The sequence below is a fragment of the Paenibacillus sp. V4I9 genome, assembly GCF_030817295.1.
Lineage (GTDB): Bacteria > Bacillota > Bacilli > Paenibacillales > NBRC-103111 > Paenibacillus_E.
Genome location: NZ_JAUSZE010000001.1, coordinates 7,799,901 through 7,857,571, shown reverse-complemented (window position 1 = coordinate 7,857,571; position 57,671 = coordinate 7,799,901). Strand labels below are relative to the sequence as shown.

Genomic DNA, 57,671 nt, shown 5'->3' with positions numbered 1-57,671 from the left:
GTCATCAGCAGCACGAAATCGGACGTTTGCAGCAGCTCCTCAAATGGACAATACTTAAGTCCCAGCCGCTGCTCCACATCTGGCTTGCGATTGCGGTTGTAGTACACAACATCCATGTTAAAACCAAGCTTTGCGCGGCGGGCAATCGCTTCGCCAATTCGCCCCATCCCGATTATGCCTAATCGGGCGTGATGGACATCAACCCCAAATAGTTCCGAATCCTGTCCCTTTTGCCACTTGCCAGCTTTCACGAATTGATCCAGCTCGGCTACCCTTCTGGCCGTTGACAATAGCAGCGCAAAAGCAAGATCCGCTACAGTTTCATCCAAAACATAAGGCGTATGAGTTCCCACAATGCCGCGTGCTTTGAGCGCTGTTACATCCAGATTGTTATAACCGACGGATAAATTACTGATGACCCGAATGTTCACGCCTGCGTTAAGGATGGCTTCAGTTATGGGAGTGCCTGTGACAAGCAAACCTTCAGCATCGCCCACCTCCTGAGCCAACTGTTCGCTTGTAATCGAGTCTTTCCCTTCCCATTTTCGAATCGCGCAGTGATCCTCCAAGTAAGTTAGGACTTCTTCGGGCAAGCTTCTTGCGATATAGACACGTGGCTTCATCAGATATTCCCTCCTATGTGATGGAACAATGTTTTAATCCTTCATAGAACCGGCCGTCATCCCGCCGACTACATATTTTTGCATCGATACGAAAATGATAATAATTGGAAATGCCGCCAATGTAGCGACAGCCATCAGGTTGTTCCATTCCGTTCCGTACTGCCCGATAAAGCGGTACAAGCCCAAAGTTAGCGGACGCACCGAATTTCCAGTTGTTAATGTCAGTGCAAAAATAAAGTCGCCCCATCCAAACAAGAAGCAAAAGACGGCAACCGTTAACAAGCCGGGTGTCACCAACGGCAAAATAATTTTGGTAAATGAAGTTAACTTATTGCAGCCATCAATCATGGCCGCTTCTTCTAGTCCGCCCGGCAAGCTCAGAAAGAAAGGGCGCAGCGTAATGATCGCAAACGGCAAAGCATGAATTAAATCGGCAAAAATAAGTCCGACAAAATTATCGGTCAAGTTCACCTTAGAAAACATCATATACAAAGGCATAGCCATCATAATTCCAGGCAGCATTTGAATGGAAAGCAATAAAATCATAATGACGGCCTTCCCTTTAATGGAAAGTCGCGCGAGCGCATAGGCTGCAGGTACTGCCAGCAAGAGAGAAAGAAGCATCGTTCCCACTGCGATAATGACACTGTTGCCGATATAGCCAATCATATCCTTGTTGTTGATGAAGTTATTGATATATGACTCAAGTGTCGGCTTCACAGGAAGGATATGCGGCGGATTGTGGTATAGCTCTGTAATAGGCGTAACTGAAGTCTTAGCCATCCAGTACACGGGAAATAAGAATACAATCATGATCAATACAGCAATGAAGGTTGCACCAGATGCTCTCCATCTTGAATAAACCATTAGTGAACCTCCTCTTTGTTCGACATTCTCAAGTACACAATCGCAATCACGATTAACATCAAGAACATGATCATCGAGACAGCTGCCCCTTGGCTGAACTCAAACGTCGTAAAGGAAAGCTGGTACGCATATATCGGCAGCACTGTCGAGGCCGTAACTGGTCCTCCTGCGGTCATAATGAACACCAGATCAAACACTTTAAATGTATATATAATTCCTAGCATGAAAAGGACAAGAATGGTTGGTCGCAAAAGCGGCAGCGTAATATGCCTAAACTGTAGAAAACGGTTCGCACCATCCAGTTTGGCAGCTTCATATAAATGTGTTGGCAAAGTCTGTAGACCTGACAACAGAATAATCATGTTAAATGGAATCCCGGTCCAAATATTCGCCACAATCGTCCCAAGCAATGCTGTGTTAGCATCACTAAGCCAGCTGATAGGTTTACTTATAAGCCCTAACGATTGTAAGAAATAATTGATCACGCCATAATCGCCGGAAAACATCCATTGAAAGATCGTTCCGGTGATAACCACCGGTAACATCCAGGAAAGCAGCATTAATGAACGAAACAAATTACGACCCAGAAATTTCATATTGAAAAATAAGGCCAATCCAAAACCGATTGCAAATTGAAAGAAAATGCTGAGAACGGTGAAAACCACCGAGTTCTTCATTGAAATATAAAATACAGGATCCTTAAGCGACTTGATGTAATTGCTCAAACCGATAAAGTGATGCTCGCCTTTTAAGTTGTATACATTGACATCTTGAAAACTGAGAGTGACGTTATACGCGATTGGAAAAATTACAAATACCGCCATAAAAACAAGAGCAGGCAAAACAAATAAATAGCTGTTCCAAGAGGAAAACCATTTGGCGCCTCTAGTTAATTGGGACATCATTTCTCCCCCTAATCTCAAAAGTAAAAGGGGATGCGGTGTCTGTTGCATCCCCCTCATTTGGTATGACTATTGCCCAAGCTGCGGTTTTATTTTTGCGTCAGCATCTTTCACTGCTGCTTCCGGTGTTTTGGCGCCAGTAATGACTTCTTGCATCATAATTTGAATCGCTTCCGAAATTTTTGGGTAGCTCGGGCCGTAAGCTCTAGCCTTGGCTACTTTCATGGCATCTGCGAATATTTTCAGCTGCTTGTCATTTTGCCAGAATGGATCCATCAAGTAATCTTCGCGGCTGGGCAGACGGCCCGCTGCTTTCGCGAACTCCTTCAAACGGTCAGGCTCATTGGCAAATTTGACAATATCAAATGCGATATCTTTATGCTTGGAAGCAGCAGTTATCGCCCAGTTTTCTCCACCAAGAATCGTTCCGCCTTGTTTATTGGTCGGAAGCTCTACAACATCCCAATTCACTTTACCTTCTTTTCTTAATAACGGGATTTGCCATGGACCATTGATCATCATAGCAACTTTGCCTGTGGAGAATTGCACGACTGTGTCCGATTGCTTCTGGTTAATGACTTCTTTGGACATGTAACCGTTAGCAACCATATCCTTCAAAAGGGTGGCTGCTTCTATCGTCCCTGCGCTGTTAAAGTTCGGAATGTCGGAACCCGATTGATACATGAGCGGAAGGAATTGAAATGTGCCTTCTTCCGTTTTGACAGCAGTCATCGCAAATCCGTATACATCCTGTTTCGTCAGTTTTTTAGCCGCTTCCTTAAGCTCATCCCATGTTTTTGGAGAATTGACTCCTGCCGCTTTTAACATATCTACATTGTAATAAAGCGCTAGATTATTGCTTCCGACGGGAACACCATAGTTTTTGCCTTTATACATCGTTGAGGACCACGGTCCTGAGAAATATTTATCTGCTTGGCCCCATTCTCCGACTTCCTTCGTAATATCAGCAAGTATGCCCGCTGCTGCGAAGGCTTGGTGATCTGGATTGTCGATCCATACAATATCAGGAACCTGATTTCCCGCCGCACCAAGAAGCAGCTTATTTTTAATATCAGCAAAAGAAATAAAAGTACGCTCGATTTTGACATTTGGATGAGCAGCCTCATAATCAGCAATCGTTTTCTTTAATGCGCCTTGCGTAGCCTCGCTGGTCATGGAATCCCACCATTGAATCGTGACCTTCTCGCCTGAACCCGTCGAACTCGAAGCAGTTGCCCCCGGAGCCGTTGTAGCTGAAGATTTGGACGCATCACCGGTTGATGATTTTGGTGCGCATGCAGTCGTCAGGACTAACAGCGTAGACATTGCAAACATGACAGCCTTTACATTTCTAGACATCGTTTATTCCCCCTAAAATATAGTTGTAGTTTGCAGAGCTGCAATCGATCTCATACATGCGAAAACGAATGCTGCAATATGCCGAAAATCATGTTGGAGAAACCCCTGAATTTCCATCAACAAAATGATGTACGTACATCATTTTGTCGTAAAAAGAAAACGTTATTTTCTTTGATACAAATCAAATATAATAACGTGCATTCTCCTTGGTAGCCAATTCCAGCTTGGTGATGTTCTCTTTTACATTTACTTTGTCGCCGGTGACCAAGTGGTCAAACATCGATTTGACCGTTAAATACCCTTGATTAACCGGGTCTTGGCAAATCGTTGCGGTAACAACGCCTCTTCTCATATATTGATAAATTTCTTCGGTCATATCATGACCAACCAATGCAATAGGCTTTGATAAATTCGCATCAGCCAAATGCTTTGCGACCACATGCAGCCTGGCACTGGATACATAAATACCGTCAACCTGATGGAAATAATCGATAAATGAGTCAAGCGAGTCGTAATCTTCCTGCTGCAGTTTAAGCGGGCCGCGTAATTCGATATGATCGTAATCGGCGACAACCTCGCGAAAACCCGTTATCTTTTGCTGCATTTGAAAGTTCGTATAAGACATGATCAAACCAACCTTCGTCTTCTGGCCGATGAACTTACACAGCACATCCGCTGCCAGACGACCGGCAATTCGGTAGTCGCACCCTACATAAAACAGCCGTTTACTTAATGGAGAATCGCTGTTAAAGGTGCAAATCGCAAGGCCCTGATCCACTCCGTAATCAATAATATCAGCCATTTCCTGAGGGTCATTGGGTGATAACGCGATTGCGTCGAACCGTCCGGAATCAATGAGCTGCAGAACCGTTTTCTTTTGCTGCTCCAAATCGTATTTTTCGGAACGGACAATGTGCACATGCAGACCATAATCACGAAATTCATCTATAGCGATTTGGACACCCTTTTCTACCTGTTTCCAAAAGTATTCGGGAAGCTCCGGAAAAACAATCGCCATGGCATATTCGTTCTTGCGAGACAAAAAGCTGGCTGATTTGTTCGGCGTGTAATTCAACTCTTTAATTTTGTCCATCACCTGTTGATAGGTTTTAGGTTTGACATTTCCCCTGTTGTTTAACACTCGGTCAAGCGTGGCAACGGAAACACCGATTTGCTTGGCCAATTCTTTGACCGTTAACCGTCTGCTTTGATCCATTTCATTACCTCTGTCTAACGTAATAAATTTGTTTCGTCCCCGTTTACGTCATTATCATACCAAGCCATAAATAGTCTGTCAACGCTTTCATGATGTTTTATCTTAAATTTTTGATTTACGTACATCATTTTATTCGGATACAGACACAGACTGTTGCTTTTTCCTGTGATCTTAATCACATAATCCCCCTATCTCTGTTAGCTATACTTGGTTCATCAACTAAATCTAATAAAGGTGAGGCGATCATATATGCTGAGCGAAAAATCAATCAAAATCATTAAATCCACTGTCCCGGTACTGGAAGTCCACGGTATAGCCATCACGAAAAGGTTCTATGAGATGTTATTCACGGCGCATCCTGAGCTGCTGAATATGTTTAACCATGCCAATCAGAAGCAAGGCAGGCAGCAGACCGCTTTAGCCAATGCGGTATATGCCGCAGCTCTTCATATCGATCGACTGGAAGCTATTCTCCCTGCTGTAAAGCAAATTGCCCATAAACATCGCAGTCTTGGGGTGAAAGCTGAACATTATCCGGTCGTAGGCCAAAACTTGCTTGCCGCAATTAAAGATATACTCGGTGACGCGGCAACCGACGAAATCCTGCAGGCCTGGGGTGAAGCCTACAATGTTATCGCGGATGCTTTTATCAGTGTTGAGGCTGAGATGTATGATGAGTCTAAGACAAAAGAAGGCGGTTGGGCCGATTTCAAGCCTTTCCGAATTGAGCGGAAGATCAAAGAGAGTGATGTGATTACATCCTTCTACCTAGTACCTCAGGATAGGGGAGCTCTTGCGGCATTTGAACCGGGACAGTATATCAGTATTAAAGTCCAGATCCCCGGTGAGGAAAATACCCATATTCGGCAATACAGCCTCTCAGATGCTCCCGGGAAACCCTACTATCGAATCTCAGTTAAACGGGAAGATGGCATTTTGGCGAAACAACCTGCAGGCAAGGTTTCGATGTATCTACACGACCAAACTGAAGAAGGCAGTGAACTTTGGCTATCTGCACCTGCTGGAGATTTCACATTAGATCAAAAAGATACCCGACCTGTCGTGCTAATTAGCGGCGGTGTTGGACTAACTCCGATGGTCAGCATGTTGAATACGTTAGCGGAAACGAACCCGAATCGACAGGTGACGTTTATCCATGCCGCTCAAAATGGCCAGCTCCATGCGTTCCGGAAACAAGTTGAAGATCTTTCCCAGCAGCATCCACAATTAACCGTTTACTGGTGTTATGAGAGACCGACAGAGGTCGATAAAGCGAGCATCTCTTATCATAAAGAAGGCTATGTGGATCTAGCTTGGCTCCAAAACGTGGTGCCTACCCCTGCTTCAAGCTTCTATTTCTGCGGTCCTATCCCGTTTATGAAAGGAGTGAACGGATCGCTCCGTGAATGGGGAATTCCAGCCGAAGATATTCATTATGAGTTTTTCGGACCTTCAGGCAGTTTATAAGCGTGTATGCCATTCAATTTTTATCGGACTCGGATTGATGCTGCACTTTCACAGCTTTCTCCCTCAGTAGACGATTAACCGTTTCCCGGCGAAGCCCGATGAACTGACCGATTTCCTCCTGCGTCAGCACGTCTGTCAGCTTCGACGTACCCAGGTAGTTTTGGAACCAGCTTTCGAGCTTCATCAGCTTGGCAGCGGGAGCCATTTCCGTCAGTTGATCAATACGCTGCTGCATCATGCGCAGTTTATCCTGTAATTGACGCGCAATCGTGCGAAAATGCTCCGGGCTGCGCTCCAGCTCCTCATACCACTGCGCAGCAGGAAGCACCTCTATGTCACAAGTGACAAGCGCTATCGCAGTACCGTAGTAAGGACTTGGACTAATGAGCGAGTGATGTGGAATCGTCTCGCCTGGAACAATAATATTCACGAGTGTCGTATTCCCATCCTCATGAGCACGGACAATTTTCAAAAGACCGGTTAGGAGCTGGTATAGTGGACCCGTGTCTCCTTGGCGGAAAAGTATTTCTCCTTTGTGCAGTTTCATTTTTATTCTCCTTCATATGAAAAAAAAGCGACAGCATTCACTACACTGCTGATCGCTTTTTTTATGATTGCTAGCTGCTGACCAGCTACATCTCTTTTTTTAACGGCTCCAGCTTCGTGCGAAGCGGCGTAAGTGCCATTGTCAATCTGGCAACCCAATTCAACTGCTCCACCTTGCCAATGAGCCAAATCGATCCTATCAGCCCCAAGAGAGAAACGAGGACAGCTGTAGGCAGCGCCCAGAATGAGACCGGATGCGCAAAAAATGGAATGAACGAAACGGCCAAAATCGGGGCCGCGTTCCATTTGAACCACTGGATGAGAGAGATGGTAAGTATGGCTGTTATGAAAAATGATATGGCGCCGTGGCTTATCGCATACATGCTGCTGCCGATTGTCACTGCAACGATAGCACCCATCGTGATGCGTCCTATGTCCTTAATTTGGTCCACACGGTGCATAAAAAGAAAGCTGAATGCCCCAAGCGTTGGATAAAACACCATCTTCATTGATGGGAAATGGTAGGAAGCCCAGTAAGCTCCCATGAGATAGCAGCACATCACTAGTGAACGTAGAAACATCGTTGGTTCCAGTCCTTTGTTCTCGAATTTTTGGCACTTTTCTCATTGTACAAAAGTGACCATCCTTCGGTCAATCATATGGCTGTAATTCCCACTAGCTTAGTTCCGATCAACCGAAACCGTTGTCTCCACGAAAAATGTGGCCACCGCAAAAGATGCCGCCCCGAGCACTGTCGACCGATCGCTCAGCTCGCTGAACGCCACTTTCAGCTGCTTGCGCGGATGCGGCAGGGAACGCTTCTCGAGCAGGGCCAGCAGCGGTTTCATCAGCCATCTCTCGGCACTTGCTAAGCGGCCGCCGAGAATAATATATTCGGGATTGTATCCGTTGATAATATTAACTACGCCTACACCGAGATAATAACCAAGGCGCTCAAAAAGTGCGATCACCGTCGGATCTCCGGCTTCGGCTTTGCTCAGCAAAATCTCTAGATCCACAGCGTCATCGTTAAGCTCGCGGCGCGCCTGCGTGAGGAGCGCGTGCTCCGACGCATACAGCTCCCAACAGCCCATGCTGCCGCAGCTGCACTTGGGCCCATCGTGCTGGATCGAGAAGTGCCCGATCTCACCTGAGAAGCCAGTCGCCCCGCGGTACAGCTCGCCCTTAATGATGATCCCAGCACCGATCCCGATGCCGATCGACACATACACCAGATTCGCCGTGTCTTTACCGGCTCCGAACTGTTTCTCCCCCACAGCTCCTGCGTTCGCTTCATTATCAATAACAACCGGAATGTTGAACGTCTCCTCGATTTGCTGCTGCAAAGGCACGTTTTCCCACCCAAGATTCGGCGCGAACAGCAGATTGCCGCGCTCATCACAAATGCCCGGCACTCCGATGCCGATTCCTATAATACCGTAGACGCTCTCCGGCGCGCTTTCGATCAGTCCGCGGATAGTCGTTTTCACCAGTAAGACGACCTTCTCGACAGAAGCATTGTCATGCTGCACTCTTACTTCGCGGATGATCTTACCGCTTAGATCCGTCAGCACCGCGAGAATATCATTAACCCCTAGGTCTACCCCGATGGCATAGCCAGCCGTTCCATTAAAAAGCAGCATCATCGGCTTGCGCCCACCGCTTGATTCACCAACGCCAATCTCTTCGACGACACTGCTCTCGATCAATTCGTTAACAAGACTCGACACTGTCGCCTTTGTCAGCCCTGTAATTTCTGCAATCCGTGCGCGGGATATTGGAGAATTCGTGCGAATATGGTGTAATACGATGGATTTATTTATTTTTTTTACGAGATTCAAATCGCCTGTTTGCTTCATGTTTGCCCCCACACTGCTCTAATTGCTTGTCTCTCTTTTCTAATGAACTGATTTTAACATGAAAGACATTTTCACGCACCAACTAAGTTTGTTTAATGAATTTACAAACTATTCATTTGGTGCTATGATGACTGCATAAGCATTTATCCCTTAATTTATGGAGGCTGAATTCATGAGCTACTTTGACAACATTCAACCGATTAAGTACGAAGGCCGCACATCGACGAACCCGCTATCTTTTAAATTTTATAATCCTGATCAAGTTATTTTAGGCAAAACCATGCGCGAGCATATGCGTTTTGCAATCGCTTACTGGCACTCTTTTTCCGCCAACGGCTCCGATCCTTTTGGCAGTGGCACAGCGATCCGCGCTTGGGATCAATACTCCGGCCTTGAGCTGGCCAAAGCTCGCGTTGACGCTTGCTTTGAGCTGCTGAACATTCTGGATGTCGACTACTTCGCTTTCCATGACCGCGATATCGCACCTGAGGGCAGCACACTGCAAGAAACGAACAAGAACCTCGACGAGATCGTTGCTCTAATCAAAGACAAAATGAAATCCAGCGGCAAGAAGCTGCTCTGGAACACTGCTAATATGTTCACCAACCCGCGTTTCGTTCATGGTGCTGCTACGACGAATAATGCAGACGTATTTGCTTATGCAGCTGCCCAAGTGAAGAAAGCCTTGGATCATGCCAAAGAGCTTGGCTCGGAAAACTACGTTTTCTGGGGCGGACGCGAAGGTTACGAGACTCTGCTTAACACAGACCTCGGCCTGGAGCTTGATAACCTTGCTCGCTTCCTGCACATGGCGGTTGATTATGCCAAAGAAATCGGCTACGACGGTCAATTCCTGATCGAGCCTAAACCAAAAGAGCCATCCAAGCACCAATACGACTTCGATGCGGCTACGACGCTGTCTTTCTTGCAAAAATACGACTTGCTGCCGTATTTCAAATTAAACCTGGAAGCGAACCATGCCACGCTTGCTGGTCACACCTTTGAGCACGAGCTTCGCGTCGCGCGCATCAATGGTGTCCTTGGTTCCATCGATGCGAACCAAGGCGATCTGCTGCTCGGCTGGGATACCGACGAGTTCCCGACAGACCTGTACTCAACAACACTCGCGATGTACGAAATCCTCTTGAACGAAGGCGGCATCGGCCGCGGCGGCGTGAACTTCGACGCCAAGGTTCGCCGTACTTCCTTCGAGCCTATCGATGTCGTCTACTCCCACATCGCAGGCATGGACGCCTTCGCTCGCGGCTTAGAAGTCGCTGCCAAATTGATCGAAGACCGCGTATTCGATAACATCCTCGACACGCGCTATGCTTCCTTCCAATCCGGCATCGGCGCCGACATCGTGTCCGGCAAAGCGAACTTCAAAACGCTTGAAGCTTATGCGCTTGAGAACAACAGCACCATCGTGAACCAATCCGGTCGTTTGGAATTGATTAAGGCGACGGTTAACCAATACCTGATTAACACTTAATTCGTGAAAAAGCCCGTATAAGCCGTTTTCTTGGCTTAGCGGGCTTTTTCTCTCGGAATCCATCGTCATATATGCTCATTCGAGCTTGCCGGATGAAAGAATCCATATTCGCGGTCGAATGATGTTGTAGAATGTGCAACAATTGCTGCCTAAATCTCGCCTCTCTCCCTTCATTAAAAATAGCCTTTGGGCGTTTGAATTGTTGTATAAATTACAACATTGGTAACCGCTAACTTCTGATTATCCCTCGGAATAAATGGAAAAGATCTCTGATCGAAGAGATCAGAGATCCAGAAAGCTAGAAGCACAAGCCTACCTTTTCTTAGGCAACCTTTTTATGAAAAATGAAGTTCGCAGCTTCCATCCTAACGACGATGTCCAGAGCGGCAATTTGTTCATATGCGGCAAGCAGCTTCTCGTGCTTCGGACATCTTAAGCTGAAGCACAAGTGCATCATTGGGGTATTCCCTTGTACGAGGGAAGATTCGCTTCCTGGCATCATCTTTAGATTGGTGACTTGGATACCCTGTTCCCCAAAACGGGAGGTAACCAAGCTGAGGAAGCCGGGATGTTCATTGATCATGATCTCTATTTCGTGAGTTCTACGATGCCTTAAGAAATGTTTCTCCCACTTATTCAGGAGATACAGACTGATGAGTACTAAAAAAGTGCATACCAACGCCCCGGTAATAAAGCCTGCACCTACGCTCAAACCGATAGCCGCTACCAACCAAACAGAAGCGGCGGTAGTCAACCCTTTTATAACACTGCCGTTTCGTAATATTGCACCTGCACCAAGAAAGCCGATGCCGCTGACAACCTGTGCAGCCAATCGAGACGGGTCTATACGGACGTTGGGTTCATTTACAAAGTCAGAGAATCCATACTCCGACAGCAGCATAATGGTGGCGGAGCCTAAACAAACTAAAATGTGAGTACGAAAGCCTGCCGCATGATTGTTCCATTCCCGTTCAAGACCGATCAAACCGCCCAGAACGACCGCCAACACCATTCTTACGATTAAATCAAAATGACTAATTTGCCATACACTGCTTACAGCCGTCATTTATGCATCACTTCAAGCGGCTGCGCCAGCCATCGCTTCAGCTTCACAACTTCTGCTCCTGCCAGCATCATAATACCGACCCCGTGGTTGTCATTCTTTACGGTGAGCAGATCTTTCTTATAATAATCAGCGGTAAAAGCATACCGCGAGCCGCTGCAAACGCCATGCACGTTGCCCTGAGCGTCGATGGCCAGACGGGTCAAACCGTCCCATGCCTTCAGCGAAGCATGGATAAACCGACCTGGCTCCTTGAGCCAGCCGAATCGCACGCCTCTCGCAAAGGCATAGGCGAACATCGCGGTACACGAGGCCTCTTGATAGGCGTCGGGATCGTTCAAAACCTGATGCCACAGCCCGCTTTCAGCTTGCAGGTCGGCATATCCCTCGCACAGCTCGTTAAAGAAATGCACTAACTCCGGGCGAGCTTCATGCTCTGCGGGTAGAACCTCCAGCACTTCTGTCAGCGAGAAGAGTGTCCATCCATTCCCACGGCCCCAAGGAATACCAGTAGCCATACCGTATTTAAAATCAAATACATGCGACATGATGCGCTGATCCGGCATGTATAAATACTTGCGGAATAACAGAAATTGCTTCGCTGCTTCATCCAGTGCCCCGCTGTTGCCGGTTATCCCCGCATAGCGGCACAGGAACGGTGCGCTCATGTATAAGTCATCGGCCCACATCGTATTTTCCGAATATTCATCCTGACATATCCGATAGAAGGCACCGTCTTCCTTACGCTCCAACCGAACGAGTATGAAGTCGGCAATTCGCTGCGCTATCGGCAAGAAGCCCGGATCCTTGTCTTCCTGATAGGCTTCCAGCATAGCGGAGCCAAAGGAACCGCAGTTATCCAGCATTTTCATCATAACCAATTGCTGATTGATCGCCGGGAACCCATACTTCTCTCGATCCCATAAGGAGTATGCGAACATGTCTGTGCAGCTTTGAACATGATCGAGGGCATACCCAATAATATCAGACCGCTCCAGTAACCGACCTGCTTGCAGCAGCCCATAAATGGTTACGCCAAGCGGATAATCCCAACGGGCATAATTCGTGACGTTACCGACGGTCCATTTATTACTCAGCATAGCATTCTCATAATAAGGACGTATCCAGGCGTCTGGACGGTCTAACTGCCAGTAGGTTTTGTCGCCCGCAGCACCAGATTCTGAATCTTTAGCATAGATGCGATCAGTTCTGACTAATTCCTCATACGCTAGCTCAATTCTTGAATCCAGTGGCCCAACATAGAACCACGGCTCAGCTGAACCGTGAACCTTCTGAGGAGCGCTAAAGGGGACAACCTTTCCCCTAACATAGGCATGCAGCGTGAAGCCCCACGCGTTATTTCCACAAATACTGCGAATCAACAGATCATGTTTGCCAAAGGAAAGCGGCACCTCCACCTGAAAGCTGCCTTCTTCCGCGAGCTCCAATACCTGCCTCCCATCCAGCCAAACGGTTAACGGACCTGCCGTATGACCCTTCAACAGGCAGGATTCTTCACCTGAGCTTACTTTGTTCAGCTTCGTCCACGCGTACGCCTGCTTACCAGGCTGTAAGCCGAATAAACGCTCGCAAACAGGCTTCGCAGGCTCACTCTCACTCCACTCACAGGTCGGCAGCCAGCGAAGCCCGTACTCTTTCTCTGACGCCAAACCATCTGGCAGCGGCCTACCCTCGAATAGATCGGTGTCTACCGGAGCAGAGTACACCCATCCCGCCTGACCACTCCTTTCAGCAAACGGAGTAAGCACATTCAGAATCCGTACCTTGGCTTCATCAGATCCGAACAAGCAGCCGAAGCCTGCCGCCGTATGCTTAGCTTTGATAAAAAGTCGGTTCCAGCCTTTCACAAAGTTCAGATTAAGCTTAACGCTTGCATCTGGCTTAATTTCATCTATTACGTTGGAGCGATAGGTACGCTCATCATTGAAATAGAACTCAATTGGCCCCAAACAGCGGAACAACACATCCAGATTTCGTTCACCATCGCTCCATACTAAACCATAGGCATATGAAAATTGACCGGGTCTTGCTTCGGGAAATCTTCGCCCCAGATTAAAATCAAACATCCCTTCCTCGTTCTGCAAAATACCAGATCGGTAAAAGGCCCGAAAAGCAAACGGAACGGGTGGATTAGCCCCGATGTAGCGGTCCGCAAGCACCTTCAATGTTCGGTTATCATCGTCTCCTAAGCGGGACTGTATACTCTCTTGTTCATTAAAATAAGTCGTCATCTCCGACCTTCCTTTCTACAGTAGGCGAACCGTAAATGTCCGGTCGAACGGCGTCACCAAGTTCACATGGACGTATTTGCAGCCGGTTGGATGTTGATCTTCACGAAGCACAGGCAGCAAATGCTCGTAGGCGCCTGTTGAAATCTCTATTGCATCTTCATCCACTTCATATTTCACAGATCCGTTTTTCAAGAAATATTTTCCTGACTCGGCTTCAACGAGATCACTGCCGCTAACTGTACCCTCATCTCCCAGAATAAAGGATAACTGCGTGAAAACATCTTCTCGCTCATCGGAAAGGATACGAATCGTCCATTCCGCGTCTCCTTGTGTAATTTCTGCTTGAAACTCAAGGGTTTGCAGATGTGTCATCGGCCTATGCTGATGCGGAAGCAAGTACCAAGGACTGAGTGTCGATCTCTCCGCTGACTCCGGCAGAAATTGACGCGGAATCGGTCCGTTATATCCTTTTTCTAATACGATTCCTAGCTTATAAACGCCTTCCTCCGCAGTTAGATGTGCGAACTTCACAATCCCAGGTGAGAAAGATGTAGACAGCTTGATGCCCAGCAGCCTTACTTTGCCATGGCGAAGGGAGAAGAATGACGGCGTCAGCGGCATAATCGTGACGCTCTGGTCTAGCTCTCGAATGCGTACAAGCGGAGCGCCGAAGGCTAAGTGCATGCTGCTGTGCTCGATTTTCATATGGTGGCCCACGCCATCGATTTGCGTCAAATGCTCATTGATCGGATGGTGCTCATTGATAACTTGGACATAACGATCGGGAAGCGGAGTGCGCTCCAAATCAGAAATATCTGCTTCGGGATACAGCAATAAACCCAAGAGTGCATTGTTATTTACCGCTTCCGTATGCTTAATAAAGGTACCTGCATAGTCTGACATCGCAGCGAACAAAGGATCTTTATCATGCGCAGCCATTAAACGATAAATCAGGAAGTAAGTCGCCATATCAAACGTCTGCCCGAAATCCTGGCGTCCTGAATAATCCGTTACCACCTCACCAGACGGATGGATCAAATACACCATCATGCGCAGATTGCGGCGCACACATTCTAATAATTCTGGACGGTTTAGCACACGACCTGTGTGATATAAAGCGATATCGCTGACGGCATTATAGATGCCATTGCTACGCTCCGTCCATTCGCCGTCATGTGTGATATCCATACCTTCTGCCAACCATTCATCCGCTCTAGCTATCAGCTCAGGCATTTGGAAAATCTCATACAGCAATGAAAGTGCCGCTGTAATAACCCATCGATGATTCGGTGTATGACACCCGCCTGTCAGCATAGCGGGTATCGTACGCTCCAGGAAAAGCCTCAGCTTGGCGGAGGCAGGCTTCACAGCCGCCCAGTCATGCGCCTCAAGCAGTTGATAAATTTGTGTAATTCCACCTACGACAAAGGCTGTGTCTGGGGGGGAATTATAGTTTGTTGAACCTAACGATATCGTACCGTCGGCATGTTGACGGTTCAAAATAAAATCCGCTGCTTTATCGAATGCGGTCAAGAGTGTCTCATCCTGATAGTAACGTGAATCTGGATTAACTAATGCGGAAGCCCATACAGCCAAAACGCTCGGCGTGCTGAGATGATTGACACGGGCGATGCCCGTCTCATCAATAATTCCGCCAACATATTTCGATGTAGGATCCAGCACCTGCCGCTGCAGCATAGCTGCTGTATGTTCGTCATAAATGTGTACCAACTGTTTATAAGTAGCGTCCATGCTGATCACCTTTTAACCTTTCATAGCTGCAATTTTACTTGTAATAAGCTTGTGACTTTCGTCAATCTCGTCCGGCTGGCATACAGCCTTCAACTCATAGACTTTGACTTTGGCGAAATCAATCGCTTCAAGAAAATGATCAAAATATTGCAGATCTTTACTGTGTACGTAAGAACACCAATGATCAGACAGTTCTAGTGTTTCATGGATGTGTACGCCATAAATATAGCGTTTCACTTCCTGCAGTTCCTTCAGATTGTCATACAAGCCCATCCGATCCATCATCATGGCATGGCCGATATCGTACCACAAGTAAACCGGACCGCCTTTCAGGTTCTCGCAAATGGTCTTCGCCTCCATTAAGGTCGGCATCTGGTACGATCTTGAGCGTGTCTCAATGCCAATGGCTACAGACCATCCTTGTTTGGCTGCATGCTCGCTCACTTCCTCCAGACTGTCTTGAATCCGCTTGGTATAGAGCGGACTCAACCGCTCTCGTCTTTCGGACATGTCCTTCCACAGCTTTTGATATTCCGGTGAATCCTTCCCATGATCCCTGTACAGCTTTTTCAAATCCAAATCAATATTATATTCGAAAGGCACTTCGCCTGGATGTACGACAACGGCCTTCGCTCCATAGCGGTTCGCATATTCCATAGACCGGATCAACAGCTCTACGGATCGCTTGCGCTTCACCTCATCATCGAAACCAAGCATGACGGAATCTGTATCGTAATCTTTATCATCGATGAAAGGGAACACATTGTGTACACTGGATACGCCAATTTCTCCTTTTTCGATCATCGGCTCAATTGTCTTCATCATCTCTTCCGTCACGTTATAGTTCAATTCCACCTGACGAAAACCGAGCTCCTTGATCTCCTCTATCATGTCCCTTCCAATCGTATGCTTCTTAATATTCCAACAGGTAGAAAATGAGTATTCCCCTTTGTCCAACATGTTTGTTCCTCCTTTGAGCTTTGTTGACATCATTTCCCTCAAATGAAGAAAAGCCAGATTACCCTTATTTCTTTGCAGGGAATGATCTGGCCTTTCTACAAGGAATCCTCTTTATTCCACCAGGTCACTCAGCCTACATACAGCACCTGAGCGTGCCGATAAAGTCGAAGCTTCCATTAAACGGGTCAAATCAAGGGCTATTTGAATATTTTCGGAGGCTGTCGTTCCATATGTAATATGGGAGACCCATTGTTCAAAAGCCGAAGGGAGACTTGGCAGATCCATCACTTCTTGCCACCCTTTTGCTGCCTCGCCTTCCAGCTTAGCGCTGCGTATCAACAGTTTGTCATCTGTTCTGGTGTACATCAGGCTGCCCTTGGTTCCTTGCACCTCGATATCGAATTGAGAATAACTGTTCACGAAACCAGCTTCCACTATGCCTAGCGCACCGTTCGGATAACGTAAGATAGCTACCGCACTATCCTCTACCTCTCGCTCCGTGATATAACCGAAGCTTGCACTAACACTTTCCGGTAAGCCTAGGAATAGGCGTGTCAAGTACATCGGGTGGCAGCCAAGATCCATCAATGCCCCTCCCCCGCACTCCTCTAAGTTGAAGAAATGGGATGGGAGTGAACCATTCGGATTTTTCTCGGTTCGTAACGCGCCGTTATGAGCAAGCCGTATACGAACTGTTGTTATCGTTCCAAGCAGCCCCTCCTGAATGAAGTTGCGTGCTGCTTGCGTAAACCCCGTATACAGACGAGGAAGGGAAACCGTTAGCTTGACCCCAACCGTCTCAACCGCAGCCAATATCTCATTACATTCCTTCGTCGTGGTAGCTATAACTTTTTCTGTGAAGATATGCTTACCCGCTTTGGCTGCTGCGATGATGACGTCCCGGTGCCGATTCGTCGGCGTATCCACAATAACGGCATCAATATCAGGCTCTGCCAAAAGTTCATGCAAATCTTCGTAAAACTTAACGCCGTGCTCCTCTGCCTTCTGTCGTCCTCGTTCGGGAATTTCATCCCATACAGCCACGATTTCAGTACCCGGGTGCTCGGCAGCTAGACGTGCATAATCTTTTGCATGAACATGCCAAAAGCTCAACATCGCTACTCTAATCATGAAGGAATGGCCTCATTTCCGGTTATTTCAGTCAAAATAGACCGCTTTTCCCGTTCTATTGGATTCGTAAATTGCTTCAAGAATTTCGGAAACTACACACGATTGCTCTGGTGTTACAACGGGTTGTTTATCGTTGATTACGGCGTCAATCCATAGGCGGATTTCTTTATCCTGCATACTCTCTTTTTTGCCATCGTAGAAGTCTGCGCCTTTGGCTTCGAACTGAAGCTGGTTTACGTACAAACGACTATGGTTTTCACCATTAATGCGTAAGCCATCCTGCATGTCGGCTCCGCCTTCTGTACCGCAAAGTGTACATTTCGCTTCCTTCGTATCCAATGTATTCAAGGCCCAACTCGCCTCCACCATCACAGTCGCGCCGTTTTTCATCACGATCATCGCAAAGGCGGAGTCTTCCACTTTGAATTTCTCCGGATCCCAAGGACCCCAGGAATTAGCGGCATTTTCTTTCCGTGAAAGCTTATGATAAGCAGTGCCAAGCACCACCTTAGGTTCGTAGTTATTCATCATCCACAGCGTCAAATCAAGCGCATGTGTACCGATGTCGATCAGCGGGCCTCCGCCTTGTTTTTCTTCATCCAGAAATACACCCCAAGTTGGAACTCCACGTCTACGAACAGCATGCGCTTTGGCAAAATAGATCTCGCCCAGATCGCCATCTTCGATCACCTTTTTCAAATACTGACTGTCCGCACGGAAGCGGTTGTTGTAGCCGATTGTCAGCTTTTTACCTGTGCGCTTTGCCACCTCAACCATACGGCGAGCATCGGCGGCCGTTTTGGCCATCGGCTTTTCACACATGACGTGTTTGCCTGCTTCCATAGCTGCGATAGAAATCTCTGCATGCGTATCATTCGGGGTACAGATATGAACGACGTCAATCGAAGTATCAGCAAGAAGCTCATAATAGTTCTCAAACACCTTTGCTCCGGGAGCACCAAACTTCTCAGCTGCTTGCTGAGCGCGTTCAAGAGAGATATCAAAAAAACCAATAATTTCAACTTGCTCAATCTTGCTTAGGCTCGGTAAATGCTTACCTGTAGCAATACCGCCGCAGCCAATGATGGCGACTTTCACCTTGTTCATTTCTATTTCCCCCCATGATGTAATTCCATCGATCCGATGATACGAATAAAGAAAGAAGCTGGACATCCAAGCGTTGTCTGCATGGCAGGCAAACGCATATCCATGTCCAGCTCCTCCTTCAAAATCAGTTACTTCACTTGCTCCATTTGTTGTCTAGCAATTGTCATAATATCCTTGGCAAGGAACGCTTTATCTTTATTTTCCGCATACCATTTGTTCATAAAGTCTTCAAGCTGCTTGCCGCCGCCTTTATCCCATGCCGCTTGTGCGTCTTTAATGGCTTGTTCCGGGCTGTATTTCGCACCGCTGATGGTGGCCTTAACAAAAATGTCGGTTTGCTCTTTAAGAATTGTTGCGTTAATCGTTTGGAGATCAGCAGGATAGACCGGCATATGTTCCCCATGGGTCAATCCAGGGTATTGTCTTTGCGGATCGAAATAAATTTTCTGAAATTCTTTATACATGTCCGAACCGGCTTTCTGTTCAGGTACCGCAGTATTAAATCCGTTTAGAGTAAAGTTACACTTATCTGTTCCTGCAGAGTAGAACATTTCATAGTCTAAAGCATAGCCGACTTCATTTTTCGATTTCAATGGATCGATGGTCTCACGGCAGCCATTGGCGCTCTTCTTCCAATGTGTCCCTTCGTCACCGTTAATAACCTTCAAAGCGGTTTCCGGTTTCATCATGAAGTCAAGATAGCGACCGACAGCTTCCGGCTCCTTCGCCTTGGCGTTCACAACCGTCGTCATTTGCACTGGATTATCTAAAACACCGGTAAATGTCCCCAGCGGTGATTTCGGATAGCCTAACGGAGCAATTTCCGCACTTGCCACATTTTTCTTCAGCGTAGCAAAGTCGTTCATAACAAAGTCATACATGCCGCCGGAAAATTTAACGTAAATGCCGATTCTGCCGTTCAGGAAGTCTTGTTTGGCCTTGTTGCCGTCTTTATCATTGATATAATCTTTATCGATAATGCCCTCGTCATAGAGCTTCTTCTTGAAGGTCAGGGAGGCCAGCTGATTGTCCCACAGAGGGATTATTTTTCCATCCTTAGTTCCCCAGGCAATCAAATCCTTGGACGAATTTTCACCGAAAATCTCGTTGATGGCTTGTTCAGAATAGTAGCTCATGTTCATCCCGTACGTATCTTTCTTACCATTGCCGTCAGGATCTTGTTCAGCAAATGCCTTGGCTACTTTCATTAGCTCTTCCGTTGTTGTCGGCATGCTCAAATTCAGCTTTTTCAACCAGTCGGTACGAATTATTAACATGTGCTGTAGGACTGCTTCTTTTACTTTACCGACTTCATATATCTTGCCGTCCGGCTTCGTTCCCGCTTTCTTCAACTGAGGATACTGGTCCAGCAGCTTCTGGTATTCAGGCATGTATTTTAAGATGTCGTCAATGGGAAGCAGCTGCTTTTGATCGTACAGACTGTTACGGAAAGGCGTGTTGTACTCGGTTTACTATATCAGGCGCAGAACCGGAGGCAAAAAGAACATTCAATTTTTTCGTAGACTCGCCTCGGAGGACAGGAATGTATTTCACATTCACAGGACCGTTTTGATTGATCCACTTGGTCCAACGATTTTCTTCGTAGCTCCCCTCCGACGCAGGTACACCACCCCGATCATACATGGAAACGGTAACATTTCCTCGTTTGGCTGGCGCTGACTCCTTCGGAGCATTCGTAGCCGTAGTACCGGCTGCCGCTCCTTCTTTCTTCTCGCTGCTGCAACCAACTAGCGTTGCCCCTAATGCTACGACCCCTATTGTCATGCCCATCCACAGCTTTCTTTTCATGCGTAAACCCTCCTGTTTATATTGAAAAGTTTTGGTAAACGTGGAACCCCATTTGGTTTAACCCTTAACAGAACCAAGCATAACGCCTTTGACAAAATATTTTTGCAGAAACGGATAAACGATCAGCATCGGAACCACCATAACGACAACACCGACAGATTTGACCATTTCAGTAGCAACCATTAGCTGCTCCTCTGGTGCCAGGGAAGGTGAATTCAGGATATCGTTTTTTTGCAGCATCGCTTGGACAATGACCGTCAAATTCTGCATGTCACTCTTATTGATGTACATCAGAACGCTCATAAATGCATTCCAATAGTTAATCCCATAGAACAGGGCTAAAGTGGCCAGCATCGGAAGCGATAGCGGCAATATGATTCGAATGAGGAGAGATACGTCGCTGCATCCGTCAATTCGCGCTGCTTCTTCCACTTCATGAGGAATATTCTCAAAGTAGCTTTTCATGAGCAGCATATTGTAGGTACTGATAAACCCCGTGAGCCACAGAGACCAATAGGAGTCGATTAAAGACAGGTTCTTTACGACGAGATAAGTAGGGATCAACCCTCCTGAGAACAACATCGTAAACACCATGGCAAGCACAAACTTGCGTCGTCCTATCAAATAGCTTCTCGACAACGGATAGGCTGCTAATACCGTCCCCGCCATACTAAGTGCAACACCGACAAGCGTAATGATAATGCTATTTTTAAATGCTGAGAGAGCCGGAGTTGTTAGGAAGAAAACCTTATATGCCGTAAAATCCAAGCCTACCGGCCAGAAGTAAACATGTCCCGAATCTACGGCCGAACGCTCACTCATCGATAGCGCTATGATATGAATAAATGGCAGTATACAGGTTAAGGCAATTGCCCCGAGCATAAAATAATTGACTGCGTAGAAAATTCTTTCACCTTTTGTCGCTTTCATGCGGACGCCCCTCCTCGTTATCAGAATAAAGCTTGGTCGAATTTGCGGGCGATCCTGTTAGCTACCAGTACGAGCGCACAGCCAATGACGGATTCGAACAGCCCCATCGCCGTAGTTACGCTAAATTGCGCATTTCCCAAACCTATTTTATAAATATAAGTACTTATGACCTCTGACACGTCAGCAACTGCTGAGTTCTGAAGGTTATATATCTGATCAAAGCCGACCTCCATCAATTGACCCATAGCCAAAATGAGCAGCAGGATGATCGTATGACGAATGCCTGGAATCGTAATGTGCCAAATTTGCCGCCACTTCGAAGCGCCGTCCATACCTGCTGACTCGTAAAGGGCAGGATCTATGTTCGTGAGAGCGGCCAAATAAATAATTGTGCTAAACCCCATCTCCTTCCAAACCCCCGAACCAACGAATACAGCAACCCAGGATTTTGACTCGTAAAGAAAGGTTATAGGTTCAATATTGAATAGCTTGAGTACCTTGTTGATCGAACCGTAATCCGTTGCAAATAAGGATAACACGAGACCTCCGACGATGACCCAAGAGAAAAAATGCGGCAGATAGACGATCGTTTGAACCCATTTCTTGAACCATGTCTTCCTCACTTCATTAAGCAGAATGGCGAGGAAGATGGGAACCGGGAACCCGACAAGCAAATTCAAAAAGCTGAGCCAAAAGGTGTTCCATATAATCTGGATCGTACTGGCGCTGGAAAACAAAACTTTAAAATTTTTCAGGCCAACCCATGGACTGTGCAAAATACCATCAGCAAAATTGTAATTTTTGAAAGCGATCACAAGTCCGCCCATTGGCCAATATTTAAACAGAATGTAGTAAGCAAAGACAGGGACAAGCATGATAAAAAGCGGAATGTTTTGTTTCAATCTTCTTCTTCGTCTCAGCTGCAAAGCTTTATGCTCACTTGTCGTTATGGGTAGTCTAGGAGCTTCATTGATATTTCCGTTCAAGGCTGCTTCACTCCTTACTTCAATGTTATAAACCTATAATATAAGTTTTGATCCCAAAAACCCTTAAAAAATTATAGGAAAATCTATAAATTCATTGGGTATGTGTCCAGATAAAAAAAGACAGCTTACGCCATCCTTAGTCCTAATTCTCCAATTCTCTCAAAAACCTGAAAGCAAAACACCAGGAAAATATAGTAAATAAGCATCCCCCTTACCTCCTAACCCAAAAAATTTTCTTATATAGTAAAAAAGACTATTTCATGTACGGACTCGTCATCCGCTTCTGAAACAGTCTTTTTTCTACAATTTTCATAGTCGTTCAAAACTAATTGTAACGATTTCTGCTGGACGAACGAATACGGACAAACGCTCCGATCCCTCCTGCTGCAGACGATCCAAACGCCGTTCCAGAATATCGCTTTTATACGCATTATGGAACTTCTCAGGGAGGTCCATCTTCAGAACTCTCTCCTGTGCAGAGATGTTATACCAACGCGCAATCATATCTCCTGTCTCCTCGGAAACTTTCATTGTGGAGAAGACCATAGCTTGACCTTCCCAGCCCCCAAAAGTGTATGTCGGTGGTAGTTCTCCGTGATGAACCTCAGTTTGCTTTACAGACCAAGGAACTTGATATTGATGGGCAGCCTGTATAACACCGGAGCCATGAACTAGCGGGTCTTCTTCCATCGTTTTGATAGGTACCGCATAAGGGATAACAGATAGGTGCACAGTATGCTCGCCGATACACTGTGCTTCTGGCGTTGGGAAGTATCCCCAGTCGCCTAATTCTCCTACAGCTCGAAGCAGTGTGACTGCGATGGTTTGGCCGCTATCTTCTCGAACGATCTCATATTCGTTCAAACCGCGGTTGGCGATAGTAAGCCCCTGCCGCGCACCTGCAATGGTTACGAATGCTTGCTGGTGTTGGCAGTTGCTCGGATTCTTCCATTCGGCTGTCGTTGTGTTACTCCGCTCCGGCACTTCAAAGATGGAATCGGCAAAATGGGTTTCTGCACTCAAACCAGTAGGAAACAGCATTCGCAAACGGTGATCTTTGGCATGGTTGTTAAAGGTTGACGTAATATCAACACTCTTTCCGTTTTTATCCAAGGATACGACGGTCGTGATTTTCAAAGAAATCTTTGCATCAGATCGCGCCGACTTGCGTTGAGTAAACCAGACCAGTTCCTTCCTTTCGGTTTCCAGCAATTCATCTGCAGATGCCGGTATTTCCAACTCGTGAACGATCTCTATGCTAGCTCGGTAAGGCGTATCTTCCTGAATACGAATGGATGCCGGCACACCTCGCGTAGTTACGGCCGCGTCACCGTTGGCTTGGCGGTACATATACTCATTGCCGATATCTCCCGTATTCTCATAAACGCCCAAGCCTTTGTAAACCGTTCCTTCAAGTTTCTCCGTTACCGTAAGCGAGCCGTCATCAGCGACTTGGACACTCAAATATTCATTTTCCATCGTGTGTGTACCAACGACTAAAGAAGTCGGCGAAAGAAGCAGCTTTAATGAGGCATCACGGGTCAATGCATACGTTTTGTACCCCAAAGCAGGCACATTAGCTGCTTCGAAGGTCACATGGACGGCGCGCGCGAAATAAGGCTGCCTGAACTTGTCGTCAGGTAAATCGTACCCAAAGTGAATCCCCATATCCTCTAATCCAAAAGGAATAGGTTTCCCATCCATATCAACCAACACATACTCGTCCAAGCTCTTATCCTTCAAGTCCTGTCTCATATCCCGGAAATCCCTGCCATCACGGAAGTAGATCCTATTTAATTCCAGCTGCACAGTTACGGTGCCACTGCGTTCCCACCCTGTCGTATTCGTTACCAGAAAAGGCGCCGCCTCTTTGCCGTAACCGGAAAACGCAGATGTATCCACTCGTTCCGCCAACCAAGTCAGGCTAGCCTGAACGATAGATTCGGCTACATGCTTGCTTTTCTCAAAACGCGTCATCATTTCGGCATGTACTTCGTCGACGCTGCACCCGCAAATACTGTCATGCGGATGGTTCTGCATCAATGTTTTCCAGGCATAGGTAAACAGATGATGCGGATATGGGCATCCTGTCTGGTAAGCAAAGGCAGCCAAAGGCTCCGCCACTTTTTCCAAGAGTGTCTGGCCTTCTTGATTCTTCTGCTTGATATAAACGCGGGAAGATGCCGTATTTACGAGCGTAGACCAGCCTTCGGTATGCTGGCTTCTCAGCTCTCCGCGGATGACGGACAAGTCACTCGGGATCGTCCGGTTCACATCACTTAAATAATCTTCAAAATTGGAGTGGACGAATCGGATGTCCGGGTACAGCTTCTCAGCTGTGCCGATAGCATCCGTGAGATCGGTCTGCACAGGCTGATGATCGCAGCCGTTCATGAACAACCAATGCGGCGTAGAAGCATATTGGGATACTTCTGCTAGTTTTCGATCCCAATACTTCGATGCCTCTTCTGGATTCACAGGGATCTCATTCCCGTTGCTGTACCAGTTGGCAAATAAAATACCCAGCACCTTGGAGCCATCAGGCGCTTCCCAAAACATCTCAGAATACGGCGATTCATAAGCCTGAGATTCTGATACTTCGTTATTAAATCCCGTCGGCTTCACACCGCGTCCGAACACAGCGTTCTCAATATCTGCTTGCCGCAGCAGCTGCGGCGCCTGCCCCATGTTGCCGAAGGAATCCGGAAAATAGCCCAACTTCGAAATGACGCCATAAGCTTTAGCATCGCGGTGCCCAATTAACAAATTACGCACATTCGCTTCGCTGCTCGTTAGAAATTCATCCTGCAGTATATACCACGGGCCGATGTGGATGCGCCCTCCGCGAATCAATTGCTCTAACGTCTCCTTCATTTCCGGCCGTATCTGCAAATAATCCTCTAAGATGATCGTTTGACCGTCAAGATGAAAGCTGCGGTATCCGTCATCCTGGCTGAGGGTCTGAATCAGCGTATCCATTAACTTGATCAGCAATACGTGATGCTTTTCATAGGGCAAATACCATTCCCTGTCCCAATGTGTATGCGAAATGATATGTACGGTTTTGGACTGTGTCATGGCGTTGTCTCCATTTCTATGTAATGTCAGCTCTTTGCTTCAAGATGCTCTGTCCGTAGTCGGAGCGCCTCCATGACCGTTTTCAGCGTAGCTGCAATGCCCTTAATATCGCCCGTATCTTCGCCTAAGTCCCCATCTCCCAGCAGCGCCGTTACCAGCTTGGCGCCATTGGCATTCCAGCCGGTCACGAGCATGCCGGGCATGCGGTCAACCGCCCCCCGCTCTTCCGCTTGGCGGATAGACTGCTCGAGCAGATCAAGGGCCGCTTCCGGTGTTTTCCAGCAGCTGGGCCACACTTCAAATCCTTTGTCTATCAAATGCCCGACGGACGGATAAGCATCCAATTTATCGTAGTGCCAATCGCACAATATGATATCCTTCGGAATAAGATCCACGGCCGGCCAAATACCATAAATGTCACCGTCCCACTCTGTATACCCCATGCCTTTGGCGTCAATCAACCGATCAGCCCACATGAGCATCTGCACCTTACGATTACGGACCAAATGCTCGTAATAATCGTTAGTTGCTTCTGCAAACAGTTCCGCCTTATTTTTCCCACAACACCGTGGGCACCCATCATCCGCGATGGCGAACACTTCGTCCATGCCGACGTGCAGTGCGTCCGCTTCAAAAGCATCGATCAGCTCATCCATCAGATCAAACACAATCGGATTAATGCCCGGATGGGAAGGACACCAGCTCGGGCAGTAAAATTCAGGCCACTTAGCATCCGTCGGCACATGCGGGGTTTCGTCGAACTCCGGATACGCCCGCAAGAGCGAATTCCTCGCTCCTCCCCAACCTTGGTGCCCCAAACAATCAAACAAAGGGATCAACCGGATGCTGTGCCGCTTACATAAGGCGGATAGCACCCTCGCATCTTCCTTCGTCAAGCTGCCACCCGATACTTCCGGATGAGATTGGAACTGAAACGAAGTGTTGCATTCCAGTATCAAAACATTTACGCCCATAGGCACCAACGCTTCCTCAATCACTCGCTTTAGATTACCGACATCCTCATGCGATCCGAAGCGCATATGGAATCCTTTCAGCTGCCATCCATCTTTGTGCACAGTTTCTCCTCCACCCTGTCTTTATCTTTTTTAACCTACTAAACCGGTACGCTCCACACTTTCCACGAAATAACGCTGAACGAACAAATACAACGCAATCAAAGGTCCCATCATCAGCAGTACGCCTGTGTTGAGCAGCATAGACTGGTATACCGGATCCGGCTCTTTGCCTAGAGCTGGCCCCATATCCGTCAGCTGTGTCGAAAGCACCTTCACTTTACTCAAAAACAGGGATACATAATAGCTATCATTCCACTGCCATACAAACGAGAACAAAACGACAGTGACTACGGCAGGTATGGCATTAGGCAGCATAATCCTGTAAAAGGTTTTGAAAATTCCCGCTCCGTCCGCGAGGGCGGCTTCTTCGATTTCTTTGGGAATACCCCGGAAAAATTGACGGAAAATATAAATATAAAGCCCGTTTTTCAGCCCCATCGCTGTGCCAGAAGAGATAAGAAACGGCCAGAATGTGTCGATCAGATTGATACTGCTCTTCCCTGAAAATAGGCCAACTAATCCGAAAAGATCAAAATACCGGTATGTTAAATAGAGCGGAATCATGATCGTTTGAGGCGGCACGACGATGGTGAAAATGACCAGACCAAACAACAGCCCGCTGCCTTTAAATTTCAACCTCGCAAAAGCGTATCCCGCCAACGCGCAAGAACAAACCTGAATCAACGTTGTCGTAGACGAGATAAGGAACGTGTTCCATAAAGCTGACAAATAGTTTGTTGCTGAGATGGCAATCTCCAAATTTTCGAGTGTAAAATGCCGGGGAATCCACAGCACAGTTGGATCATAAATGTCGATTCTGTCACGAAAGGCAACCGATAGTCTTAAAAATATGGGAAACAAAATAATATAACAAAAGCCAAGTACCAAGATGGCGCGTATGATCTGCCATGTCCAATTTTTCGCCTTTTCCAGCGGATTGCGCCTGCTAATCCATCCGTCCATACGTACAGCCTGCGATTTCATAGTCCAATCCCTCCATCAGTCGTAATAAAATACTTTTCTTGAGACAAGCGCAGTGGAGATGACAAGGATGATAGCCACAACAATGAAGTACACCCAAGACATTGCCGCACTTAAACCGAAATCGAAGGTTTTGAACGCCGTTTGCGAAATGAGCGTATTGATTTTATTTCTGCTGAAGGAATCAATTATGGAATAGACCAGGTTCGTTAATATGAGCGGGGACATCATCGGAAACGTCACTTTCCAAAAAATCTCGTATCCCGTTGCCCCTTCGATTTTGGATGCCTCGTACAAGGAAGGGGAGATCGATTGAAGCCCTGCCAAGAAAATCAAAATTTGCACACCAGAAGAGCTGATAATTTCATAAATCCGGTCTACAGCACTCGTAATGTAATTGACTACGATAGGAGCCATGCCCGAATCCAGCAGCATTTTTTTGAGTTCAAAGCTTTGCAGCATATTAGAACCGTCTCCGCTCCCGCTTCCACTCAGAGCCGAACCTCCCACAAGGCTGCTGATATCTAGATTAGCGAGGGCACTCGACGCCAGAATGACCGGCAAAAAGAAGATCGCGCGCGCAAGGGCGCGCCCTTTAAATTTTTGATTCAATAGCACCGCTGCGAACAAGCTAAAAATAATGATGATCGGCACATTCACAACCATGTTAACGACACCTTCCACCAATAACCGGGGGTAATCCGGATTGGAGGCAAATAAGCTGACGTAGTTGCTAAATCCAGTAGGCAGTACGGCAAAGCCACCCTCTACCATTTGTATGGAACTTAAACTGAACCGGAACGACTGAATGAGCGGTAGCAGAAAAAGCATGACCATCCCCAGGATGAGGGGAGATACGAACAACACGCCGTACCACGCTTTCGTCTGTTCCAACGATAATCTTTTTTTCCGCAAATCACTCACCTCCTACCCAGTAGCTCATGGCCTCTAGTTGTTTATCGTTCACCTGCACCGCAGCGTTGTTGTAATTGACAATAATCTTCTTCCCATTTTCGAAGGTCGTTTGAACCACACCCTCTGCTAATTTGCGGTGATCGGTAATCACATATGACCGAACCTCATTCAGCACAGTGCCAGCCTCTTTGTAGAAACTGGCCGCTTGATCCAGCCAATCCCCGTAATGCAGCGCATATAGTTCGTTATAATCCGAATCCTTAACCGCTGAGGAATCACTGTAGTACCACTGGTAGTAAATATCCGATCCAGTCTCCAGCGCTTTCAGCAAGGAAACGCGTGAATCAGTTACACTCTGCATATTAAACGGCTCACCGGCGAGATCATAAAAACCGTGAAGCGCGATCTGATAAAAGGGTACGTCTTCGTCGGTCAGATTCAGGCGACTGCTCTTGGTCGGAGCATTCACAATGATATTGGCGTACGGCAGGCTGTAGGCATTACCGCCATTCACCATTAGGTTATTGGCCCGCTGCTTCAGCTTGTCGGTTCTGTCAACAGCAATGTTTAACGCTTCCTGCCGGTTAATAGGATGATCCGGGTTAAAGTCTGAGTTCACTTCATTCCCTAAATCCCTAAGGGACAAGCCTGTAAGGCCAAACTTCGCGTAGTCGGAGACAAATCCGTCCACTGGTTTTTGCCAGCGCGGACGGCGATAATAAGTAATGTGAAAATTTCGTTGTATCTTTGACATACATCACAGGGTCATACTTGTAAATTTTGGCCTTCTGTCTGTCTAAAAAGGAAGCTGCGTCTGAAGCTCCTTTATATTTCTCAAGAAAAGCTACATCGGGGAAAAGATGGATGTTTTCCTTTGACATATAATCGATCAGCTTGTGGAACCCCTTCTTACCGCCTAACTCACCGACTACTTCAACGTTCGATGGAGACGTATGCCGAATCCCGTCATTAAACCAACCGACATAGCGGAGCCCGATATCCTTGACTCCTTTTTCTTTCAGAGCTGTTAACATTGACTGCGTTTCATCAAAGGTGGTCAGCGCTTCCGTTGATTGATACGGAACACCGACAAAAGATTCTTGTTTCTGGAACGCCCCCTCCACCTCAAGCAGGAAAGGACTCGCCTTAGCAGGCTCCAGCTTTTTCAGACCGTATTTATTTACCAAATACTCTCTATACTTGCCTGCCATAGCCGTATAGTCGGATGAAGGTCCTGACAAAAAGTCATATCGAATCTGATAATCCCCTTGAAAAGGCTTCTGCCCGAACATCGGTACGGAGCTCGTTTTGGTTCCTGACGTTAACGTATAGAAGTCCATGTCCATGACTTTAAACTTCCCGCCAACCGTGTTGTAAGAATCGTTTCTGCCGGAGATGTCCGCCGTGATATTGGCCATCGCGTCTCCGCCTTCAATCATGCCAAGCATAGCGTGATCATTCTGCTTTATGCCAAAGACGGGCAGTCTCGTGGTCTCATTCGTTTGAATCTTTTCTTTGACGTCGTAAGTGCCATCGGAACCGTAAACCGGAAGGTTGTACGCTTCCGCGTTCTTTTTGTTGTTATTCAAATGAATCAAGGCGCCAGACCCGTCAGGGACGAACATGTAACCGTCTTTTTTATCATCGGCAGCCCCGAAATATTTGAGCGGCTGCAGCATGGCAATCGGATAGGCATTCGTATACTGAAGCTCCTTGCTAGCTGTCTTGACAACAAGATGCTCTCCGTCCAAGGTGATCTCAAGCGGAACCGTAAACCTCGGACCTTCCTCTTGGGCGCTGCTTCCCGCCCCATTGTCCTTATTGTCCTTGGCGGCTTCTTCGTTCGTATAACCGATTGCCTCTAGTTTTTGGGACAGCTCCTCCGCCACAAAATCCTGCAGCTTGCGAACTTCATATATTTGCTTCTGTTCGTCCAATCGGAATTTGAAAGCGACATCCTCACGGGTGTCCTTGTCCGTCAGCTTCCCCAGGATACGCTCCTCAAACCGCTGTTTACCGATTACCTTAGGAATATTGCCGTAATCTTTCGGAATATTTCCCAGCTGGTATACAATTTTGATGCCTTTGTCCACGGTGCTGATTTTAAATTGCTTCTTTTTTACGCTATCGTCGTAGCTGTTGAACGTATTAAGCTGCCCTTTTTCGTTGTAATAGGTAACTAACAGTTGGGACGATAGTTCGGATTTATACAAAGGAGAAGCTTTGGGATCTTTCTCTCGATCCACTGGATTAGAGAACCAGATATAGCCATCTCTTTTGTCCTTGACAGCAACCTCGGCCGTCTCGCGTTTGACGTAGAGCATCAGAAATTCGTTCTGGGTTATTAGCTCCATGGCTTCAAGAGCCCTCTGCTCCTCGGCTGTATTGGACGATACAGCAACCATTCCACTTGCAGCTCGAACCTCCGAGCTTGCGGCAGTTACTGAATTTCCCTTGCCTGATTGATCTGGAAGAACTGATTTGACCTGGGATTGAGCTTCCGCCATGCTTATAGATTGATCCTGCGAGTAGATCACGATCAGACTGCAGGCCACCAAACCGGCGCTCAGGATGCCAAGGGATATTTTCATCTTGCTGGACACCTTCATCCCTCCTTAGAGTTTTCCGAAGGAAAACTTTCTTCGTAAGCATAATCTTAGTTAACCTATTGTGTTCCGCTAAAATCTGAATGAGAGTTCGCGGTAAATGGATGTGATAAAATTGATCATTTGCTGCAGCATGCTGAAGAACAATACCCCGAGGAAGATAATGATACCAATAACAACAAGCGTCAGAATCATCGTGACCACCGTCTTGGAAGCTGAATATTGATGAACCGTCATGGTACCTACAAACAGCAGCCAGATGAACCAGATGTATGCAATCGCATCGAGCAAATAATAAAACGTGCTTTCACTTCCAGTAATCACATTGCTGTAAAGCGTCTGCGGCAGATAGATCAGGATGAGCGGCATCAGCGCATAGCCTGTTGCCATTACGATTTCTTTAAACTTGCCTTCCCCATCCATTAAAGTAGTCAATGACCAATTCGCAATACACCAGAGCAGAAACGGAAGAACGATGAATTTCAGCTCATTGAGACTGTTCAGCTCGAGCGGATTGTTCATATTGACAACAAACCCGCTGTACTGTCGTTTCAAAATGGTGAAGAGCACGAGGAGAAGTAAGCTGATGACCACAACCTTCAACCTGCCTTTTTGTTCGTACTTCATCTCCCAAAATCCGTTGAACGGATGCACCATCGTATAAAAAGGATTTTTCAACACACCGATTTCCGTATAATGCTTTCCACGCATTCTTCTGCCAGCAAGCTTCACAGCTGTATAACCAAGACCGAAGACAATCGCAAAGCCGAATACGATGGTGCCAAAATGTGCGAACACAACTTCTTTCCGGTACCGTTTGAAGGCTTCTGAATAATAGTCACGGTTATTTCCTAATTTGAAATAGCTCATCGCCCCGCGGTTATCGCCATTTTTCAATAACGATTTACCGATCCCGATGTAGGCCACCTCAAAGTTGCCATTCATTTGAAGCACTTGCCGCCATGAAGCGGTAGATGCATCCGTTTTCCCGTTATAGAGCGATTTAACTGCTTCACGTATCAGGCTTCCGTAACGTGTAGGCTGGAAGACAGACAAACGGTTGTTGTCTTTATCGAGCACCAGCACCTTGTCCCCGAGCATCGCAATCGCCGAAGGCGTACGGAATTTCCCCTGTTCGCTGCCAAGTCCACCGAATTCGTACAGCAGATTGCCGTCTTTGTCATAAGTGAAAATACGGCCCCTTTTCAAATCCATTGCGCTGTACATGCCGCCATCGTCCTTAGCAATATCGATGAAAATGGAGCTTCCAGGCGCGCTTCCGACTTCCAGCGTTTGGATATCCCCTTTAGGCGGGAAATACCCTTTATCCCTTAAAATATCCACACCAGACGGGTTCAACCGTTTGATCGGGCGATCCGATTTTTCCTCTGAAGTGGTCGTATAAATAAAACCGTCTTCATCCATGTCCAAGTTATTAAATTCAAGCGGAATGAACAGCTGCATTTGCTCGCGCTGCGCTTTAGTTGAGATCCGTTTCCAAAACAAATCTACGGGATTGAACTTCACGCGATTCGTACCGATAAACCCATTGAATTCGCCATCGGTATCAAATTCCATAATTCCTTCGTAGGATCCGCGACTAATGACATAGATCCGCTGTGCCTTGTCGACAACTAGCTTAGTTGGCATGTATTGAAACCCTTCGCGCAGTAGTGAAGACTTCGGCTCCCCCATTACACGTACCAACGTTCCCTGACCGTTCAATTCCACCAGCCTTTTGCTTTGCGTATCCGCAATAAGAAGATGACCGTCGGTTCCGTTGTAGAACACGCCTTCCGGCTTGTTGAACGTTTCCTTGCTTCCGTTATTTTCGAAACCGGAAATCACCTGAACTTCCTGGAACTGATCATTCAATACGACAATTCGATCATTTCCCGTATCCGCAATGTAGATTCTGCGATCACTTCCGATGAATAGATCTTGGGGTGACGACAAATTGCCCGTTTTCCAGTCTGTTCCATACATGACCTGCTCCAGCTCATAGGGACTCGGAGCCGGGACGCTCTGTCCCCAAAAATTATAATTGTACGTATCGTTGTTAGGTGCGGCAATCACAGGAGCGGCCATACCGATGAAAAGCACAACGGCGAACATCATGATAAGTATTCTTTTCAAGTGGCTCCCCCCTGTTTACTCTTTCAGACCAGAAGTGGACATGGTTTGGATGATGTTGCTCTGCGTCACGATAAACACGGTAATCGGCACGGCCATCATTAGCAGGGTAACGGCTGACACTGGTCCCGTCCGGACCAATCCACCGCTAGCTATTTGCCCGAACACATAATCAACGGTCTTCAACTGCTCGCTGTAAATATATTTATGGCTCGTCACGGAACCATTCGTCCACAAATTTTGCAGCGAAAAAATGACCAGCGTCAGCCACGCAGGCTTAACGATCGGCATAACGATCTGCCAAAAAATCCGATATTCGCTGGCACCATCGATTTTCGCTGCTTCCAGAAGAGAGTCTGGAACTTGCTCCATAAACTGTTTCATCAGATATAATCCGAGTGTCATGCCGAAGGACGGCAAGATGATCGCCCAATAGGTATTAATTAGATGAAGCCAAGAAATGGTCATGTAATTGGGTACCTGTGTCACATAAGCCGTAAACATAAGCGACATAACGACTAGATTGAACAGGATGTTCCTGCCTGGGAACTTGATTTTGGCCAGCGGATAAGCAGCAGCGGATGCGATGATGACATGACCCACAGTGCCTACGATGGCAATAAAGAACGTATTAAACACATAGCGAGAGAACGGCACCCATGAATCGGAAAAAATGTTCACTAAATCGGTAAAGTTTTTGAATGTAGGATTTCGCACTAATAGCTTTGGTGGAAACACGAATATTTCATCGATTGGTTTAAACGCATTGCTAATGGTAAAAACCAGCGGCAGTGCCATAAAGAAGGCTATGCCGCCAAGCAGCAGGAACAGTAAAATATCAACCGCCCAAGAACGGTTCAAACGCTTTGGCATCTTTAATGTCAGCTTCATCCCGGTCATTCACCCACTTTTCCTAGCAGCTTACGCGTCAAGAGGTTTGTTGCAAACATGATGGTAAACAAGACAGTCGCGATCGCGGAGGCGTACCCCATCTCGAAACGGATCGAACCATAGTCGACTAAGTGGGTCACAATCGTATGTGCTGCGTAATCTACACTCGGGAAGCCAATCATGTAGATAGAAATTTCAGCCACGGAGAAAGCGAGCGTGATTTGAATAACCGCGCCGAACAGCAGCTGTGGCCGCATGGCCGGCAGTGTGATAAACCATAGCTCCTGCCAACGATTACGAACGCCATCGATGGCACCGGCTTCATACAGCGTACGATCTACATTTTGCAGACCAGCGATAAAGGCTAGAAAGGATGTTCCCAAACTGAGCCACAGCTGTACGAGGATTAGAATCGCGAGAACGAACCTCGGATCCTGCAGCCACTGGATCGGCTCCAGGATCATCCCCCATTTGATCAAGAATGAATTGGCATACCCGTAAGAATCGCTGGCAAACAAGGTTTGCCAGATCAGGTACGTATTACCCGAAATCGAAGGCGCATACAGGATTAGCGTGAGCACAGCGCGCAGCTTAGGCCGCAGCTCATTGATCAGCCAAGCGAACAGGAAACAAGCCATATAGCTGATCGGCCCTGTAATTAATGCAAACAGGAGCGTATTTTTGAGTGCGATCAAAAAGATGTCGTCCTGTACGAACAATCTGGCGAAATTTTGCCAACCAACCCATTTAGGCGGTTCAAGCATATTGTAGCTCGTGAAACTTAAACAGACGGACATTAATACGGGAAATACCGTAAATGTAAGGAAAATAAGAAAGTATGGCGCTATTAACATATAGGCATGCTTATGTTTTTTGACATCACTACCCAGTCGGCCGAATTTACCTTGGAACGCCGAGTTGGTTTTCATCACGGATGTTCCAGTATCACGTGGCATGCTAGGGTTCACTGCAGGCTGTTGTTTCATGGCGCCCCCTCATTTCTCGTAGGGAAGATTAAACTCTTTCCGTTTTAAAGCAATTTCGTCGTTGATATAACGGACATAATAATCCATCGTTTCGCGTGGATCGTCGCCTTGTACGACGACTCTACGAAAGGCATTATCAATGTTGCGTCCCGTCAAATAACCGCCCGGAACCTCGGGTATCCCTTTTACCCACTTCATCTGCTCCTTCAATCTGTCGAAATCTCTGGAAGGCCAAGGCAGAGCGGCTAAAGCTTCCATGTTGGCCGTCGGATACCTAGCCGAAGATCCCATGCGAATTTCCATTTGACGTCCAAACGCTATTTGCGTCTCTTTGCTGGTCCACCATTCCATAAACTTCCATGCGGCGTCTTTATTTTTCGTACGTTTGAACATGACAACGCCTGATCCCCCGCTGCCGACATCGCGCCGAAGGGATCCGTCTGGTTTCTTCGTTCCTGGAACAGGTGCAAATTCCCACAATCCTTTAATTTCCGGGGCAAAGACAGACAGCTTGTTGTACATCGTGTAGTCAGCGATGCCAATAGGCATTTCCCCTGTACGGAAACGGTTGGCGAAATCCGCTGCGATCGGAATTTTATAATTTACGTAAAAATCGGTCCACTGCTTGAACTCCTTGATCGCCGTTTCCGAATCAAGACCGCTAGTGGCTCCGTCATTATTATAAAACTCTCCATCATGCTGGTATAAAAACATGGCTAAAGCCGGGTTCGGCGGAAGCGTGATGATATTGGTCGTTTCCAAATCGTTACCAAATGTGTTCAACGGTTTTTGCGGCAGCCCGAACTGCAAGTTATGCTTCTGTAGGGCAGGCAGCATATCATACACGTCTTCCCACGTTTGCGGAGGCTTCATCTTCAACTCATCTTCCAAAATATCTTTCCTATAGAAGAGAACTGGAAAGGTTTGCGTTTCCGGCAGTGCGTAATAGCTTCCTGAAAACTCATACGGAACCATCGCACTCTCGCTAAAGCGTGATTTCACGCTGTTAAAATCTGGAAACACCGATAGATCCTGCATCGCGTTCCGGCTTGCATAATTGACAGGCAAATCGTTGGGAGCTTGCAGCGCTACGTCCGGCCCTTTACCTGCTACCGTCGAAGGCAGCAAAATGTCTGCTGATACCAACTTCAAATTGATTTTTATTCCTGTCTTTGGCGTAAAGGTTTCGTCAATCAATTTCTTGATGGTCTGCGCTTGGTCACGTGCTGAGGTCACCCATACAGAAACCGAATCAGCTCCCTCTTTTGTGTTCGATAACTGATCATAATTCTCAAAGAAGGAAGCGAAGAAAGCCGCTGAGCTGCTTTTGAATTTCTGCCACGCAGTCGCTTCCGGATTCGGCAGTTTGGCTTGCGGCGAGCTTAGCGTCAGATAATCGATGGCTAGCGGTTGTTCATTCACCGAAAGCAGCCACGCCCCGAGTCCCCCTACATTGGTTTTGAACTGATCAATCCGAGATGGCACCGTATCCGGTCTGTCTGCCATATCACTGAGCTGGTAAGCTAGTGTATTCAATATCGCGGTACGCTCATCGTTCTTTCCATTCTGTCCTTGAATCAACTTCGTAATTTTTTGGAGCAAGTCGCTTTGTTTACGAAACTCCCCAGCCATCTCGGGAATTCTTTGCTCGAGCTGATAATCCCGAAACGAATCGGGCACCGTCCCCGTAAAGCTAATAATTTTACGATACAGCGCATTTAAGTTCAAAATGCTCGTTTCCACCGCATTCAGAATGGGTGCCAAATCCCCCAATGTCACTTCGAGCCGGACTTTGTGTTTACCCTTCGTGAAATAAAACAAGTACGGATGCTCAGCATCTTGGCCGATCACCGTCGTCTGCCATTCGCTATTGAACGGAAAGTCGACATGCTGAAGCTCCTGAAAGGGTATTTTGCCGTCGATGTACATCGTTCGAAGCGAAGCCATCCCGCGCAAATAGTTTTGATGATTTTTCACCGCTATTTGATACAATCCGTCGTCCGGTACATCCAATTCCCATTCGATCCATTGGCCAGGAAGCCGCCAAGCCCACCCGCCCATTGCATTGTTCCGCAATTTAGATACGTGATACGGCTCTAGCGCAGGGCTGGAACGATCATTATAAGGCAATAGTGTTGGAGAAGATTTATATAAGGCGTGTTCGCCTTGAACTTGCAGCATCACATCTTTCGCAAGCTGGTAACCTTTTTGCGTATACGTGCTCGCCAACGTATCATACGAAGGCGTTGTTGCCGAGTTTGTAAGTCTAAGTGAATGAATAATGAGCGGTTCTCTTACCGAAGTAAACATGATGGCGTGCTTGCCTTTTGAAAAATAAAACAGATAAGGATCTTCATTAAATCCGGTCGCATCTTTTAATAACGATGCCTGCCACATCGGCTCTTCCGCTTGCGACGGAACCAAATCGTTGCCCTGCTCGTCACGCTCGAACTCATCTTTATCGTTCTTCCAAATTCGTTGGAACGTCATGCTTTTCGCCTCGGCAAATGGTACCGAACCGTCAATTCGCAATTCTCTTTCTATATCCGAATCTTTCCCGCTTACTGTGTAGTAATGGATGCCAATGTTGTACAATCCCTCTTGCTCGACTGTAAATTGCCATTCAATGGACCCCGTATCCGAAGTCAGAATGGACTTCCCGTTTTCCCCTTGATAATTGTCTAGAACGGAAACGTTCATGCCTTGGGCTGAACTGAATTGTTCGGTGGGAATAACGATTTCAGCGCTTGGACGCGCCGATTGTTTGTACTTGGCCAAATATTCCGCATAGCTGCCTTTTTTATATGTATCTGCCAATGCCGATAACGCTGTACCGCTTATTGGACTCTCTTCCGCTGTCACGATTTGGCGGGAACCGCCGCCGAGCCACTGATACGGTGCGAACCCGGTTGCAAAAAACAAAACGAATATGAGGAACACTTTGGCGAATGCTCGGCGCATGGGTTTTCCCCCTTTTCTTAACTTTGCCCCTAATCCCTGCTAGCATGGAATTAGGGGCATGGCATCATGAATGTTTATTTGCTATCCTCGAGCAGTTTACTGATCTTCGCTTCGAATTGAGGCTTCACTTTGTCTACAGCCGTTGCCGGAGATACTTTACCTTCTGTGATGTCCTTCACAATACCTTCGAACAATTTTTCTCCGTCCGGAATCCCATAGTAAGAAATGTAATTAATGCTTTTATCCATTTGCTTACGTGTATCCATGGACTCTTTGTTCGGGTAGGACTGCTGCCAAGATTGCTCGGAAAGCTTTCTGCCTTCTTCGTTCAAGCTGATTTCGTCCATAATATGCAAAGCAACTTCAGCATTCTTCGAGTACTTAGATACCATCCACATGTTGCCAAAAGGCGTGTAGGACACATACTTGTCGGCCTTCGGACCTTTCGGGAAGAACACATAGCCGAGTTCTTGGCCCTTCATGTTGTCCTTCAAACCACCGAGTTCCCAGCTGAAGCCCGCGTACATGACGCCTTTGCCCGCTACAAACTCTTTACTTGCGTCTTCTGGAATCGGCTGTTCGATTGATTTGTCCACGTTAAACAGATCAGATACGTATTGCAGCGCTTGTATGGAGTTTTCATTATTCAAAGAGAACTTGATGGCTCCGCTTGCATCTTTATCCACAGCCCCTTTGTTCGTGTAAACTAATTGCTCCGCGAAAGCTTTCACTTTGCCATAAGCGCCAGTGATGCCCCATACATCGGTTTTACCGTCACCATTCGTGTCCTGTGTCGCTTTTTTGGAGAACTCGCGGAATTTCTCCCAATTCCATTGGCCCTTCTGCTGCAGTTCGTATGGATCTTCCAAACCAAGCTTCTGTACCAACGTTTTATTATAGAAGATACCGTACGGGGACGGAGCGGAATCAATCAACCCGTATTGATGGTTATTATAGCTGCCGCCTGCTTTCATCCAATCGATATACTTAGGATCAGATACTTTGATCCATTGATCGATCGGCTGGACAAATCCTTTATTCGCAAGCTGCGGGAACGCCCAAAATAATTCCATGCGCACGATATCCGCAAACGGCTGTCCGGAGAGAGAAGTAGTCGTGAAATTCTCCACGTATTTGTCGTAATCCCCGAATTTAACAAACTCGATTTTACAGTTGTATTTCTTCTCAGCAGCTTCAATTAATTTGATTTGTGCTTCTTCTGCTGGGCCTTTCTCTTTCACTGTTCTTGGGTCGGCTCCGTCATACCAGGCACCAATTTTAATGCTTTGACCTTTCAAATCGACTTTCTTTTCATCCGGCTTCGCACTTTGCGGCGCCGCTGTTGTTTGTGCAGTTGGCTGTGGTGTCGGCGATGATGTCTTGTTGTCCGTACCTTGTGAACAACCAACTACACCCGCGACCATCGTAAGAGCTACTGGAATTGCAAGTAATTTAAACGCTTTCATTCGAACCCCTCACTATCCTTTGGATTTGAAAAAATTAAAACGCTTACAAAACGATCTCTTTACAAGAACAAGTTGAATCCCATTGTGAACACCCGAGTTATGTATGCCAACTAAAATAGTACGATGGATGTTTAACTCTCCGAATTCAGGAGAATCGACACAATTAGATATATCTTTAACCTCGTTCAATAATAAGATTATAGCGAAATGACCTATCTTTGTAAATAGTTAATATATCTTTTGTTTAAACTAATAAATTTGGTTATACTCAATTTGTCCCGTGCACAATAAAAGGCTTACGCCGTCCTTGGTTGAGCGTGTTTAGCTGATGAAAGCAAGCTATGCCTAAGTGACCTAATGCTTACTTGAGCATGTAAAGTTGCACTTTGTACAACTTTAGGTAAGCTAGTCCGCGTTTTCCACGCGATTGTTGCATAGCATACAACATCTATAGCTTTCCCAGAAGAAATCAAGGAAATTGTTGTACGCTGTACAACTTGCCTTACGTCACCTTACTCCCCAAAATGCCGTGTAAATATAAAACCTTCCCGGAGGAAGGCATGATACCTGGGAAGGTTCGCTGTTTATAGTTGTACGGCTGGCAGATCCGTCGTATATGGATTCGGGCGTGGTCCAGTGGATTCGCGTTCAACCCATCGTACCGGAGTCTTAATTTTGTATTGCTCGGTATCGGCGTTCTCAATCCTCCGAATAATGATTTCCGCCGCTTGGCGCCCAATCGAATAATAATCTTGGCCGACCGAAGATAATGGAACTTCGACATGCCTGGCTATCTCATGGTCGTCAAAGCCCGCTATGGATAGCTGTTCGGGAACGCCAATCCCCATTTCCAAAGCGGTTTTGAGCAGATCGACAGCAAGATGATCATGCTCAACCTGAAGAGCGGTAACCTTCATATGCCTCAATTTCGCAATCAACGATTTGTAAAATCCTTTCGCGTTTGCCCCACTCAACTCACGATAGAAATCCGTCAGCACGAGATCAGAATCGATTGACATCTTATGGTCTTTTAGCGCTTTGCAATAACCTAGGTACCTGTCTCTTACAGAACTGCGGTATTCAATGCTGACACTGGAAACAAAAGCGATCCGTTCGTGTCCGAGTTCAATCAATCTTTTGGCCGTCATATACCCACCTTCAAAGTTGTCGGATACGACACTGCTGATAGGCAAGCTATCGAAATATTGATCGATCGTCACAATCGGATAATCGTTCCAATAGAGTGCATTAATCACATCGATGTTGCTAATCGTGCTAATTGGATACACGATGATACCGCTCAGGCCGCTTTTCGGCACCTTAGCAAGTATCTCTTTTTCTTTTTCTTTTCTCCAGTTACTGTTGTGTATGCTCAAATAATAACCTTTGGAGTCCAAGTAATCGTGGGCGCCTTTGATATAATCAAGCTCACTTGTAGCCATATAAGGCAAAATCATTGCGATGATGGGGTTCGTTGCGTTTGGAATACCCGTATCAACAGCCTCTTCCGGATATTTCACGTAGCTTCCGCTGCCACGTTTGCGGTATATCATGCCTTCCCGCTCCAACTCGATCAGGGCGCGTTTGGAAGTAATCCGGCTGACGCCGTACTGCATCGCCAGTTCTACTTCGGTCGGAAGCTGCTGTTCAGGCACGTACTCCCCTGATCTAATCTTTTCTTTCAAATCGCTCAAAATTTTCATATAAAGCGGTTTAGTATCCAATTCCAACACATCACTTCCAGTTGTCCATGCATCTCGTAGACTATTTGATATAAAAATATATACCAACATTGTAAATTAAATATACCAAATTATCAAGCCTGCTTATTGGGCCCAAACGACTCTTCATCCGACTGCCTTACAACTTGAAGCGCCTCTTTACCGATACCCAGCTTATAGCCGGCAGACAGATACCGGATGCGGCAATCGCGGTCCACCACAAAAACAAGCGGATGATTGGGTTGAAGCTCCGACTGGATGCCAGACAGCACGGATTGCAGGCCTTCGCTGGAGACGTCTTTTGCAAAACCTGTTTTGGCAGGTAAGCCTTCGTAAGCGTTCGGCTGAAACGCAGCAGTCACTTTATCATCCTCAACAACTAGGCAAATGGAGCCACCCCAATCATCATACTCCTTAGAAAGCTCTCGAAGTTCCCGAATCAAATGCTTCGTAGGTTCCCTATCCGGATCGATCCAAGCCATGAGTAGACCGCGACGTTCGGCCAATTCTCCTAGCGTACTTCGTTTACCATTGAAAAAGGAGAAAGACATATCTGGATCGACCGATCCCAATACAGGTGCTTGAACGGATTCCTTGGAAAAAGCAGGTATAATTTCCGTTGTTTTATCTTGTAATACAGTAAACATCGCGAATTGCACCCTAGCTGTCCCATCCGGTAATCGCGTACCTGTCGTTAACCGATAACTGCCGGACTTCACAACAAGCGGCTCCTCATAGAAATCCTTTTTGCCAGCGGTGAATTGAAGCGTCTTGTACTGACCATTTTCAAAGCGCGCTAATGAAAAGTTACGGAAATACTCCAAGTCATTATCGACTGCAGCATTTGCAATGAACCTAATGCTGCCTATTTCCTTGTTATCTGCCAAGTCCGTCCGTTCTCGGCCGCCCTGCTGTAAAAATACAACGTCCTTCCACGAATCACCAGCCCGAAATTGAGGACTCCGTTCGCTCGGTTCAAGACGCGCAGGGATCCCTAGGCTTCGTGCCAACGCTACGAAAAGAATATCTCGGCTCAAACGGTCGCCTTTTTGCAATCGAAAGCTCCCTATAGGTGTAGCCATTCCCTGATAATAATTCAAATCTTCCACAATCTCAAAGTGCTCCGAAAGCCAGCCAACCAACTTGATTGGATCCTCCCGGAAACTTCGTTGCTCCGAATCTGTGAATTGTTCCAGAAAAAATTTCCTATAAGACCTTATCATTTCAAAATGAACTCTTGGACAAAGGATATAACGCATAAACGTTTCTTCATCAAACTTTTCTTTAAACACAGCGGAATGGATAAGATGGTCTGCAAGCGTTAACCCGAATGTATCCGTCAAATCTTTAACGTTCAAACTCTCTAGCAGTTTCAACGTCCATTCGCCGTATTTCGGCGTATATTCTTGTATAAAAGCAGCGATTTCGTGACTGTTACCACGCGCTTTCTCCAATATGTCCCTGACCCTGCTCGCGGGCAAAGACAACTTTCTCGCCAATTCTTCTGCCTGAAGGGCATCCACGAAGGAAGCCTCATATTTTTTCCTGATGCTCGCGCCCTCCTGAATACGGCGGTTGTTCTCTTGTTTTTCGGCTTCGGTGATAGCGTCTTCATTGGCATCTGACAGTTCCTGCGGGGGAACCATATCGAAGACGCTGATCCCTTCCTGCGGCAATTTATCGGACAATTGAATGTCAAACACATCGGCATCCTTCACGCTAATCTTTTTCGTCCCCCAAAGATTTCCCGAGACCGAATGAATCAACAAATCACCAAAGCCTGCGGTTAAGAAAGCTTCCCCTCGCTCGTCTGCTGGTATAGTAGCAATAGGAGAAAAATCAGCATAGTTGTACACTTGGAAAATGACAGTGGCCCCAGGCACCGGGTTTCCCTTTTCGTCTCTAACCCTGATTGTAATCTTTTTGCTCGGGGCGTAAGGGCTCAGTAAATTGATTTCAGAGTACCAAGGATGTGCTAATGTAAGCTCCTCTGGACCTAGATAGTTGGCTGCAACGCGAGTATTGACGAGCATCGCCCGCTTAGCCGGCCCACGAAACCACCCCTCATTCAGTCGAGGCTCCGGCTCGCACGCGCCAAGGAAATGCCATTTCCCGTCAGCCCACGCCTCCACCCAAGCATGATTGGAATCACAATGCGCCCATCGCGGTGTATAGCACTGGCGAGCAGGAATGCACAAACTCCTTAGTGCTGCCACCAATAGAGTCGACTGTTCTCCGCACCTTCCCAGCGTATTGCGGACCATCGTCAGTGGGGAAACCGTTCGCGGGTCGCGCCCGACATAGGTTGCTTTCTCATGACACCAGTGATTAATTTCCAATATGGCCTGTTCCATCGAAAGGTTCTTGACCCGGTCAACTAATTGTCCGAAGAACCATCCCCTGCTGTCCTCGATGTTTTCATTGTTTACTCGGTATGGAAGCACAAAATGCAGAAATTCGTGATCGGGCACACGACTTCCCCATTGCACGTCTTCACGGATTTCAAGAGTAGTTCGCACGTGGCTTAAAAAGAGACATCCCTCATAATCCGCCAAATCGTTCAGCGGCATGTACGCGTATAGAAATTTAAGAGCCCATGCTTCTTCTTCACTCATTGGCTTCTCAAAAATGTCAAAAAGCTCCTTCTCCCTCGCTTGCGCCACCCCTCGTTTGAATCGCATCTTTTCTTCGATTCTCGTGATCGTAGTGCTGTCTAACGAAAAAACATTCTTCATCGTTGTGCCCACTCCCTTAATCATTTTATAAGCGCCACATACATAATGATATATCTTTTGAAATATATATTACAATATAGTATATCTAATTTAAATATATTTTTAATAACTCACTCAGAAGTTTATTTGGGAGCCGCTGCTGAGATCTGTGACTCTGCCAGCTCAAACGTGGTTATTGCATGGGCATGTCAGCCAAGTAGATATATCTGGATACCTGATAATACGGCCTTCCAAATTCCCCATTTCTTCCTGAAACCAGAAAACCAACACTAGAAAACTAAACACCCTAAACCCCGAAGACAAAAAACCAGGAAAGATAGACACTTACTAAATCGTGAATATACATATATCCACAATCTTACTCAAACAACAAGCAATACCAAGAAACATAGTCACTTACCAATCGAATGTTTATGCATATATCCACAATCTAACTCAGCTCAGCAAAATCCATAGTTAACGATGCTAAAAAGGGGGTAAGCTTCGCCTCCCCCAATACCAACAAAATTAAATGCAAAAAAGCTGCTTCCCACAAAGGGAAGCAGCCTGCTGGGCTTCATATCACATTTCCGTTGGAGCCGCAGTTGATTGCCTAACAATCAGCTCGGGACGCATCACAACACGTTGTTTGGCTTTCGATTCTTTCTTCAATTCCTGAATCAGCAAATCGACAACCATCTTCCCCATCGGCTCGATCGGCTGAGCAACTGTCGTAAGCGGCGGATCTGTCACTGAAGCCAGAATTGTGTTATCGAAACCGATCACAGACAGATCCTCTGGCACGCGCAAGCCAAGCTGTTTAGCTGCCTGAAGCGCACCGATTGCGAGCAAATCGTTACAACAAAACAATGCGGTTGGCCGAGCTGGGTTCGATTGATCCAATAGTTCAAGCGCTTCACGCTTTCCATCCGCTACAACGTAGTGGCAGTTGCGTACGCGGTTTTCCGGCAGCCCAACCCCTGCTTCTTCCAGCTTGCTCTTGAAGCCTCGCACCCTTTCACGGCTGCTGCTTACTTTCGAGTGCTCAGCCAGTATGGCCATGCGCCGATGACCCAAATCGAGTAGATGCGTTGCTGACAACGCACCTCCGATAAAGTCATCCACCACGACTGTATGAACGTCGAGATCAGGCATTTCCCTTGCAATCATAGCAATAGGGATCGCTCTCTCCATCAATGGAGTCAGCATGTCTTTATTGTCCATCCCCGTACCAATGATCATGGCATCCACGCTTTTTTGCTGTAGCAAATTAAGATATCGCTCTACCCGTTCATCTTTATTGTCGCTGCTGCAAATGACCAAGCTATAGCCCATATGATGGCCTTGGTCCTCAACAGCTCGAGCAATTTCCGCAAAAAAGGGATTGGAAATATCGGGCACAAGCAGACCTAGTGTATAGGTCTTTTTACCAGTTAGCGCTGACGCGATAACGCTTGGCTGATAATTGAGCCGCTCCATAATTTTTATGATTTCACCGCGCCGTTCTTCACTTATTTTTCCTTTGCCGTTCATGACCTGCGAGACCGCCGCAATAGACACACCGGCCTCTCTTGCCACATCATAGATGGTTGCCTTCATCCTACTACCCCATTTTTCTTGAAGGATACTTTTTTTCTTCCATTATGAAGGGGCTGACGGGAACTTGCAAACCGGCTTACGCTTCGCGCGGCTTCGTCATGATCCAGGCATGTTCCGGATCATTATGAAACTTCCATGTTCGAGTAGGTCCCGCCATAACGTTCAGGTAATACACATCATAGCCTGGAGGAGCAGAAACAGGGTGATAACCACGCGGAACGAGCACGGTTTCGCCATTCTTAACAATCAGCGTCTCATCAAGTGACCGGTCGTCCGTGTACACACGTTGAACCGCAAAGCCATGCCCCGGATCGACGCGATAATAATACGTTTCTTCCAGAAACGATTCGTCTGGAAGCGCATCGCGATCATGCTTATGTGGCGGGTAGCTCGACCAGTGCCCATTCGGTGTGAAGACTTCAACCACTAGCAAGCTATCCGCTGGCTCCTGCTCTGGCAATATGTTATGGATCTGGCGCTCAATATTGCCATAACCACGCGTTTCTACCCCAACCTGATTAGGTGCAATCAGACGTGCCTTATGGTTGCCAGTACCAGGAGCAGAGCAAATAGCAAGCTCAACCGCTGTCAGTGCAATAACTTCGTAGCGATCATCGTTAGGTACATAGACGGAATATGGCGGTATTTTCTCAAATACGCTCATCCGCTGCCCAATATTTGTCCACTCCGCTTGCTTGGTAGCCACATCGGCTTTGCCGCTAAGTAGGACAAGACAAACTTCCAGCCCAGCTGTCTCGCGGCTCAAGATTTGTCCCTCCGCAAGCTGTACAACTTCGAAACCAACATACTTCCATCCTGCTGATTCCGGAGTTACTGTTAAAAGGCTGCCTTCCTCATTCGGGGAGGAAGCAGGCGTTACAATCAGTTTGGACCTGTTCATGTCAACGTCTCCCTCCCTTACTGAGATACCGAGGTCTGTTTAAGCAAATCTAATGCCTCGCTCACTTTCACTGGCCGACCCAAACGGGAAGACAGCTTAGCGGCTAAAGCGATCCGCTCCGCCTGCATACCGTCATAGCCACTCACTGGTACAGGCTTATCATTCAATAGACAATCGATGAAAATTTGTGTTTCTTCCATATAAGCAGCTTGATAGCGTTCCAGGAAGAAATGCAGCGGCTTTTCACTAACAATAGCATCTGCCGTACTAACTACGGCCGTATTAGGGTGATCGTTGGCAACCGCTACACTGCCTTTGGAGCCAAACACTTCAACCCGTTGATCATAGCCGTATACCGCTTGACGGCTGTTATCGATGACACCGAGAGCACCGTTTTGGAACCGCAGCGTTACAATTGCGGTATCGACATCGCCGTGCTCAGCGAAAACGGGGTTAATGAGCACATTACCCTGCGCATACACTTCCTCAACCTCGCTTCCCGCTACATAGCGAGCCATGTCGAAGTCATGGATCATCATATCCATGAAAATGCCGCCCGACACCTTGATGTAATCAGCGTGTGGTGGATTCGGATCACGGGACGTGATTTTCACGATATGCGGATCGCCAATTGTTCCTCCTTGAACAACCTCGCGAACCCGCTTGAAATTGTGGTCAAATCTGCGGTTGAAACCGATTTGCAGCTTCACACCTGCCTGATTAACCGCTGCAATCGCCGCTTCGGTTTGGGTAATATCCATGCTGATTGGTTTTTCGCAGAAAATATGTTTACCCGCCAAAGCAGCCAGTTGAATGAGCGGGACATGTGTATCCGTGGATGAGCAAATAAAGATGGCGTCAATGTCTGGGTTATCAATAAGCTTATGGCTATCCTTTGTAACCGTCTGAATCTGACGTGAAGCTGCCCATGCCTCTAACTCAGGACCGGCAAACAAATCGCTCACCGCAATGATTTCAACCCCGGGTATTCGCAGCAAATTGTCTGCGTGGATTTTACCGATTCTGCCGGCACCAATAATACCGATTTTAATTTTATTCATCATGCGTTCCCTCCCGCTTTGCCCGTTGAACCGAACAATTGAATTTTGGCTCTAACGGAGGCGATGATCGCTTCCCGTGCCGGCACTAAATAGTTCCTTGGATCGTATGCTTCTGAATGATCATTCAAAAACGAACGGATAGAAGCTGTAAAAGCGATTTGATTATCTGTATTCACATTGATTTTGGCTGTACCGCAAGCGATCGCTTGACGGATCTCTTCATCTGGCAGACCGCTTCCGCCATGAAGCACAAGCGGCAGTTCAGTCAGCGTTCTAATTTCCGCCATTCGATCGAAACCAAGCTTTGGCTGTCCCCGATAAGGACCGTGAACGGATCCAAGGGCAGGAGCTAAACAATCGATCCCCGTCTCCCTCACTAAACGAACACAGTCCTTAGCAACAGCGTACATGCCTTCAGCTTCGTCTACGACTAAGTCATCCTCGCGTCCGGTAATCCGGCCCAGCTCCGACTCCACCGATACACCCAGCACATGCGCGGCTTGTGTCACCTGACGAGTGACCTCGATATTATGCTCCAGCGTATGATGAGAAGCATCGATCATGACAGAGGTAAATCCGGCGTGGATCGCACGAATACATAGGTCATAGCTGGTTCCGTGGTCTAGATGAAGAGCTACTGGGACGGTTACCCCATAGTGCTCAATCAGAGATTTCACCATTCCTACAATACAAGGCAGTCCACCCATATAAGGGATGTAAGCTTCACTAACGCCTAGAATGACAGGCGCTTGTTCCTGCTGAGCAGCCTGTAAGATCGCTTGTGTAAATTCTAGGTTATTCAAATTAAACTGCCCGACTGCATATTTTCCTGCCAAAGCCTGCTGCAGCATTTCTTTCATAGAAACGAGCGTCATGAAGTTCACCTCTCCTGTCGATAAGGTCTAACCCGCTGTTACCAGCGAGCAGTGACCATTTTCTTGCGCGTATAGAACTCCACGCCGTCCGTCCCATTCGCATGCAAATCGCCGTAGAACGATTTTTTCCAGCCAGAGAAAGGGAAGAAAGCCATTGGTGCGGGAACTCCTAGGTTAACGCCGAGCATACCGGCATCGATATTTTCACGGAATTGACGTACATTACTGCCATCCTTTGTAAAGAGGCATGCGCCATTGGCAAAATCAGAGCGATTGGAGAGCTCGATCGCTTCTTCAAGAGTAGCCACTCTAACGATGGAAAGAACAGGAGCAAAAATCTCATCCTCCCAAATTTTCATACCGCACTCTACTTGATCAAAGATCGTAGGTCCTACGAAATAACCTTGTTGATCCGAAGCAGCGTCTTTGCGCCCGTCCCGGACCAGAAGCGCTCCTTCGGTTTCGCCGATTTCGATATATTTTAGTGTTCTTTCTTTATGCTGACCGCGGATAACAGGCCCTAAGAAAATGCCTTCCTCCAAACCATTGCCAATCGTAATCCGATCAGCGGCTTCAAGCAGCTTGCCTACAAACGTATCGCCGACTTCTCCGACCGCCACCACGACGGAACAAGCCATACAGCGCTCGCCCGCAGAACCGAAGGCTGCATTGACGATTTCCTTCACAGCAATATCCAAATCAGCATCCGGCATAACGATTGAGTGGTTTTTAGCGCCTGCAAGCGCTTGAACGCGTTTCCCATTCGCAGAAGCTGTTTTGTAGATATATTCCGCAACTGGCTGGGAACCAACGAATGAAATGGCTTTAACTTCTTTATGTTCAAGAAGGCCATTAACCACGTCATGTGCGCCATGAACGATATTGAGAACACCAGCTGGTAAGCCCGCTTCATGGAATAGCTCAGCTAAGCGGTTTGCAAGATGAGGTGTGCGTTCAGACGGCTTCAGCACGAAGGTATTGCCGCAGGCAATCGCAAGCGGGAACATCCAGCAAGGCACCATCATCGGGAAGTTGAATGGTGTGATACCACCGATAACACCGATTGGATAACGATACATACCGGATTCAAGATTGGACGCGATATCTGGAAGCTGTTTGCCCATCATTAGCGATGGCGCCCCAGCGGCGAATTCTACACACTCGATGCCCCGAAGCACTTCTCCGTAAGCTTCATTGTAGCTTTTTCCGTTTTCTTGCGTAACGATCCGCGCCAGCTCATCCCAATGCTCCACCAGAAGCTGTTGGTATTTGAATAATACGCGGGCTCTACGTGGTACAGGTGTGCGGCTCCAGGTCTGGAATGCCTCTTGAGCTGTACGAACCGCCTGATCCACATCTGCCTTCGTAGAAATTGGAATAAGAGCAAGAATCTCTTCTGTAGCAGGATTATATACCGGTTCTGTTTGTGTGGATGTTGAAGCGACCCATTCGCCGCCGATCCAGTTTTTCAAAGTTGTTGTCATATGTGGACTCTCCTTTAATGGTTCGAATAAGTTAAGATGCTGTAATTTCGCCGCGGTTGCAGCGCTCGATATAGTCATTTACTTGATCAGTTGTCGGCATCGCATCGGAGCAGCTGTGGCTGGAGATCACGATACAAGCTGCTGCACTGCCGTATTCCATACTTTTTTCAATCGTCCAACCTTGCATAATGCCATAAATAAAGCCAGCTGCATAAGAATCGCCTGCACCAAACGTCTTGACAACCTTAGCTGGGAAGCTCTTGGCACGATGACCAACACCGTCTGGCGTATAAGCGATGGAACCTTCCTTACCATGCTTGATAATGACAATCTTCGCCGAGTAATCGAACCATTTAGCAGCCGTGATACGGTCATTTTTTTCTGGATTGCTCTCAAAGCGTTCCATCATATCGAATTCTTCACGGGTACCCAGAATGATGTCACATTTCTCAGCCGCCAGATTGTAGTAAACAGCCGTCTCTTCCGGAGTCGTCCATGTGTATGGACGGTAATCCAGATCAAAAATGATGACAACCCCATGCTTCTTCGCGTAATCCAGCGCCTGAAAGACGGCTTCGCGGGACGGGCTTTGCGCAAGTGCTGTACCAGAGATAAGCAATACCTTCGCTTCAGCAATCAGTGATTCTTGTACTTCGGCTGGTGTCAGCAGGAGGTCAGCCACATTGTCACGGTACATAAGAATGCTGCATTCCGTTGGGCTTTTGATTTCTGTAAAGGCCAGTCCTGTAACCGCGCCGGTATTATCTGTCACGACATTCGTTGTATCGATGTTGTTCCGCTCTAAATAATCAGCGATGAAACGTCCCATTTGATCGTTGGCGATTTTGCCAATAAAGGCAGTTTTCATGCCTAATCTTGCCATGCCAATCGTAATGTTAGCGGGTGAACCCCCTACATATTTGGTAAAGGTCATGGTCTCTTCCATAGGACGATTAATTTCATTCGCATTCAAATCAATACATAGTCTGCCAATGGCTACAAAATCCAGCGGCTTTGACTGTGGAAAGGAAACATAGGTCATAGGATCATTACCTTCTTTCTTGTGGAATGAGGGATTCTATATGTTGAAGTGCTTGCTTAGCGTATTCATATGGGTTGTGTGCAGCCGGATCCTGCTCGCCTTCCAGCATCGCCCATCCCGCATATCCTTGAGATAGCAGCTCCTCAAATATAGGAGCGAAGTCGATACAACCGTCACCAGGAACGGTGAACACCCCTTTGCGGATACAAGTCACGAAATCGACCTTCTCAGCCCGAGCTTCGTCTAACACGGCTTGCCTAATATCCTTCAAGTGAATATAAGCGATCCGCTTCTCGTGCTTGCGCAGCACAGTGAGTGGATCCGCCCCGCCATAATAGGCATGACCAGTATCAAAGAGCAGGTATACGAGCGAAGGATCCGTGAGCTCCATCAGCTTATCGATTTCTTCCGGACTTTCAACAACCGTTCCACCATGGTGGTGATACGTCAGCTTCAGACCGTATTCCTGCGCGATGGCTCCCGCAAGGTTCAGTCCCTCGGCTAAGCTTTGCCAGCCGGCTTCATCTAAACGCAGTACTTCCTTCTCGTTCGGGGAGCGGCGCGGGTCGAAGTGGAGCGAGCCCCCAACTTCTGCTGTGCTAATGACCGTACTGCCCATTTCTTTGAGAAACTCGGCATGCTTCCTGTAGGCTTTCAGTTCCTCTTCCCTGTAAGCAGGATCAGAGAATAGCACGGACTTCCACTGTGACACGAGTCCTATCCCCCGCTTATCCAACTCCTGCTTCAGCACTGCAATATCGGTCGGATATTTACGGCCCATCTCGGTACCTTTCAGCCCCAACGCCTGAATATCATCTAGAATTTGTTCATATGTGGTATCCGCGCCATGTTCTTTGACGTCTTCTCCCACCCAATTAATTGGATGAATACCTAGCTTAAATGGCAGGTCTTTCATAGATATGTTCGCTCCCCTTTATCGTTAAATGGGTCTAGCCGCTTGTATGTTTTTCTTCATCTCTTCGTGCGCTGCAATCACTTTCTCGCTCTCGGAAACTTCAGGAACACCTACCTGCCACCAGGATTCATAACCCTGTGTGTTGGTTCCCGGAACAACAGGAATCTCGATCAGCGTCGTGACTGTTTCTTCCTTCGCTTTAAGCAGCGCTTCCTTTAGTTCTTCAGGTGTGTTTGCTTTGTACGCCTTCGCGCCTAAGCTGCGAGCATGCGCTGCGAAATCAATAGGCATATATCCACCTGTCAACTTGCCCGTAGCAGCTTCACGATATCGAAACTCATTCCCGAACCCGTCGCTGCCGTGACCCCTTTGCAGATTATGAATGCATTGGAAGCCATGATTATCGAACAGCAGCACAGTAAATTTCCTGCCCTCTTGTAGGCTTGTAACCATCTCGGAGTGCAGCATCAGGTAGCTTCCATCACCGACCACAGCATAGACCTCTCGATTCGGCTCAGCCAACGCTGCCCCGAAAGCACCGCTAACTTCATAACCCATGCAGGAGAAGCCATATTCCATATGATAGGTTTTAGGCTCCGATGATCGCCATAAGCGGTGTAAGTCCCCCGGCAAGCTCCCCGCTGCGCAAACAATGACAGCTGAAGGATCAATCGTTTGATTAATCACCCCAAGCGCGCGAGTTTGGGCAAAACCCTCTTCACATTCCGCATTGTACAAACGGTCAACCTCGCCATCCCACTCCGCTTTCAAAGAACCTATGTAACCGTTCTCGTAACCGCTAACATAGTGCTGTGCCGTCAAAGCATCTTTCAGTGCACTTAACGCTTCCTTCGCATCAGCCGTAATGCTAATCCCGCTCATTTTCGAAGAATCAAACCCACTCACATTTATATTAATAAACTGCACCTTCGGATTTGCAAAAGCCGATTTAGATGCCGTTGTAAAGTCGGAATACCGCGTCCCTACGCCGATAATCAGGTCCGCTTGCTTCGCCAGCACATTGGCTGCGAGCGCGCCCGTAACACCAATAGCGCCAACATTCAGCGGATGGTTCCAAGGCAGCGAGCTTTTACCTGCTTGCGTTTCTGCTACAGGAATCCCAAAGGCAGCTGCAAATTCCATTAATTCCTTCGTCGCATCTGCATAAAGGACTCCGCCGCCTGCAATAATCAACGGACGCTGTTTGCCTACTATGCAAGCCAAAGCACGATTCACTGCTTCTCTTGCTGGCGGACGTCTATCTAGATAGTGGACTTTCTTATCGAAAAAGGCTTCCGGATAATCGTACGCCTCTGCCTGCACATCTTGAGGTAAAGCTAGAGTAACCGCTCCTGTTTCTGCAGGGTCTGTTAACACTCTCATCGCCTGTACAGCTGCACTCATCAACTGCTCTGGGCGAACAATCCGGTCCCAATATTTACTGACCGATTTGAAAGGATCGGTGGCCGAAACGGTATAATCACCCACAACCTCAAGCTGCTGCAGCACTGGATCCGGCTGTCTTGTGGCAAAATTGTCTCCTGGCAGCAGCAGCACCGGAATCCGGTTGACTGTCGCTGTTGCCGCGGCGGTCACCATATTAAGAGCACCTGGCCCAATCGATGTGGTGCAGGCATAGATTTGCCTACGGTTTTGCTGCTTGGCGTAAGCCGCGGCGGCATGTACCATTCCCTGCTCATTTTTGCCTTGTATATAAGTAAGGTCGCCTGCGCTCCGTTCCAAGGCTTCTCCAAGTCCTGTCACATTGCCATGACCGAAAATCCCCATGACACCACGAACAAACTTGGTCTCTTGTCCATCCACTGACACGTATTGTTGGTCCAGAAAACGAAGCAGCGCTTGTGCCATCGTTAGTCGAATCGTACTCATGACCATCTTCCTTTCACGATAAGGTTAAGCGCTTAATCTATCGAGGTTAAGCGCTTAATCCGATAGTACAACATATTTATTTCGACCGCAATGCCTTTTACAAAAAAAACTTATGGACAAAGAAATGGCAATGGCAGGGTGTCATCCTGTAGCTCTTAAACTTATGATGACACCCTGCCATTCCTGTATTCCTTGGGTGACATTTGGAACTGCTGTTTGAAGACATTCGTAAAATAATTCGGCTCATCAAACCCGATGGCAGAAGCAATCTCGAATATTTTCATATCGGTATTTCGGAGCAGCAAAGCCGCTTTATCCATACGGAAACGGGTAACGAAGCGCGTAAAGCTTTCCCCTGTGGCTTTCTTAAATACGACGCTGAAATAGCTTGGATTTAAATGAATATGCGATGCCACATCGGTCAGTCGGCATTCTTCATTGTAGTGCTCCTCAATATACTTGACGGCTCTCTCGATTAGATTGTCACTTTTGGCCGCCTGCCAGTTGTTAAATTGCTGCAAGAAGTTTTTCACTTGCTCGGCAGCCCAATGAAGGACTTCCTCAGAAGTCCAATGCGTCTGCGGCATTTCGTTAGGGATCCCGGCTAGCGCATTGTTATCGTCGGGATCAAATTGCTTCTGTATCGTTCCAAGCAAAGCAATGGAGAGTGATAAGGCCCCTATTCGCATCTCCTCTGGCGATGAAAGAGATAGCTCTGCCAGCACCCGATCCAAAAGAAGCTGAAGGCTGTCCTCCTGACCGACCAGAATGGCAGACATCAGTTGAACTTCCATCTCTCTAACCCTCGCTTGGTTCAGCGATAGCATAATCCCGGATCCTGCTTCACTTCCAAGCTCAGGAAAGCTATCAACAGACCCGTAAACAACCCCTTTAGTCAACGCATATAACTCCGCCAACTCATTGGCTGAAGGGGCGAGCCCCATTGGAATCATATGCAAACGAATTTTCAAATACTCGAAAGAAGCACTTTGAATGGCTTCTTGCAAACTCTCTTCGACACCATGTTGTGCCGCAACCAGTACAAAGCTGTCATGTTCCACCAATAGCAGTTGCGCCTCCAGCCCCGCTCCATTCACCAGCTCTAGGGCGATATTGGAGAAAGCAAACTGCAGCAGACTCATGTCGCTTTTCCCATACGCTTTATTTGCCAAATCCTCACTGTTCATTTGCAGAAGCCACAGCTCCCTACCAGCCAGACCATCGGTTAGCCTTGCTGCTATGCTCTTCTCATATGGCAAGTCCAGTAAAGCAGCTCGAAGCTCCTGATCTTGCTGGAGCCGCAGCTGCACTTGCTGCTTCTGCTGCTGCGCATATTTAACATAGAACCGCTCGGATGCCTTATTCATCACCTGACGAACATCCTGTTCCGTGCATGGTTTAATCAGAATATCCAGCGCACCATGTCGAACGGCCGCTTGTGCATACTCAAAATTTTTGTATCCCGTCAAAATGATGACAAGCATGTCGGGATGGTTCTGCCGCAAATGCCCTACGAATTCGATCCCGTCCATGATGGGCATTCGGATATCGGTCAACACCAAATCAGGCTTAAGCTCATCCAGCAGCGCTAATGCTTCCTGCCCGTTGCTAGCTTCGCCAACCACTTCCCAGCCCAATTCTCTGCCCTCTAACATCTTCATCAACCCTTTTCGAAAATTCGGCTGATCTTCCACTATCAATACTCTCCCGATTCTCATGCTACTGAACCTCCTGTCTCGACGTTGTTTACAAAAGGCAAAATAAGACGCATGGTGGTTCCGCTTTCAATCACGCTATTGATTTCCAGACGATAAGGCGTACCATACACCAGCTCGATTCTCCTTACAACACTGCGAACCCCGAGACTTTCTCGCCCATCTGAACGCTGCGGCAAAGATGAGCCCTGAAAGCCTAGTATTTGCGAAATGGCTACTTCGTCCATACCGCAGCCATTATCCGTTACTTCAATCTCCAGAAAGCCATCGCGACTGCTCGCTTTAATCAACAGCACTTTATGCGACACTTTATTGCGAAAGGCATGCATAAACACGTTTTCGACTAATGGCTGGAGAAGAGATCGCATAACCTGGCCGTTCAGAACGTCATCATCCGCTTGAATAATCGTCTCCAAGTCCGTTTCGAAAAGCTCCTTTTGCACCTTCAAATAGTTACGGATCTGCTGAAATTCTTCCCTCACAGTGGTTAGGGTACGCACAGGCATCAACGAGTACTTGAGCATCTCCGATATGGCCGCGATCAAGGCCGCCGTTTCGATCTCGTCTTGCAGATAAAGCTTCCAATAAATTTCGTTAAACATATTATGCAGAAAATGTGGATTCAATTGGGCCTGAAGCGCTTTAAGCTCTGCTTCCTTCTCACTTAACTGCGTCAAATACACTTCCTTGATCAGCCTTCCGACTTGTTCCGCCATTGCGTTGAAGCTCTCTCCGATATAAGCCAGCTCATCTTTGGTTCGAATCTCGATGCGCGTATCGAAATCACCAGATCTTACCTTGCGCAGACCCTGCAGCAAATCCTTGAGCGGCCGCAGCAGATTGCTCGTGGAGAGTACGATCAACACACTGGTAAGAAGGATGCTGATCAGGCCAGAGTAAACGATTTTCTGGAATAAATCTCGATTCTTGCTTTGAATGGCCGTAAGAGAAGTTCCGCTGACCAGCTTGAAGGAAGTCACTTTCGACTGTGCTTGAACGAACAGATGATTATCCATTAGCTGAGTTTGATTCAAATTTTTCAGCCGTTCCCGTTTATCTACCGAGCTCTCCGGCGAATTGCTAAATAACAGCTCATTATTCTTGTTGAACAAATAGACTTCGCCCTCTCCATTCTTCGTCAGTTCCTTGAGAGAACCTGAGAAGAACGATTCATCAAAAGCCATCACGAGCACACCATACGTGTTCAAAGCGCTATTTTTCATCCATCGAGCCCACAATGATTGTGTTTCTGAATCCGCTTGGCTCCACGGAGGATGGCAATGGCATATTAATCCATACGAGGTCCCCGTAGGTGTCGTTGACTTTAGAACGAATTGCGCTGAATACGCTCTCATTCGGCATATTTATTGCCGAGGTGGTATAACTGAAATATGAAGGATTTCCTTTGAGATCATATAAGTACATACCAGTAATGTACGGCGCATCCGATTTAATCTGGAAAATCTGTTCTTCGATTTGCTTTTTATTGTAATACAGATTAAATGGATCGGAATCTTCGCTCGAATTGATCCGTGTTATGACCTTTTCGATTTCAGGATTAAATACGACCGTTTGTGAGATCCGTACAACCTCCTGTACTTTCAGGTCCATCTTCGCCAGTGCCTCTTCGTTCGTACTTGAAAACTGCTTACTGATTTCTTCTTCAAACAGTGTCAAGTTATAGCGATACGTTAAATAACCTGTTATGCCGAAGGTCAGCAAAATGATGACGGATAAGCTGAGAATCAGTTTTACCCTGAAGCTGCGGTTAATGCTTAGTAAAAGTCGACTCCATGATCTCATCTCATTTACCCCTATATCTTCGTATTGACCAATCCCTTGACGACATTATAGCAACTTCATTCGTGTTCTTGCTATCCTTTTAGTCATATAGGAAGAAATTGAAAAAAGTTTAGTTCATCGACCATGAACTAAACTTCTTGGTAAAGTGCTGTGTTCTACAGCTCTTCGAATTTATTTTCGAATTTATTTTCAACCGGTTGCAGGAGCTCATCATCGTTGTTGTCACGCACCGTTTTTTGGAGAACAAAGGAGGACATCGTCAGGAACAAGGCCGTAACAGCGTAATAGCCTTTGACAGAGAGCAACTGCTCTAGATTAATAATCCCGATAAACATACCCAGAAGCGCTAGAGCGAACGAGCTCCATGCCAAGAAGGTGAAAGCCGCTGTGTTGCGTTTGCGTGATCCGTAGCCATCCTCCAAATTATCACGAATGACCTTCTGTAAGACAAAAGCCGACATCGTGAGAAATAACGCGCATACTGCGAAGTAACCTTTGACACTCAGTGCTTCTTCCAATGTATAAATCCCGATGAA

General features: G+C 47.1%; 45 protein-coding genes and 1 pseudogene (2 of these 46 cut by a window edge). 2 read left to right on the top strand and 44 right to left on the bottom strand.

Annotated elements, in window-relative coordinates:
* The 5 genes from QFZ81_RS36210 to QFZ81_RS36190 all read right to left on the bottom strand — a co-directional run.
* Positions 1-623: the 5' portion of a 2-hydroxyacid dehydrogenase gene (locus tag QFZ81_RS36210; protein WP_307606631.1), read on the bottom strand. 349 nt of this gene lie to the left of the window's left edge; 623 of the gene's 972 nt are visible here — the first part of the coding sequence; its start codon is at positions 621-623; the stop codon falls past the left edge of the window.
* A 33-nt stretch (positions 624-656) separates the two neighbouring features.
* Positions 657-1,490, bottom strand: a complete 834-nt coding sequence (locus QFZ81_RS36205; RefSeq protein WP_307606629.1) for a carbohydrate ABC transporter permease — start codon at positions 1,488-1,490, stop codon at positions 657-659.
* Positions 1,490-2,395: a carbohydrate ABC transporter permease gene (locus QFZ81_RS36200; RefSeq protein WP_307606627.1), complete on the bottom strand. Its 906-nt coding sequence runs from the start codon at positions 2,393-2,395 to the stop codon at positions 1,490-1,492. The genes QFZ81_RS36205 and QFZ81_RS36200 overlap by 1 nt, the downstream gene beginning before the upstream one ends.
* A gap of 66 nt (positions 2,396-2,461) precedes the next feature.
* On the bottom strand, positions 2,462-3,751 hold the full coding sequence (locus QFZ81_RS36195) for an ABC transporter substrate-binding protein (protein WP_307435877.1): 1,290 nt from the start codon (positions 3,749-3,751) through the stop codon (positions 2,462-2,464).
* A 181-nt stretch (positions 3,752-3,932) separates the two neighbouring features.
* The gene (locus tag QFZ81_RS36190; RefSeq protein WP_047683071.1) at positions 3,933-4,967 is read right to left on the bottom strand and encodes a LacI family DNA-binding transcriptional regulator; all 1,035 of its coding nucleotides are present in this window, start codon (positions 4,965-4,967) and stop codon (positions 3,933-3,935) included.
* A 249-nt stretch (positions 4,968-5,216) separates the two neighbouring features.
* On the opposite strand from QFZ81_RS36190, the gene hmpA reads away from it, so the two are divergent.
* Positions 5,217-6,434 (top strand): NO-inducible flavohemoprotein, encoded by a 1,218-nt coding sequence (hmpA, locus tag QFZ81_RS36185; protein WP_307435881.1) that lies wholly within the window; start codon positions 5,217-5,219, stop codon positions 6,432-6,434.
* Between the two features lie 13 nt (positions 6,435-6,447).
* Here hmpA and QFZ81_RS36180 read toward each other — a convergent pair whose 3' ends face one another.
* The 3 genes from QFZ81_RS36180 to QFZ81_RS36170 form a co-directional block, all read right to left on the bottom strand.
* Positions 6,448-6,981 carry a Crp/Fnr family transcriptional regulator gene (locus QFZ81_RS36180; RefSeq protein WP_307435884.1) on the bottom strand — a complete coding sequence of 178 codons (534 nt, stop codon included), beginning with the start codon at positions 6,979-6,981 and terminating at the stop codon, positions 6,448-6,450.
* Positions 6,982-7,066: 85 nt separating this feature from the next.
* The gene (locus QFZ81_RS36175; RefSeq protein WP_307435886.1) at positions 7,067-7,525 is read right to left on the bottom strand and encodes a hypothetical protein; all 459 of its coding nucleotides are present in this window, start codon (positions 7,523-7,525) and stop codon (positions 7,067-7,069) included.
* A 135-nt stretch (positions 7,526-7,660) separates the two neighbouring features.
* The gene (locus QFZ81_RS36170; protein ID WP_307435889.1) at positions 7,661-8,839 is read right to left on the bottom strand and encodes an ROK family transcriptional regulator; all 1,179 of its coding nucleotides are present in this window, start codon (positions 8,837-8,839) and stop codon (positions 7,661-7,663) included.
* A gap of 172 nt (positions 8,840-9,011) precedes the next feature.
* Between QFZ81_RS36170 and xylA the strand changes: the two genes are divergently transcribed.
* A complete protein-coding gene (xylA, locus tag QFZ81_RS36165; RefSeq protein ID WP_307435894.1) occupies positions 9,012-10,331 on the top strand; it encodes a xylose isomerase in 1,320 nt (439 codons plus the stop codon).
* Positions 10,332-10,653: 322 nt separating this feature from the next.
* Here the strand turns inward: xylA and QFZ81_RS36160 are convergent, their stop codons facing one another.
* The 36 genes and pseudogenes from QFZ81_RS36160 to QFZ81_RS35985 form a co-directional block, all read right to left on the bottom strand.
* Positions 10,654-11,397, bottom strand: coding sequence for an MgtC/SapB family protein (locus QFZ81_RS36160; RefSeq protein ID WP_307435897.1), 744 nt, complete (start codon positions 11,395-11,397; stop codon positions 10,654-10,656).
* On the bottom strand, positions 11,394-13,646 hold the full coding sequence (locus tag QFZ81_RS36155) for a glycoside hydrolase family 88/105 protein (protein ID WP_307435900.1): 2,253 nt from the start codon (positions 13,644-13,646) through the stop codon (positions 11,394-11,396). The genes QFZ81_RS36160 and QFZ81_RS36155 overlap by 4 nt, the downstream gene beginning before the upstream one ends.
* 15 nt (positions 13,647-13,661) lie before the next feature.
* Positions 13,662-15,398 carry a hypothetical protein gene (locus QFZ81_RS36150; protein WP_307435903.1) on the bottom strand — a complete coding sequence of 579 codons (1,737 nt, stop codon included), beginning with the start codon at positions 15,396-15,398 and terminating at the stop codon, positions 13,662-13,664.
* Positions 15,399-15,410: 12 nt separating this feature from the next.
* Positions 15,411-16,358 carry a sugar phosphate isomerase/epimerase family protein gene (locus tag QFZ81_RS36145; RefSeq protein WP_307606625.1) on the bottom strand — a complete coding sequence of 316 codons (948 nt, stop codon included), beginning with the start codon at positions 16,356-16,358 and terminating at the stop codon, positions 15,411-15,413.
* 111 nt (positions 16,359-16,469) lie between these two features.
* Positions 16,470-17,489 carry a Gfo/Idh/MocA family protein gene (locus QFZ81_RS36140; RefSeq protein WP_307435909.1) on the bottom strand — a complete coding sequence of 340 codons (1,020 nt, stop codon included), beginning with the start codon at positions 17,487-17,489 and terminating at the stop codon, positions 16,470-16,472.
* Between the two features lie 27 nt (positions 17,490-17,516).
* A complete protein-coding gene (locus QFZ81_RS36135) occupies positions 17,517-18,596 on the bottom strand; it encodes a Gfo/Idh/MocA family protein (protein ID WP_307606622.1) in 1,080 nt (359 codons plus the stop codon).
* Between the two features lie 128 nt (positions 18,597-18,724).
* A complete protein-coding gene (locus QFZ81_RS36130) occupies positions 18,725-19,987 on the bottom strand; it encodes a type 2 periplasmic-binding domain-containing protein (RefSeq protein WP_307606621.1) in 1,263 nt (420 codons plus the stop codon).
* Between the two features lie 52 nt (positions 19,988-20,039).
* Positions 20,040-20,405, bottom strand: a complete 366-nt coding sequence (locus tag QFZ81_RS36125; protein ID WP_307606619.1) for a hypothetical protein — start codon at positions 20,403-20,405, stop codon at positions 20,040-20,042.
* Positions 20,406-20,462: 57 nt separating this feature from the next.
* Positions 20,463-21,335 carry a carbohydrate ABC transporter permease gene (locus QFZ81_RS36120; RefSeq protein ID WP_307435918.1) on the bottom strand — a complete coding sequence of 291 codons (873 nt, stop codon included), beginning with the start codon at positions 21,333-21,335 and terminating at the stop codon, positions 20,463-20,465.
* A 20-nt stretch (positions 21,336-21,355) separates the two neighbouring features.
* Entirely contained in the window at positions 21,356-22,210 is an 855-nt protein-coding gene (locus QFZ81_RS36115; protein WP_307449203.1) for an ABC transporter permease, read from the bottom strand.
* Positions 22,211-22,630: 420 nt separating this feature from the next.
* A complete protein-coding gene (locus tag QFZ81_RS36110) occupies positions 22,631-25,399 on the bottom strand; it encodes an alpha-mannosidase (RefSeq protein WP_307606617.1) in 2,769 nt (922 codons plus the stop codon).
* 26 nt (positions 25,400-25,425) lie between these two features.
* Positions 25,426-26,475, bottom strand: coding sequence for a family 20 glycosylhydrolase (locus QFZ81_RS36105; protein WP_307606614.1), 1,050 nt, complete (start codon positions 26,473-26,475; stop codon positions 25,426-25,428).
* 30 nt (positions 26,476-26,505) lie between these two features.
* The gene (locus QFZ81_RS36100; protein ID WP_307606611.1) at positions 26,506-27,459 is read right to left on the bottom strand and encodes a carbohydrate ABC transporter permease; all 954 of its coding nucleotides are present in this window, start codon (positions 27,457-27,459) and stop codon (positions 26,506-26,508) included.
* A gap of 15 nt (positions 27,460-27,474) precedes the next feature.
* On the bottom strand, positions 27,475-28,371 hold the full coding sequence (locus tag QFZ81_RS36095; protein WP_307606609.1) for a carbohydrate ABC transporter permease: 897 nt from the start codon (positions 28,369-28,371) through the stop codon (positions 27,475-27,477).
* A 1-nt stretch (position 28,372) separates the two neighbouring features.
* Positions 28,373-29,062, bottom strand: coding sequence for a DUF5696 domain-containing protein (locus tag QFZ81_RS36090; RefSeq protein WP_307606607.1), 690 nt, complete (start codon positions 29,060-29,062; stop codon positions 28,373-28,375).
* The gene (locus tag QFZ81_RS36085) at positions 29,007-30,974 is read right to left on the bottom strand and encodes a DUF5696 domain-containing protein (RefSeq protein ID WP_307606605.1); all 1,968 of its coding nucleotides are present in this window, start codon (positions 30,972-30,974) and stop codon (positions 29,007-29,009) included. The genes QFZ81_RS36090 and QFZ81_RS36085 overlap by 56 nt, the downstream gene beginning before the upstream one ends.
* 75 nt (positions 30,975-31,049) lie before the next feature.
* Complete coding sequence (locus QFZ81_RS36080) at positions 31,050-33,113, bottom strand: YIP1 family protein (RefSeq protein ID WP_307606603.1); 2,064 nt, start codon at positions 33,111-33,113, stop codon at positions 31,050-31,052.
* A gap of 15 nt (positions 33,114-33,128) precedes the next feature.
* Positions 33,129-34,001 carry a carbohydrate ABC transporter permease gene (locus QFZ81_RS36075; protein WP_171639828.1) on the bottom strand — a complete coding sequence of 291 codons (873 nt, stop codon included), beginning with the start codon at positions 33,999-34,001 and terminating at the stop codon, positions 33,129-33,131.
* Positions 34,002-34,006: 5 nt separating this feature from the next.
* Positions 34,007-34,930, bottom strand: a complete 924-nt coding sequence (locus tag QFZ81_RS36070; RefSeq protein ID WP_307607130.1) for a carbohydrate ABC transporter permease — start codon at positions 34,928-34,930, stop codon at positions 34,007-34,009.
* Positions 34,931-34,996: 66 nt separating this feature from the next.
* Positions 34,997-37,948, bottom strand: coding sequence for an extracellular solute-binding protein (locus QFZ81_RS36065; protein ID WP_307606601.1), 2,952 nt, complete (start codon positions 37,946-37,948; stop codon positions 34,997-34,999).
* 74 nt (positions 37,949-38,022) lie between these two features.
* Complete coding sequence (locus tag QFZ81_RS36060) at positions 38,023-39,414, bottom strand: ABC transporter substrate-binding protein (protein ID WP_307606599.1); 1,392 nt, start codon at positions 39,412-39,414, stop codon at positions 38,023-38,025.
* Positions 39,415-39,998: 584 nt separating this feature from the next.
* Complete coding sequence (locus tag QFZ81_RS36055) at positions 39,999-41,147, bottom strand: GntR family transcriptional regulator (protein WP_307606597.1); 1,149 nt, start codon at positions 41,145-41,147, stop codon at positions 39,999-40,001.
* 83 nt (positions 41,148-41,230) lie between these two features.
* Positions 41,231-43,870: a transglutaminase domain-containing protein gene (locus QFZ81_RS36050; RefSeq protein WP_307606595.1), complete on the bottom strand. Its 2,640-nt coding sequence runs from the start codon at positions 43,868-43,870 to the stop codon at positions 41,231-41,233.
* Positions 43,871-44,431: 561 nt separating this feature from the next.
* Positions 44,432-45,448, bottom strand: coding sequence for a LacI family DNA-binding transcriptional regulator (locus QFZ81_RS36045; RefSeq protein WP_307606593.1), 1,017 nt, complete (start codon positions 45,446-45,448; stop codon positions 44,432-44,434).
* Positions 45,449-45,524: 76 nt separating this feature from the next.
* Positions 45,525-46,349, bottom strand: a complete 825-nt coding sequence (iolB, locus tag QFZ81_RS36040) for a 5-deoxy-glucuronate isomerase (protein ID WP_307606591.1) — start codon at positions 46,347-46,349, stop codon at positions 45,525-45,527.
* A 17-nt stretch (positions 46,350-46,366) separates the two neighbouring features.
* Positions 46,367-47,410 carry an inositol 2-dehydrogenase gene (gene iolG, locus QFZ81_RS36035; RefSeq protein ID WP_307449206.1) on the bottom strand — a complete coding sequence of 348 codons (1,044 nt, stop codon included), beginning with the start codon at positions 47,408-47,410 and terminating at the stop codon, positions 46,367-46,369.
* Positions 47,410-48,285 (bottom strand): class II fructose-1,6-bisphosphate aldolase, encoded by an 876-nt coding sequence (gene fba, locus QFZ81_RS36030; protein WP_307435931.1) that lies wholly within the window; start codon positions 48,283-48,285, stop codon positions 47,410-47,412. Before fba ends, iolG begins: the two co-directional genes overlap by 1 nt.
* Before the next feature lie 38 nt (positions 48,286-48,323).
* The gene (locus QFZ81_RS36025; RefSeq protein WP_307606589.1) at positions 48,324-49,769 is read right to left on the bottom strand and encodes a CoA-acylating methylmalonate-semialdehyde dehydrogenase; all 1,446 of its coding nucleotides are present in this window, start codon (positions 49,767-49,769) and stop codon (positions 48,324-48,326) included.
* Between the two features lie 31 nt (positions 49,770-49,800).
* Complete coding sequence (gene iolC / locus QFZ81_RS36020) at positions 49,801-50,811, bottom strand: 5-dehydro-2-deoxygluconokinase (RefSeq protein ID WP_307606587.1); 1,011 nt, start codon at positions 50,809-50,811, stop codon at positions 49,801-49,803.
* 7 nt (positions 50,812-50,818) lie between these two features.
* The gene (gene iolE / locus QFZ81_RS36015; protein WP_307606585.1) at positions 50,819-51,727 is read right to left on the bottom strand and encodes a myo-inosose-2 dehydratase; all 909 of its coding nucleotides are present in this window, start codon (positions 51,725-51,727) and stop codon (positions 50,819-50,821) included.
* Between the two features lie 24 nt (positions 51,728-51,751).
* Positions 51,752-53,617 (bottom strand): 3D-(3,5/4)-trihydroxycyclohexane-1,2-dione acylhydrolase (decyclizing), encoded by a 1,866-nt coding sequence (iolD, locus tag QFZ81_RS36010; protein WP_307435940.1) that lies wholly within the window; start codon positions 53,615-53,617, stop codon positions 51,752-51,754.
* A gap of 161 nt (positions 53,618-53,778) precedes the next feature.
* Positions 53,779-55,335 (bottom strand): response regulator transcription factor, encoded by a 1,557-nt coding sequence (locus tag QFZ81_RS36005; RefSeq protein ID WP_307435943.1) that lies wholly within the window; start codon positions 55,333-55,335, stop codon positions 53,779-53,781.
* Positions 55,332-56,555 carry a sensor histidine kinase gene (locus tag QFZ81_RS36000; RefSeq protein ID WP_307606583.1) on the bottom strand — a complete coding sequence of 408 codons (1,224 nt, stop codon included), beginning with the start codon at positions 56,553-56,555 and terminating at the stop codon, positions 55,332-55,334. The genes QFZ81_RS36005 and QFZ81_RS36000 overlap by 4 nt, the downstream gene beginning before the upstream one ends.
* Positions 56,545-57,135: a hypothetical protein gene (locus QFZ81_RS35995; RefSeq protein ID WP_307606581.1), complete on the bottom strand. Its 591-nt coding sequence runs from the start codon at positions 57,133-57,135 to the stop codon at positions 56,545-56,547. The genes QFZ81_RS36000 and QFZ81_RS35995 overlap by 11 nt, the downstream gene beginning before the upstream one ends.
* Before the next feature lie 155 nt (positions 57,136-57,290).
* On the bottom strand, positions 57,291-57,506 hold the full coding sequence (locus tag QFZ81_RS35990) for a YiaA/YiaB family inner membrane protein (protein ID WP_307607128.1): 216 nt from the start codon (positions 57,504-57,506) through the stop codon (positions 57,291-57,293).
* A 42-nt stretch (positions 57,507-57,548) separates the two neighbouring features.
* Positions 57,549-57,671, bottom strand: a pseudogene (locus QFZ81_RS35985) (YiaA/YiaB family inner membrane protein); its annotated part runs 78 nt beyond the window's last position; the annotation flags it as partial.

What these genes read in the sequence shown, in the direction of transcription:
- iolE (WP_307606585.1), bottom strand. Translation starts at nt 51,727, where the DNA reads ATGAAAGACCTGCCATTTAAGCTAGGTATTCATCCAATTAATTGGGTG.
- QFZ81_RS36075 (WP_171639828.1), bottom strand. Translation starts at nt 34,001, where the DNA reads ATGAAGCTGACATTAAAGATGCCAAAGCGTTTGAACCGTTCTTGGGCG.
- QFZ81_RS36050 (WP_307606595.1), bottom strand. Translation starts at nt 43,870, where the DNA reads ATGAAGAATGTTTTTTCGTTAGACAGCACTACGATCACGAGAATCGAA.
- xylA (WP_307435894.1), top strand. Translation starts at nt 9,012, where the DNA reads ATGAGCTACTTTGACAACATTCAACCGATTAAGTACGAAGGCCGCACA.
- QFZ81_RS36205 (WP_307606629.1), bottom strand. Translation starts at nt 1,490, where the DNA reads ATGGTTTATTCAAGATGGAGAGCATCTGGTGCAACCTTCATTGCTGTA.
- QFZ81_RS36155 (WP_307435900.1), bottom strand. Translation starts at nt 13,646, where the DNA reads ATGACGACTTATTTTAATGAACAAGAGAGTATACAGTCCCGCTTAGGA.
- QFZ81_RS36110 (WP_307606617.1), bottom strand. Translation starts at nt 25,399, where the DNA reads ATGACACAGTCCAAAACCGTACATATCATTTCGCATACACATTGGGAC.
- QFZ81_RS36145 (WP_307606625.1), bottom strand. Translation starts at nt 16,358, where the DNA reads ATGTTGGACAAAGGGGAATACTCATTTTCTACCTGTTGGAATATTAAG.
- iolG (WP_307449206.1), bottom strand. Translation starts at nt 47,410, where the DNA reads ATGAATAAAATTAAAATCGGTATTATTGGTGCCGGCAGAATCGGTAAA.
- QFZ81_RS36060 (WP_307606599.1), bottom strand. Translation starts at nt 39,414, where the DNA reads ATGAAAGCGTTTAAATTACTTGCAATTCCAGTAGCTCTTACGATGGTC.
- QFZ81_RS36005 (WP_307435943.1), bottom strand. Translation starts at nt 55,335, where the DNA reads ATGAGAATCGGGAGAGTATTGATAGTGGAAGATCAGCCGAATTTTCGA.
- QFZ81_RS36140 (WP_307435909.1), bottom strand. Translation starts at nt 17,489, where the DNA reads ATGATTAGAGTAGCGATGTTGAGCTTTTGGCATGTTCATGCAAAAGAT.
- QFZ81_RS36200 (WP_307606627.1), bottom strand. Translation starts at nt 2,395, where the DNA reads ATGATGTCCCAATTAACTAGAGGCGCCAAATGGTTTTCCTCTTGGAAC.
- QFZ81_RS36160 (WP_307435897.1), bottom strand. Translation starts at nt 11,397, where the DNA reads ATGACGGCTGTAAGCAGTGTATGGCAAATTAGTCATTTTGATTTAATC.
- QFZ81_RS36130 (WP_307606621.1), bottom strand. Translation starts at nt 19,987, where the DNA reads ATGCCTGAATACCAGAAGCTGCTGGACCAGTATCCTCAGTTGAAGAAA.
- QFZ81_RS36025 (WP_307606589.1), bottom strand. Translation starts at nt 49,769, where the DNA reads ATGACAACAACTTTGAAAAACTGGATCGGCGGCGAATGGGTCGCTTCA.
- QFZ81_RS36150 (WP_307435903.1), bottom strand. Translation starts at nt 15,398, where the DNA reads ATGGACGCTACTTATAAACAGTTGGTACACATTTATGACGAACATACA.
- QFZ81_RS36045 (WP_307606593.1), bottom strand. Translation starts at nt 45,448, where the DNA reads ATGAAGGCAACCATCTATGATGTGGCAAGAGAGGCCGGTGTGTCTATT.
- hmpA (WP_307435881.1), top strand. Translation starts at nt 5,217, where the DNA reads ATGCTGAGCGAAAAATCAATCAAAATCATTAAATCCACTGTCCCGGTA.
- iolD (WP_307435940.1), bottom strand. Translation starts at nt 53,617, where the DNA reads ATGAGTACGATTCGACTAACGATGGCACAAGCGCTGCTTCGTTTTCTG.
- QFZ81_RS36065 (WP_307606601.1), bottom strand. Translation starts at nt 37,948, where the DNA reads ATGCGCCGAGCATTCGCCAAAGTGTTCCTCATATTCGTTTTGTTTTTT.
- QFZ81_RS36115 (WP_307449203.1), bottom strand. Translation starts at nt 22,210, where the DNA reads ATGCTTGTCCCTGTCTTTGCTTACTACATTCTGTTTAAATATTGGCCA.
- iolC (WP_307606587.1), bottom strand. Translation starts at nt 50,811, where the DNA reads ATGACCTATGTTTCCTTTCCACAGTCAAAGCCGCTGGATTTTGTAGCC.
- fba (WP_307435931.1), bottom strand. Translation starts at nt 48,285, where the DNA reads ATGACGCTCGTTTCTATGAAAGAAATGCTGCAGCAGGCTTTGGCAGGA.
- QFZ81_RS36125 (WP_307606619.1), bottom strand. Translation starts at nt 20,405, where the DNA reads ATGAAAAGAAAGCTGTGGATGGGCATGACAATAGGGGTCGTAGCATTA.
- QFZ81_RS36100 (WP_307606611.1), bottom strand. Translation starts at nt 27,459, where the DNA reads ATGAAATCGCAGGCTGTACGTATGGACGGATGGATTAGCAGGCGCAAT.
- QFZ81_RS36180 (WP_307435884.1), bottom strand. Translation starts at nt 6,981, where the DNA reads ATGAAACTGCACAAAGGAGAAATACTTTTCCGCCAAGGAGACACGGGT.
- QFZ81_RS36170 (WP_307435889.1), bottom strand. Translation starts at nt 8,839, where the DNA reads ATGAAGCAAACAGGCGATTTGAATCTCGTAAAAAAAATAAATAAATCC.
- QFZ81_RS36070 (WP_307607130.1), bottom strand. Translation starts at nt 34,930, where the DNA reads ATGAAAACCAACTCGGCGTTCCAAGGTAAATTCGGCCGACTGGGTAGT.
- QFZ81_RS36195 (WP_307435877.1), bottom strand. Translation starts at nt 3,751, where the DNA reads ATGTCTAGAAATGTAAAGGCTGTCATGTTTGCAATGTCTACGCTGTTA.
- QFZ81_RS35995 (WP_307606581.1), bottom strand. Translation starts at nt 57,135, where the DNA reads ATGAGATCATGGAGTCGACTTTTACTAAGCATTAACCGCAGCTTCAGG.
- QFZ81_RS36190 (WP_047683071.1), bottom strand. Translation starts at nt 4,967, where the DNA reads ATGGATCAAAGCAGACGGTTAACGGTCAAAGAATTGGCCAAGCAAATC.
- QFZ81_RS36135 (WP_307606622.1), bottom strand. Translation starts at nt 18,596, where the DNA reads ATGAACAAGGTGAAAGTCGCCATCATTGGCTGCGGCGGTATTGCTACA.
- QFZ81_RS36175 (WP_307435886.1), bottom strand. Translation starts at nt 7,525, where the DNA reads ATGGGAGCTTACTGGGCTTCCTACCATTTCCCATCAATGAAGATGGTG.
- iolB (WP_307606591.1), bottom strand. Translation starts at nt 46,349, where the DNA reads ATGAACAGGTCCAAACTGATTGTAACGCCTGCTTCCTCCCCGAATGAG.
- QFZ81_RS36120 (WP_307435918.1), bottom strand. Translation starts at nt 21,335, where the DNA reads ATGAAAGCGACAAAAGGTGAAAGAATTTTCTACGCAGTCAATTATTTT.
- QFZ81_RS36000 (WP_307606583.1), bottom strand. Translation starts at nt 56,555, where the DNA reads ATGAAAAATAGCGCTTTGAACACGTATGGTGTGCTCGTGATGGCTTTT.